Consider the following 57,671-nt stretch of genomic DNA (forward strand, 5'->3'; position numbering starts at 1 on the left):
CCCGACGGTGCGGCTGATGCGCGGGTCCTGCGGGCGCTGCTCGGCGCGCTGCCGCGGCGGTCGCCGCGACGGGCCGGTCTCGTGGCGGCGATCGAGGCGCTCGAGGGGCGCTGAGACGCCCGCGGAGCGGCCTGGAGGCGCGGCGCGGGCTGGTACTGTTGGCCTCCTCGCGAGTGTGGTGGAATGGTAGACACGGGGCACTCAAAATGCTCTGCCTCACGGCGTGCGGGTTCGAGTCCCGCCACTCGTACGGTTCGCCGTTGTTCAAGACAAACGGCCGTCGTCTAGTAGGCTGCATGTCGTGAGTGACACAGAAGCAACCGCCACAGCACCCCGTCGCGTCGTCGTCGCCGAGGACGAGTCGCTCATCCGCCTCGACATCGTCGAGATCCTCCGCGACAACGGGTTCGACGTCGTCGGCGAAGCGGGTGACGGCGAGACCGCCGTGCAGCTCGCCACCGACCTCCGCCCCGACCTCGTCGTGATGGACGTCAAGATGCCGCAGCTCGACGGGATCTCCGCTGCCGAGAAGCTCTCCAAGAACCACATCGCCCCCGTGGTCCTCCTCACGGCGTTCAGCCAGAAGGACCTCGTGGAGCGCGCGACCGAGGCCGGCGCCCTCGCGTACGTCGTGAAGCCCTTCACGCCGAACGACCTGCTGCCCGCGATCGAGATCGCCCTCTCGCGTCACCAGCAGATCATCACGCTCGAGGCCGAGGTCGCGGACCTCGTCGAGCGCTTCGAGACCCGCAAGCTCGTCGACCGTGCGAAGGGCCTGCTCAACGAGAAGATGGGGCTGACCGAGCCCGAGGCGTTCCGCTGGATCCAGAAGGCGTCGATGGACCGCCGTCTCACCATGCACGACGTCGCGAAGGCGATCATCGAACAGCTCAGCGCCAAGAAGTAGGCAACGCCCCGACAGCGCGTGCCGGTCGCGTTGCCGGGCCGACCACCTGCTTGACTGGGGCCATGGACGACGTGGTGATCCGTGCCTCCAGGCCCGACGACATGCCCGCGGTGGCCGACCTGCGGTGGCGGTGGAGCGTCGACGAGGGCGGCGCGACGCCGGCCGCGACCCGCGATGAGTACCGCGACGCGATGCGGGCGTTCGCCCAGCAGCATCCGGACACACACCGGTGCGTCGTCGCGGAACACGACGGCCGGGTGCTCGGGATGGCGTGGCTCGGGCTGGTGGCGCGCCCGCCGACCCCTGACCGGCCCGGTCTCCGGCTGACGGCCGACGTCCAGACCGTGTACGTGCACCCGGACCTGCGGGGGCAGGGTGTGGCGAAGCGACTCGTCACCGCGCTGCTCGACGTGACGGACGAGCTCGGCGTGGAGCGGACGTCGGTGCACTCGAGCGTCGAGGGCGAGACGCTCTACCGGCGGCTGGGGTTCGGCGACGCCCGGCTGCTGCTCCAGCGCCCGCCGGAGGACTGAACCGTCACCCGCGCGCGGGGAGCTGCTGCAGCGTCCACGCGTTGCCGTCGGGGTCGGTGAAGAACACGAAGCGTCCCCACGCCATCTCGTCGACGCCGACCGCGTTCACCCCGAGGTCCAGCAGGTGCGCGAGGGCCTCGTCCGCGTCGGGGACGACGACCTGGATCGACTTCAGCGACCCGGGCGCGACGTCCGGGGACATGATGCCCTCGCCGAACGCGATCGAGCACGCCGACCCGGGCGGTGTCGCCTGGACGAAGCGGAGCTGGTCGGTGACGCGCTGGTCGTGGTCGATCGTGAAGCCGATCCGCTCGTAGAAGTCGCGGGCTCGGTCGACGTCGCTGACGGGGACCATGATGAGTTCGATCTTCCAGTCCACGGTGGACTCCCTGCGTCGGTGCGAGGGCTCAGCGGGCCTCGCGGATCATGTTCGTGATGCGCACGGTGGAGCAGCGCCGCCCCTGGTCGTCGGTGAGGACGATCTCGTGCGTGGTGAGCGTGCTGCCGAGGTGCAGTGCCGTGCAGGTACCGGTGACCAGGCCGCTCGTGGCGCTCCGGGAGTGCGAGGCGTTCAGCTCGATGCCGACGGCGTAGCGGCCGGGGCCGGCGTGCACGTTCGCGGCCATCGATCCGAGGCTCTCGGCGAGGACGACGTACGCTCCGCCGTGCAGCAGGCCGATGGGCTGCCGGTTGCCCTCGACGGGGATGGTCCCGACGGCCCGCTCGGCGGTGAGCTCGGTGATGACCATGCCCATCTTCTCGGCGAGCTCGCCCATCCCGCGGTCGGCGAGACGCTCGTCGACGCCTCGGCTGATGGTCGCTTCGTCGGTCACGCGGTCGAACTCCCGTGTCGGATGGCGTCGGTAGGCTGTCCGGGTGTCGGACTCCGCAAAGCCTACCCTCATGGTCATCGACGGCCACTCGCTCGCCTTCCGGGCCTTCTACGCGCTCCCGGTCGACAGTTTCGTCAACCGCGAAGGACAGCACACCAACGCCATCCACGGCTTCATCTCGATGCTGCTCATGCTCCTCCAGCGCGAGAAGCCGACCCACCTCGCGGTCGCGTTCGACATCTCCCGGTTCTCGTTCCGCACCCGCGAGTACGAGGACTACAAGGGCACCCGCTCCGAGACCCCGGCCGAGTTCAAGGGCCAGATCCCGCTGCTCCAGCAGGCGCTCGAGGCGATGGGCATCACGACGGTCACGAAGGAGGACTACGAGGCCGACGACATCCTCGCGACCCTCGCCCGTCAGGGTTCCGAGCAGGGCTACCAGGTGTACGTCGTCTCGGGCGACCGCGACTCGATCCAGCTCGTGAACGACGACGTGACGCTGCTGTACCCGTCGGTGCGCGGCGTCTCCGAGCTCACCCGCTACGACCGCGACAAGGTGTACGAGCGGTACGGCATCGAGCCGCACCAGTACCCCGACATCGCCGCACTCGTCGGCGAGACCAGCGACAACCTCATCGGCATCGACAAGGTCGGCGAGAAGACCGCGGTGAAGTGGATCACGGCGTACGGGTCCCTCGACGGGGTGCTCGAGCACGCGGACGAGATCAAGGGCGTCGTCGGGAACAACCTCCGCGAGCAGAAGGACCGGGCGATCCGGAACCGCAAGCTGAACCGGCTGGTGAACGACGTCGAGCTGCCGATCGGCCCCGCGGACGTCGCGCTCCGCCCCCTCGACGAGACGGCGGTCCGCGACCTCTTCGCGAAGCTGCAGTTCCGGACGTTGCTCGACCGGGTGTTCAAGGTCGCCGGGTCCGGTGAACCCTCCGACGCGGCCACGGTCGAGGGCTCGGTCGACAGCGGCGCACCCACCCCGCCGCCGGTCACGACGATCATCGACGAGGAGCTCGGGTACTGGCTCGAGCGGAAGAGCGCCGGCGACGCGGCGAACGGCTTCGGCGTGGCGGTCGAGGTCATCGACGGGCGGCTCAGCGCGATCGGCATCGCCACCCACGACGACGCCGTCCTCGTGCCGGGCGGCAGTGGCGCGAAGGACTACGAGCAGCTCGCGGCGTGGTTCGCCTCCGACGCTCCGAAGCACTTCCACGACGCGAAGGAAGCGATCAAGGCGCTGGCGACGGTCGGCTTCCAGGTGAACGGCATCGCCGGGGACGCCCGCATCATGGGGTGGCTGGCGCAGCCCGGCAAGCAGGGCCAGCCGCTTGCCGACCTCGTCTACCAGGAGCTCAGCGAGGAACTCCCCACCGGGGACCCGAACCAGCTCGTCCCGGAGACGGACCCGGTCAACGTCGGCGTGCACGCCTGGTACGTGCTGCGGGTCACGACCTCGCTGCGCTCCCGCATCGACGAGTCCTCGCTGACGGTCCTCGACGACATCGAGCTGCCGCTCGTCCCCGTGCTCGCCGGCATGGAGACCATCGGCGTCGCCATCGACCGGCCCGTGCTCACCGGGTTGTCCCACGACCTCGGGGAGCGCGCCGCCGAACTCGCGCAGCAGGCCTTCGCGGAGATCGGGCACGAGGTGAACCTCGGATCGCCGAAGCAGCTGCAGGAAGTGCTGTTCACCGAGCTCGCGATGCCGAAGACCCGCAAGACGAAGACCGGGTTCTCGACCGACGCCGCGAGCCTCGCCGACCTGCAGGAGCAGCACCCGCACCCGTTCCTCGGCCTGCTGCTGCAGCACCGCGACGCCACGAAGCTCCGCCAGATCGTCGACACGCTCGACGCCGCGATCGTCGACGGCCGGATCCACACGCGGTACGAGCAGACGGGCAGCAGCACCGGCCGGATCTCGTCGACGGACCCGAACCTGCAGAACATCCCGGTGAAGACCGCCGTCGGTCGTCGGGTCCGGTCGGCGTTCTCCGTCGCGGAGCCGTACACGACGCTCATCACGGCGGACTACTCGCAGATCGAGATGCGCATCATGGCCCACCTCTCCGGCGACCCGGGACTCGTCCAGGCGTTCAACGAGGGCGAGGACCTGCACCGCTTCGTCGGCGCACGGGTGTTCTCGGTCGAGCCGGCCGACGTCACGCCGGAGATGCGCACGAAGGTCAAGGCGATGTCGTACGGCCTCGCGTACGGACTCAGCCCGTTCGGCCTGTCGAAGCAGTTGCGCATCGAGCAGTCCGAGGCCCGTACGCTCATGAACGAGTACTTCGCCCGGTTCGGCGCCGTGCGGGACTACCTCCGCGGCGTGGTCGAGCAGGCGAGGGAGGACGGCTACACCGAGACCATCTTCGGTCGCCGTCGGCCGTTCCCCGACCTGAAGAGCCCGAACCGCGTGCTGCGTGAGAACGCCGAGCGTGCGGCGCTCAACGCACCGATCCAGGGGTCGGCGGCGGACATCATGAAGATCGCGATGCTCGGCGTCGCGGCCGACCTCCGCGACGGCGGGCTGGCGTCGCACCTGCTGCTGCAGGTCCACGACGAACTCATCCTCGAGGTCGCGCCGGGCGAACAGGACCGGGTCGAGGAGATCCTGCGCACCCGGATGGGTGCGGCGGCGGAGTTGAGCGTGCCGCTGGACGTGTCGGTCGGGGTCGGCCCGAACTGGGAAGCCGCCGCGCACTGAGGGGGCTCCGCGACGGACCGGAGGCGCGCCTCCCGTCCGTCACGCGCGCTCCTCGGTCAGGGTGACGGCACCGCGATGACGCCGAACAGCTCGCCCTGCGCCCCGAGGACGAGCGCGGACCGTCCGAACGGGCTGTCGGACGGCTCCATCAGGGCCGTGCCGCCGCGCTCGAGCACCGCCGCGACGGTGGCGTCCGTGTCCCGTGCGCCGTACCAGGTGATCCAGTACCCGGGAACGCCGTCGGGGAGTCCTGTCGGCGGTGCGAACACCCCCGCCACCGGGTCCGCGTCGGCATCCGCGTCGGGCAGCTTCGCGATCGCGTACGGTTCCGACGGGTCGCCGAACACCTCGAAGCGGTAGCCGAACACCGCCGCGTAGAAGGCTCGCGACGACTCGGCGTCGGTGGTGTGCGTCTCGTTCCAGCAGGCCGCGCCGGCCTCGTTCACCCGGCCGTAGCCCTGGTGGGCGTACCCCTGCCAGAGTCCGAACACCACTCCGGTGGTGTCGGTCGCGATCGCCATCCGACCGACGTCCATCACGTCGAACGGTGGCGTCAGCACCGAGCCGCCGGCGTGCGTGACCGCCGCTGCCGTGGCGTCGGCGTCCTCGGTGGCGAGGTAGCTCGTCCACGCGCTCGGCCGGCCGGAGCCCGTCCTGGGGCCGATGCCGGCCACGGGCCGGCCGTCGAGCAGCGCCATGAGGTACCCGCCGGCCTCCGGCGGACCGTCCTGCAGTTCCCACCCGAAGACCTCCGTGTAGAAGGCGCGGGCTGCGCTGACGTCGTCGACGCCGAGGTCGGACCAGCAGGGGGTCCCGGGTGCGAAGACACCCTCGTGTTCGGACATGTGTTCCGCCTTCCGATCGATAGTGTCGAGAGCATGACCGAAGACCGCCCCGTCCGCCAGCCCTCCGCCGTCGACCGGGTCGCCGAGGACTGGGTCACCACCCTCGTCGATCTCGACCCGACCGTCGCCACCTACATCGGCGTGCCGGGCCGTACGGGGGAGTACGGCGACACCTCGCCCGCGGGTGCCGCAGCGATGGCCGACGCCGCCCGGGCAGCGAAGCGTGCGCTCGACGCCGCCGAGCCGGTGGACGCCGTGGACCGTGTGACGAAGGCCGATCTCGCCGCCGAGCTCGACCTCGTCCAGGAGTCCCACGACCGGAAGCTCCACCTGCGCGACCTCAACGTCATCGCCAGCCCGGCGCAGTCCGTGCGCGAGGTCCTCGACCTCATGCCGACCGCGACCGAGACGGACTGGCAGGACATCGCGAGCCGGCTGCACGCCCTGCCGGACGCGATCGAGGGCATCCGCGAGACCCTGCTCGAGGGCACGCGCGAGGACGTCACGCCCGCGAAGCGCCAGGTCGCGCTCGTCGCCGAGCAGGCCGCGCGCAACGGCGCGGAGGACGGCGTGTTCCGGCAGCTCGTCGACGGTGCCGCGCTCGACGACGGCGGCTCCGTGCCCGAGTCGCTGCGCGCCGAGCTCGCCCGCGGGGCCGAGGTCGCGGCGGCCGCCTACCGGTCGTTCGGGCAGTTCCTCGAGCACGAGCTGATGCCGCTCGCCACCCCCGTGGACGCGGTCGGGCGCGAGGCGTACGAGCTGCACTCCCGTCGGTTCCTCGGCGCGGTCGTCGACCTCGACGAGACGTACGAGTGGGGGATCGAGGAACTCGCCCGGATGCGTGACGAACAGGAGCGCATCGCCGACCGGATCGAGTCCGGTGCGAGCGTCGCCCGCGCGATCGAGGTGCTCGACGCCGACCCGTCGCGCGTCCTGCACGGCACCGACGCGCTGCAGCGGTGGATGCAGGAGACGAGCGACGAGTCGATCCGCGCGATGGACGGCAGGTACTTCGACATCCCGGACCCGATCAAGCGCCTCGAGTGCCGGATCGCCCCGACGCAGGAGGGCGGGATCTACTACACGGGTCCGTCGGACGACTTCTCGCGCGCCGGCCGCATGTGGTGGTCCGTGCCGCAGGGCGTCACCGAGTTCGGCACCTGGCGCGAGAAGACGACGGTCTACCACGAGGGCGTTCCCGGCCACCACCTGCAGATCAGCCAGGGCGTCTACAACCGCGGCGAACTGAACACCTGGCGTCGTCAGCTGTCCGGGTCGTCCGGCCACGTCGAGGGCTGGGCGCTGTACGCCGAGCGCCTCATGGAGCAGCTCGGCTTCCTCGACGACGACGGCGACCGCCTCGGCATGCTCGACGGCCAGCGGATGCGTGCGGCCCGCGTGGTGCTCGACATCGGCGTGCACCTGCAGAAGACGAACCCGGACGGCGGCGCCTGGACGTGGGAGTACGCGCTCGACTTCATGCGCGAGAACGTGAACATGTCCGACGCGTTCGTGCAGTTCGAGGTGGCGCGCTACTTCGGCTGGCCGGGGCAGGCACCCTCGTACAAGGTCGGCCAGCGTGTCTGGGAGTCGATCCGTGACGAGGTGGCCGCCCGAGAGGGGTCGGCGTTCGACCTCAAGGCGTTCCACCGCCGGGCCCTCGCGCTCGGCAGCATCGGCCTGGACACCCTGCGCAGCGCCCTGCTCGGCTGACCGTCCGAGGCACTGCGCACCGGTCCGTCACGGACCGACACACCCGGTTGTGGGCTCTCGCCCGCTCCGGTTAGACTTGTGCGGCGCAATCCGCGCCAACCAACCACACCGCCACGACGGCTCGTACCGGCATCCGGTACGGACCAGAGGGTCGCTCCCTCGCCGTCACGGCCCGACTCATGTCCGTTCGGAGCAATCTCTACATGACAACCACCACGACCAAGGCTCCCAAGCAGGTCGCCATCAACGACATCGGCTCGGCTGATGACTTCCTGGCCGAGGTCGAGAAGACCCTGAAGTTCTTCAACGACGGAGACCTCATCTCCGGCACCGTCGTGAAGATCGACCGCGACGAGGTCCTCCTCGACGTCGGTTACAAGACCGAGGGTGTCATCCCCTCGCGCGAACTCTCGATCAAGCACGACGTCGACCCCAACGAGGTCGTCGAGGTCGGCGACGAGGTCGAGGCCCTGGTCCTCCAGAAGGAGGACAAGGAAGGTCGCCTCATCCTGTCGAAGAAGCGTGCGCAGTACGAGCGCGCGTGGGGCGACGTCGAGAAGATCAAGGAGTCCGACGGCGTCGTGACCGGCACGGTCATCGAGGTCGTCAAGGGCGGCCTGATCGTCGACATCGGTCTCCGCGGCTTCCTCCCGGCCTCGCTCATCGAGCTCCGTCGCGTCCGCGACCTCACGCCGTACCTCGGCCAGGAGCTCGAGGCGAAGATCCTCGAGCTCGACAAGAACCGCAACAACGTCGTGCTCTCGCGCCGCGCCCTGCTCGAGCAGACGCAGTCCGAGTCCCGCACCACGTTCCTCAACAACCTCCACAAGGGCCAGGTCCGCAAGGGCATCGTGTCGTCGATCGTCAACTTCGGTGCGTTCGTCGACCTGGGTGGCGTCGACGGTCTCGTCCACGTCTCCGAGCTCAGCTGGAAGCACATCGAGCACGCCAGCGAGGTCGTCGAGGTCGGTCAGGAAGTCACCGTCGAGATCCTCGAGGTGGACCTGGACCGCGAGCGCGTGTCGCTCTCGCTCAAGGCCACGCAGGAGGACCCGTGGCAGGTCTTCGCCCGCACCCACGCGATCGGTCAGATCGCGCCGGGCAAGGTCACGAAGCTCGTGCCGTTCGGTGCCTTCGTCCGCGTCGCCGACGGCATCGAGGGCCTCGTGCACATCTCGGAGCTCTCGAACAAGCACGTCGAGCTCGCCGAGCAGGTCGTCTCGGTCAACGACGAGGTCTTCGTCAAGATCATCGACATCGACCTCGACCGTCGCCGCATCTCGCTCAGCCTCAAGCAGGCCAACGAGGGCGTCGACCCGGAGGGCACCGAGTTCGACCCGGCGCTCTACGGCATGCCGACGGAGTACGACGAGAAGGGCGACTACAAGTACCCCGAGGGCTTCGACCCCGAGACCAACGAGTGGCTCGAGGGCTTCGACACCCAGCGCGAGGAGTGGGAGCGTCAGTACTCCGCCGCTCAGTCCCGCTGGGAGGCCCACAAGGCGCAGGTCGCGAAGACCATCGCCGACGAGGCGCAGGGTGGCTTCGACCTCCCGGCCAGCGCTTCCTCGTCGTCGTCGTTCGCCAGCGAGTCGAACGGTCAGGGCACCCTGGCCGACGACGCCTCGCTCGCGGCGCTCCGCGAGAAGCTCAGCTCGACCAACTGATCGAGCGGCTCGCCCGTACCGGAGGCCCGGCATCCCTGAGAAGGGGTGCCGGGCTTCCGGCCGTTCCGGCAGGTGCGCTCGCTACGCTGTTCCGGTGCGCATCATCGGTCTCACGGGCGGCATCGCCGCGGGCAAGTCGACGGTCTCCGGGCGTTGGGCGGAGCACGGCGCGGTCGTGGTCGATGCCGACCGACTCGCACGGGACGCGGTGGCTCCCGGGAGCCCGGGTCTCGCACGGGTCGCGGAGCGGTTCGGGCCCGGGGTGATCGCCGAGGACGGGTCGCTCGACCGGCCGGCGCTCGGCGCGATCGTGTTCTCCGACCCGGCGGCACGAAAGGACCTCGAGGGCATCACCCACCCCGAGGTCTGGCGCCTCGCTCAGGCCGCGTTCGACGCTGCCGAGGCGGCCGACCCCGACGCGATCGTGGTCTACGACGTCCCGCTCCTCGCCGAGGCCCGGGGGAGCCGCCCACTGGCCTTCGATTCCGTGGTCGTCGTGGACGCCCCGGCGGCGCAGCGCATCGAGCGACTCGTGGAGCACCGCGGCATGGCCCGGGACGAGGCCGAGCGCCGGGTGTCCGCCCAGGCGAGCGACGCCGAGCGCCTCGCACTGGCCGACCACGTCGTCGACGCCACCGGCACCCTCGCGGACACGATCCGCTCCGCGGATGCCGTCTGGGAGCGCATCTCCCGATGAGGCACCGGCTGCTCCTGCTCATCGCGGCCGTCGTACTCGTCGCGATCGGCGGCGCGGCTCTCGTCGCGGCGAACGTGCTCGGTGGTCAGCGGGTCGAGCAGCACGGCCGGGTGGCCGCCGCGGATCGACCACCGCACGGAGACGAGCACGGCCCCGAGGGCGAGTTCCACCGGTTCCGGCTCGGCACGATCAACGGGCAGCGCCTCGAGCCGAACCGCGACGACTTCGCCGCCCGGACGAACGCCGACGGCCCGCTCCTGCTCTTCCTGCCGGCGACCCGGGCGAAGCCCGCCGACTACCAGCTGTTCCTCGGCACGGCGCTGCAGGACGGCTACCACGTGCTCGGGCTCGACTACTGGAACCTCGGCAAGACGCTCTCCGGCACGTGCCAGGCAGACCCGCACTGCTACGGCAAGGTGCAGCGGAACCGGTTCGACGGCAGTCGACCGTCCGCGTTCAGTTCGGTGAAGCCCTCGGGATCGATCGTGTCACGGTTCCGAGACGCCATGGCCTACCTCGAGGACCACGACCCGGGCGGCGGTTGGGGCCGGTTCGTCGAGGCCGACTCGGACATCGCGTGGAACGACGTCGTCGTCGCCGGACACTCGCAGGGCGGCGGCGAAGCGGCGTACATCGCCCACATCCGATCGGTGCAGGGTGCGCTCATGTTCTCGTCGCCGGTCGAGTCGCTCGGTCCCGACCACGCAGCGTGGATGGACCGCCCCGGCAAGACCCCGGCCGACCGGATGTACGCCATCGACGACGTGCGGGACGTGTTCGGCCGTCGGATCCGCGGCTCCTGGGAGGCGATGGGACTCGACGGCGCGACCGGTCCCTTCCGCACCGACACGGCGCCGCCGGGCACCGATGCCGATCCGCACGCCATCCTCACCGACATCCGGGTGGGTTCACCGGGGGAGTCGCACTCGCGGATCATCAACGACTCCACGCCCCTCGGTCCCGACGGCACCCCGGAGATGCTCGCGCTGTGGCAATGGCTGCTCCATCGGTTCCCCTCGGAGCGGTCATAGGAAGCCGCAATACTCTGAGTCCGTGCAGCAAGCAGGCGAAGAACCCGACCTGCGCTCGATCATCGGTGCCCGTGCGGCGCAGGACGGCGGGCGCAGCTACCTCGAAGACGCGCGCAGTGACCGCGTCCTGACCTACCGAGCCCTCGGCGACGCGGTCTCCGCGTGGTCGTCGACCTTCGACGCGATCGGCGTCGCGCCGTCCGGTGCGGTGCTCGTCGATCTCGGCGACCCCCTCTCGTTCGCGGTGGTGCACCTCGCCGCCCTCGCGACCGGTCGTCGGGCGATCCCCGTCGACACCGGTCAGCCGGCCACCGAACCCGGGCGCCTCGCCGACCTCATCGGCGGCGCCTCGATCGTGGTGTCGGACCGCGACGTGGACTCGACCGTCCCCGGAGCACCCGCCAGCGGGATCGACGCGGCCACGTTCCTCCCGGCCGGCGTCCGTGACGGCGACCTGCCGTCGGAGAGTCCGGACGCGCCGGGCGAGGGGTCCGTCGTGCTGTTCACCTCCGGGTCGACCGGGACCCCGAAGGGCGTGGAGCTGCCCGAGTCGCAGCTGCTGTTCGTGGCCCGTGCCGTGGCGCGTCACAACGCGCTGACGCCGGAGGACCGCGGCTTCAACTCGCTGCCCCTCTTCCACGTCAACGCGGAGGTCGTCGGGCTCCTCGCCACCCTGGTGTCCGGCGCGACGCTCGTGCTCGACCGCCGCTTCCGCCGGACCGGGTTCTGGGAGCTCCTGGCCGAGCGGCGGATCACCTGGCTCAACGCCGTGCCCGCGATCCTCGCCGTGCTCGCGAAGACCGGCCCACTCGACTTCCCCGAGGGGTTGCGGTTCGTCCGCAGCGCCTCGGCACCGTTGCCCGACCCGGTGCGTCAGGCGCTCGGCGACGTCCCGCTCGTCGTGAGCTGGGGGATGACCGAGGGGGCGTCGCAGATCACCGCGACCCCGCTCGGCGCACCCGCCCGGGTCGGCACCGTCGGGGTCCCCGTGGGGTCAGAGGTGCAGGTGCGCGGCGAGGACGGTTCGGTCCTGCCGCCCGACGAGGTCGGTGCGCTCTGGATCCGCGGCGAGGGCATCGTGCACCGCTACCTGTTCGGCCGCGCCGCCGACCGCTTCGACGCGGACGGCTGGTTGAGCACCGGCGACGTCGGCTCGGTGTCCGCGGACGGCTGGGTCGCACTCGCCGGGCGGTCCGACGACGTCATCAACCGGGGCGGCGAGAAGGTCTACCCGTCCGAGGTCGAGGACGTCCTGCTCGGCGACGAGCGCGTGCTCGAAGCCGTCGTGGTGGGGCGTCCGCACGACGTCCTCGGCGCCGTCCCGATCGCCTACGTCATCCCGCAGCCGGACGAGCCGGTCGACGTCGAGGCCCTCGTCGCCGATCTCACGGCTCGTGCCGAGGCCCGGCTCACCCGGTTCCGGCGTCCCGTCGAGATCGTCGTCGTCCCGGACCTGCCGCGCGCGCCGACCGGCAAGGTCCAGCGTGCGAAGGTGCGCACGATGGCCGAGCGCCCGTGAGCGCCGGCGACCGACCGTCCGGCGTCCCGACGCGCGTCGAGCAGCGGGGAGCCCCGGTGCGCGGTGAGCAGACGCCGACCCGTACCGCCGAGGGGAAACCCCGGCACCTGTACGAGGTCGACGTCCTCCGCATCCTCACCTTCGCGTGCGTCATCGGCGTGCACACGACCAGCCACACGGTCGCCACGGACGACGTCCCGCTGAACGTCCTGCTCGGCCTGCTGCACTTCACGCGGCTGGTGTTCTTCTCGCTGACGGCGTTCGTCCTCGTGTACAGCTACACGCTGCGACCGAGACCGATGGCGCAGTTCTGGCCGAAGCGCTTCCTGCTCGTCGGGGTGCCGTACCTGGCGTGGTCCTTCCTCTACGTCGGTTCGTCGTGGCTGCTCGGTTCGACGACGCGCGGGGACGTGCCCGTCCTCGTCCGCACGTACGCCGAGGGGATCGTCACCGGCGTCTCCTGGTACCACCTGTACTTCCTGCTCGTCACGATGCAGGTGTACCTGCTGCTCCCGGTGATCGCATGGCTCGTGCGGAAGACGCGGGGGCACCACGTCACCGTCCTCGTGCTCTCCCTCGTCGTGCAGCTCGTCGTCTTCGCCGGGTACAAGTACTTCCCGGCGAGCGACGCGTGGCTGCACGGGTACCAGAAGCAGTTCTTCTTCTCGTACGTGTTCTTCATCGTGGCCGGGGCGGTCGCCGCCGACCACGCGGACGCCTTCCTCCGGTTCATCCGGGTGCACCGCCGTGGAGTCCTGTGGGGCTTCGTCGGCGTCGGTGTGCTCACCCTCGCCGTGTGGTGGCTGCAGGTCGCCCTCGGGCAGTCGCTGTACGCCGCCGGCACCCCGCTGCAGCCGATCCAGGTGATCTGGAGCGCTGCCGTCTTCGTCGGCTTCCTCGCGATCGGCGCCCGTTGGGCGGATCGGCGACGCCCGGGCAGTCCGCTCGCGCGGGTGATCGACTACGGCTCCGACCGTTCGTTCGGCATCTTCCTGAGCCACCCGTTCATGATCTGGATCCTGCTGTACGGCGACAGCTGGCTCGAGCAGGTCGTCCCGAAGCCCTGGCTCACCCTCGTGACGTACGTGCTCGTGCTCGTGCTGTCGGTCGCCGTGACCGAGCTGTTCCGCTGGACGCCGCTGAGCGTGCCGCTGACCGGGCGTCCGTCGCTCGCGTCCCGGGGGCAGCGCGAGGCGCGGGCGAGGAAGCGTGCCGCCGCGGCGCCGCTGCCGCAGCGGTCGCCGGAGCCGGTCGAGCCCGACGACGCGCTCGTCGGCGAGACGGACGACGTGGGGCGGCGCGCCGCGCGCTGACGCGGGTGTGGGTGCGGGTGCGGTCGCAGGCGCTGTCGCTGTCGCTGTCGCGAAAGCGACAGTGTGCTTTGGGCGGTTCCGCGCACAGTGTCGCGTTGGCGGCACGAACGTGGCGCGGGTGAGGGGACCTGTCGCTTCGGCGAGTGGGTGACGGCCTGGAGGCGCGGGGCGGGGCGGCGCCGTGCCTCCGGTCCGGTGGTGCGCGAGCGGGCGCAATGCGTGCCGTTCGGGTGCTGGAGGGAACGTGTTTCGCCCGCTCGCGCCGGTGGTGCGCGAGCGGGCGGAATGCGCGGTTCTGGTGCTGGTGGGGACGTGTTTCGCCCGCTCGCGTGGTGCGGGCTGGAGGCGCGGGGCGGGGCCGCGCCGTGCCTCCCGTCCGGTGGTGCGCGAGCGGGCGGAATGCGTGCCGTTCGGGTGCTGGCGGGAACGTGCTTTGTCCGCTCGCGCCGGGGCTGCGGCGAGCGGGCGGAATGCGCCTGGGTCGGGTCCTGGCGGGAGCGTGTTTCGCCCGCTCGCGTGTTGCGGACGGGAGGCGCGGGGCGGGCTGGCACCGTGCCTCCCGTCCGGTGGTGCGCGAGCGGGCTGAATACGCGCGGTTCTGGTCCTGGCGGGAACGTGTTTCGCCCGCTCGCGCCGGGGCTGCGGCGAGCGGGCGAAGAGGGGCGGACCGGGTCAGGCGGAGCGGTGCTCGGCCGTCGGGGTACCGATCTCGAGCACCCCGTCCGTCATCGTGAGGCGCTTCGGCTTCATGACCCAGGCGACGACCGCGGCCGCAGCGAGCAGCACGCACGAGAGCGCGAAGGGCAGCTGCCACCCGGAGGCATCGATGAGCGCACCGAACACAATCGGCGAGATGACGCCGGCGATGCCGAAACCGGTGTTCATGAAGCCGGACGCGGTGCCCGACCACTGCGGCGCGACGTCCATCGGGATCGCCCAGAGGTTCGCGTTGCAGAGCTCGAGGAAGAAGAACGACAGTGCGAGCGAGATCGTGGCGACGACGAGCCCCTGCCCGATGACGAGGGGGACGAGGCAGACCAGCGAGCCGCCGAGGCCGATGACGAGGACGCTCCGCCGGGCGTTCCTGGTGTTCCCGCCGCGGTGGATGATCCGGTCGCTGAGCATGCCGCCGACGGTGTCCCCGACGACACCGGCGAGCAGGACCAGCGTCGTGAAGAGCGCGAACTTGCTGATCGGCAGCCCGTACGTGTCGCTGAGGAAGGTCGGGATCCACGTGAGGAAGACCCAGAGCACCCAGCCGTACCCGAAGTCGACGAAGGTGACCGGGAGGATCTGGCGCGCGAGCGTGCGCCACGGCACGGGCGGGCGGGTCGCGCGGGACGCGACGGGCGGGAGTTCATCGAGCTCGACGCGTTCGATGCGTGTGGAGTCCTCGGGCTTGTCGCGGAACCAGACGAACCAGACGACCGCCCAGGCGATGGACAGGACAGCGGTCGCGAAGAACGCCCAGCGCCAGCTGCCGGTCGCGCCGATCACCCACGCGACGAGGAGCGGTGCCAGCGCGTTGCCGAGCCGCGCCGCCGAGTGCACGACGCCCTGCGCGAAGCCGTTGCGGTCGCGGGGGATCCAACGGCTCATCGCCTGGGTGGCTGCGGGGAAGGCGGCGGCTTCGCTCAGGCCGAGGAGCGCGCGGGCGGCGAACAGGGTCCAGAAACCGACCGAGAACCCCGTCCAGAGCGTGGCGACACCCCAGATGACGGTGATGACGAAGAGCGCCTTCCGCGGACCGAACTTCTCGGCGATGGTGCCGCCGAAGACCTGGAGCAGGGCGTACGGCAGCGCGAACGCGGAGACGATGAGTCCCGCGGTCGTCTCGTTGAACCCGAAGTCCTCGGTGATGTGGGGGAGCGCGGTGGAGATGTTCGTGCGGTCGATGTACGAGATCGCGTACATGAAGCACAGCAGGATGAGCACCCGACCGCGGACACGTCCGCGGAGCGGGGTGCCCTTCGTCGGTGCGGCGGGGGTCGCCGTCGTCATGGGGCCTCTTCGGGGGAATGAGAAGGTATCGAGTTGCTGAACGGATCGGAGGCTATTCCGGGTCCCTATCAGTCGTCTTGGAGCCTGCTTGCAGAGGACGATACGCCCAGGGCGAGCAGACCGCTCCCGTGTCAGGGGTCCCGGCTACCGTTGGGCGCATGGCAGTGTCAATCGAGCCCACGCGCGCGGTCCGCCCGTTCGAGGTCATCAGCGAGTACTCGCCGAGCGGCGACCAGCCCGCGGCGATCGCCGAACTCGCGGGTCGCATCAACGCCGGTGAGACCGACGTCGTGCTGCTCGGTGCGACCGGTACCGGCAAGTCGGCGACGACCGCGTGGCTCATCGAGCAGGTGCAGCGTCCGACGCTGGTGCTGGCGCACAACAAGACCCTCGCCGCCCAGCTCGCGAACGAGTTCCGGAGCCTGCTGCCGAACAACGCGGTCGAGTACTTCGTCTCGTACTACGACTACTACCAGCCCGAGGCGTACGTCCCGCAGACGGACACCTTCATCGAGAAGGACTCCTCGGTCAACGCCGAGGTCGAGCGGCTCCGGCACTCGACGACGAACTCGCTGCTCAGCCGGCGCGACGTCGTCGTGGTCTCGACCGTGTCGTGCATCTACGGCCTCGGAACACCGGAGCAGTACATGAACGCCTCGGTGGCGCTGCACGTCGGGCAGACGATCTCCCGCGACCAGCTCGTCCGCAAGTTCGTCGCGATGCAGTACCAGCGCAACGACGTCGACTTCGCGCGCGGGACCTTCCGCGTGCGTGGCGACACCCTCGAGATCATCCCGATGTACGAAGAGCACGCGATCCGCATCGAGATGTTCGGCGACGAGGTCGAAGCGCTGTCGTACCTGCACCCGCTGACCGGCAACGTGCTCGAGGACATGCCAGCCGTGTCGATCTTCCCGGCATCGCACTACGTCGCCGACACCGAGGTCATGCACCGGGCGATCGCCACGATCAAGGACGAGCTGGCCGAACGGCTCGCCGAGCTCGAGGGCCAGGGCAAGCTGCTCGAGGCGCAGCGGCTCCGGATGCGCACCACGTTCGACATCGAGATGATGGAGCAGATCGGGTTCTGCTCGGGCATCGAGAACTACTCGCGGCACATGGACGGCCGGGCCGCGGGCGAGCCGCCGCACTGCCTGCTCGACTTCTTCCCGGACGACCTCCTCATCGTGATCGACGAGTCGCACGTCACGGTGCCGCAGATCGGCGCGATGTACGAGGGGGACGCGTCCCGCAAGCGCACGCTCGTCGAGCACGGCTTCCGCCTACCGAGTGCCCTCGACAACCGGCCGCTGACGTGGGAGGAGTTCCTCGAACGGTCCGGGCAGAAGGTCTACCTGTCCGCGACCCCGGGCCGGTACGAGCTCGGCGTGACGGACAGCGTCGTGGAGCAGATCATCCGCCCGACCGGTTTGGTCGACCCCGAGATCGTGGTGAAGCCGAGCGACGGCCAGATCGACGACCTCCTCGAGGAGATCCAGCAGCGCGTCGAGAAGGACGAGCGCGTCCTCGTGACCACCCTGACGAAGCGCATGGCCGAGGAACTCACCGACTTCCTCGGGAACGCTGGCGTCCGCGTGCGGTACCTGCACTCCGACGTGGACACCCTCAAGCGCGTCGAGCTCCTGACCGAGCTGCGCCAGGGCGTCTACGACGTGCTGGTCGGCATCAACCTGCTGCGTGAGGGCCTCGACCTGCCCGAGGTCTCCCTCGTGGCGATCCTCGACGCCGACAAGGAAGGCTTCCTCCGCTCCTCGACCTCGCTGATCCAGACGATCGGTCGTGCCGCCCGCAATGTGTCGGGTCAGGTGCTCATGTACGCCGACAAGATGACCGACTCCATGCGGACCGCGATCGAGGAGACCGACCGTCGCCGCGAGAAGCAGGTCGCGTACAACACCGAGCACGGCATCGACCCGCAGCCGCTCCGCAAGAAGATCGCCGACATCACGGAGATCCTGGCGCGGGAGAACGACGACACGAAGGCGCTGCTCCAGGGGCGTCCGGCCGCCGACGGTCGACGCTCCCCGACGCCGAACCTCAGGCGCGAGGGCATCGCGGGCGAGGGGGCGACGCAGCTCGAGGCGACCATCGCCGACCTCAACGACCAGATGCTGCAGGCAGCCGCCGAGCTGAAGTTCGAGCTCGCGGCGCGGCTCCGCGACGAGGTGCAGGACCTCAAGAAGGCACTGCGGCAGATGGAGTCGGCGGGGCATGTCCGCTGACCCGGGCGCCGGCCCGGACGGCGGCGCTGACCCGGACAGCCCGGTCCGGCGCACCGTCGTCGTCACCGGGGCGAGCGCCGGGCTCGGGTACTTCGCCGCCGAACAACTCGCGGCCGCCGGACACCGCGTGGTCCTCGCGACACGGGACGCCGCCCGTGCGGCATCGGCCGAGCGGAGTATCCGCCGGTACGTGGCCGACGCCGACCTCGCCCACGTCCACCTCGACCTCGCCGACCTCGAGAGCGTTCGCCGCGCTGCCGACGAGCTCGCTCGGCTCGAGCCGGGCGGCGTGGACGCGATCGTGAACAACGCCGGCGTCGTCGGCGCCGCCACGATGCGGACGACGCCCCAGGGCACCGAGCTGCAGATGGGGACGAACCACCTCGGTCACTTCGCCTGGACGGCGCTGACGCTCCCGCTGCTCGAACGCCGGGCCGGACGGGTCGTGCACCTCGGGTCGATCGCGCACCGGTGGGCCCGCCTCGACCCCGCCGACCCGCTGCGGGCCGGCCGCTACTCGAGCCACCGGCAGTACGGGCGCAGCAAGCTCGCCGTGATGCTCTTCGGGTTCGAGCTCGCCGAGCGCCTGGCGGACGCGGGTTCCCCGGTCGCCAGCGTCGTCGCCCACCCGGGGCTCTCGCTCGACCTCCTCTCGCCCGAGCGGCCGGACGTCACTGCCTCGCGGCCGGAACCGGCGTGGACGCGGCCGGCGCAGCGGTGGTACGCGCAGGGCAAGGACGCCGGCGCAGGCCCCCTCGTGCACGCCGCGGTCGCCGACGACGTGCGCTCGGGCGAGTACTGGGGTCCCTCGGGCTGGATGCAGCTGCGGGGTCCGGCCGCACTCGTCCGGGCGGAGCCGCGGGCGCACGACCGGACCGGAGCCGCTCGGCTCTGGGCCGCGAGCGAGCGCGCTGCCGGGGTCGCGTTCGCTCTCGACGCATTCGTCTGACCGTCCTTCGCGGCCGAATGTCGGTGCCGCTTCGTAGAATCGACGGCGATGACCATCACCTCTGACCGCGGTACCTCGACGTCGGCCCGCAACGCGTTCGGCGAGCCCGCAGACCTCCACATCCCCGGCGGGACGGCACCGCACAGCACCTCCACGCTCAGCGTGCGGGGCGCCCGGGTGCACAACCTGCGTGACGTCGACCTCGAGATCCCGCGTGACTCGCTCGTCGTGTTCACGGGTCTGTCCGGGTCCGGCAAGTCCTCGCTGGCGTTCGACACGATCTTCGCCGAGGGGCAGCGTCGCTACGTGGAGTCGCTGTCCGCGTACGCGCGTCAGTTCCTCGGTCAGGTCGACCGCCCGGACGTCGACTTCATCGAGGGGCTGTCGCCCGCGGTGTCGATCGACCAGAAGTCGACGAACCGGAACCCGCGGTCCACGGTGGGCACCATCACCGAGGTCTACGACTACATGCGTCTGCTCTGGGCGCGCATCGGTGTGCCGCACTGCCCCGTCTGCGGCGAGGTGATCAGCAAGCAGTCCGTGCAGCAGATCGCCGACCAGCTCATGCAGTTCGAGTCCGGTACCCGCTTCCAGGTGCTCGCCCCCGTCATCTCGAAGAAGAAGGGCGAGTTCGTCGACCTCTTCCAGGAGCTCGCGGCCTCCGGGTACGCCCGCGCGATCGTCGACGGCGAGCGCATCCAGCTCAACGACCCCCCGAAGCTCAAGAAGCAGGTCAAGCACGACATCTCGGTCATCGTCGACCGCCTCGTCGCGAACGATGACATCCTCAACCGACTGACCGACTCGCTCGAGACGGCACTGCGACTGACCGACGGCACGGTCGCGATCGACCTCGTCGACGCCGAGGGGCCCGGCGCGGTCCGGACCTACTCCGAGAACCTCTCCTGCCCGAACAACCACCCGCTGGCGCTCACCGAGATCGAGCCGAGGACGTTCTCGTTCAACGCGCCGTTCGGCGCGTGCCCGGAGTGCTCGGGTCTCGGTACGCGGATGTCGGTCGACCCGGACCTCGTGCTCGGTGACCCCGAGGCGTCCCTGCGCGACGGTGTGCTGCTGCCGTGGACGGGTACGAGCGGGCTGTACTCCTACTTCGAGAAGCTCCTCGCCGGTCTCGGCAAGGACCTCGGGTTCGACCTGGACACCCCGTGGAACCGCCTCGACCCCTCGGTGCAGGCGGCGATCCTCACGGGCAAGGACTTCCAGGTGTCGGTGTCCTGGCGCAACCGGTTCGGCCGCGAGATGCGGTACACGAGCGGGTTCGAGGGTGTCATGCCCTACATCGAGCGCAAGTTCGCCGAGGCCGAGTCGGACTCGCAGCGGCAGCGTTTCCAGGGCTACCTGCGTGAGGTGCCGTGTCCGGTGTGCGACGGCACGCGGCTCAAGCCCGAGGTGCTCGCGGTCACGGTCGACGGCCGGAGCATCGCCGACGTGACGGACATGTCCCTCGACAACGCGTACGCGTTCATGGACGGTCTGACGCTCACCGACCGCGAAGCGCACATCGCCGCCGCGGTCCTCCGTGAGATCCGGGCACGGCTCGAGTTCCTGCTCGAGGTCGGCCTCAACTACCTGACGCTCGCGCGCGGGGCCGGTGGCCTCTCCGGCGGCGAGGCGCAGCGCATCCGTCTGGCCACGCAGATCGGGTCCGGTCTGACGGGCGTGCTCTACGTCCTCGACGAACCGAGCATCGGGCTGCACCAGCGGGACAACCGTCGGCTGATCGACACGCTCGTCAAGCTCAAGGACCTCGGCAACACCCTCATCGTCGTCGAGCACGACGAAGACACCATCCGCACCGCGGACTGGGTCGTCGACATCGGACCGGGTGCGGGTGTCAACGGCGGCAACGTCGTGCACTCCGGCTCGTACGAAGGGATCATCGAGAACCGCGACTCGATCACGGGCGACTACCTCGCCGGTCGTCGTGCGATCGAGGTGCCGGCCGAGCGTCGCACGGTGAACCTCAAGCGCACGATCAGCGTGCAGGGTGCGCGGGCGAACAACCTCAAGTCCATCGACGCGGACTTCCCGCTGGGAGTCTTCACCGCGGTCACCGGGGTGAGCGGGTCGGGCAAGTCCACGCTCGTCAACGACATCCTGTACAAGGTGCTCGCCAACCAGCTCAACGGCGCACGGCACATCGCCGGCAAACACACGCGCGTCAAGGGCCTCGACCAGCTCGACAAGGTCGTGCACGTCGACCAGGCGCCGATCGGTCGCACGCCGCGCTCGAACCCGGCGACGTACACGGGCGTGTTCGACCGGATCCGCCAGCTGTTCGCCGAAACGCCCGAGGCGAAGGCGCGCGGCTACCAGCCGGGCCGCTTCAGCTTCAACGTCAAGGGCGGGCGCTGCGAGAACTGCTCGGGCGACGGCACGATCAAGATCGAGATGAACTTCCTGCCCGACGTCTACGTCGCGTGCGAGGTCTGCGGCGGTGCGCGGTACAACCGCGAGACGCTGCAGGTGCACTACAAGGGCAAGGACATCTCCGAGGTCCTCGACATGCCGATCAGCGAGGCGGCCGAGTTCTTCGAGCCGATCTCCGCGATCCACCGGTACATGCAGACCCTCGTCGACGTCGGTCTCGGCTACGTCCGGCTCGGGCAGAGCGCGACCACCCTGTCCGGCGGCGAGGCCCAGCGCGTGAAGCTCGCGACCGAGCTGCAGCGCCGGTCGAACGGGCGGACGGTGTACGTGCTCGACGAGCCCACGACGGGTCTGCACTTCGAGGACGTCCGGAAGCTCCTCCTCGTGCTGCAGAGCCTGGTCGACAAGGGCAACACGGTCATCACGATCGAGCACAACCTCGACGTCATCAAGTCCGCGGACTGGATCATCGACATGGGGCCCGAGGGTGGCTCGGGCGGCGGCACGGTGCTGGCGACCGGTACCCCGGAGCACGTGGCGAACGTGCCCGAGAGCCACACCGGTGTCTTCCTGAAGGAGATCTTCGACGCGCAGGACGCCCGCGTCGGCAAGGAGCAGGCCGTCGGGGCACGAACGGCCACGCAGAAGCGCACCAAGCAGAAGGCGGGTGCTCGGTAGGTGGCGGACACGGTTCCCTGGCGTCCGAAGGCCGGGGAGATCCCGACCGACCCGGGCGTCTACCGCTGGCGCGACGAGGCCGGTCGCGTGCTGTACGTCGGCAAGGCGAAGAACCTCCGGGCGCGGCTGAGCAACTACTTCGCGCCGCTGCCGACGCTCCACGAGCGGACCCGGCGGATGGTCCTCACAGCACGCAGCGTCGAGTGGACCACGGTCGGCTCCGAGATCGAGGCGCTGCAGCTCGAGTACACGTGGATCAAGGAGTTCGATCCGCCGTTCAACGTCAAGTTCCGCGACGACAAGTCGTACCCGTACATGGCGATCACCCTCGGCGAGGAAGCGCCGCGGGTGATGGTCACGCGCAACCGGAAGATCAAGGGCGCGAAGTACTTCGGGCCGTACCCGAAGATCTGGGCGGTGCACGACACCATCGACCTGATGATCAAGGTGTTCCCGATCCGCACCTGTTCGGACTCGTCGTACAAGAAGGCGATGCAGACCGGGAAGCCCTGTTTCCCGGGGCAGATCGGCAAGTGCGGCGGCCCGTGCTCGCAGAAGGTGACGATCGCCGAGCACCGCGCCATGGTCGAGGAGTTCATCCGGTTCATGGCGAGCTACGACCGGCGGGTCATCACGCAGCTCCGCCAGCGGATGGCGGCCTCGGCGGACGCGATGCAGTACGAGCAGGCGGCGCGGTTCCGCGACCAGGTCGAGGCGCTCGAGGCCGTGCTCGAGAAGTCGGCCGTGGTGCTCCGCGACTCGGTCGACCTCGACCTCTTCGGCATCGCCGAGGACGAGCTCGCGGCTGCCGTGCAGCTGTTCTCGGTGCGCGGCGGTCGCATCCGCGGCGTGCGCGGGTGGGTCGTCGACAAGGAGCTCGACATCTCGACGGGCGACCTCATCGAGCAGATCGTGCAGGGCAACTACGCGACCGGCGACGAGCCTCCGCGGGAGGTCGTCGTGCCGGAGCTGCCGGAGGACGCCGAGGCGCTGCAGCAGTGGCTCAGCGATCGCCGCGGCGGTCGGGGCACGAAGCTCAGCACGGCTCAGCGCGGCGACCGGGCCGGCCTCGCCCGCACCGCGGCGCAGAACGCCGCCCAGGCGCTCATGCTCTACAAGACCAAGCGTTCCGCCGACTACACCACCCGGTCCGCTGCGCTCGCGGACATCCAGGACGCCCTCGGCATGACCGAGGCGCCGCTGCGTATGGAGTGCTACGACATCTCGCACCTGCAGGGCACGAACGTCGTCGCGTCGATGGTCGTGTTCGAGGACGGCCTGCCCCGCAAGGACCAGTACCGGCGGTACACCATCGCCGAGACCACCGACGACACCGACAGCATGCATCAGGTGCTCACCCGACGTCTCGCCCGGTTGGACGAGGACGCGAGCGTGCCGGACGTACCCGACGTCACGAGTGACGAGATCGTCGAGGGCTCGAAGCCGACGAAGCGCTTCGCGTACCGTCCCCAGCTGCTCATCGTCGACGGTGGTCAGCCGCAGGTGCAGGCCGCGAAGCGTGCGATGGACGAGGCCGGCGTGCACGACATCGCCCTGGTCGGGATCGCGAAGCGTCTCGAGGAGCTCTGGCTGCCCGACGACGACTTCCCGGTGATCCTGCCCCGCAACTCGGAGGCGCTGTTCCTCATCCAGCGCATCCGTGACGAGGCGCACCGGTTCGCGATCACGCACCAGCGCACCCGTCGGAAGCGCGACGTCCGGTCGCGGCTGTCCGAGATCCCCGGGCTCGGCCCGACTCGTGTCAACGCGCTGCTCAAGCACTTCGGCTCGGTCGCGCGCCTGCGAGAGGCCACCGCTGAGGAGATCGGCGAGGTCAACGGCGTCGGTCCGGCGACCGCCGCGGCGGTGGTCTCGAAGCTGGCACAGACGCCGTCCAGCGCGCTGAGCGCGCCGAGTCCGGTCAGCGCGCCCGAGCCCGACGGGGTAGCGGACGTCGACGCGGGTGGCGGCCTGTCAGGAGGCGCGGCGCGGGTCCCCGAGGTGACGCACGACGGTCCGCACCTGCCCTCGTGACGCAACCCGTGCCTCCCGGGACCCCCTGGACGGTAGCCTTGACCCGCAGCCGAGACCTCCCCGGGCGACGCGCCCGGGCCGCCACGACGGAGCCCACTCCCAGATGACCGACAGCGCCCAGGCGTCCACGCGACCGCCGCAACAGCACGACATCCTCATCGTCACCGGCATGTCCGGGGCCGGACGCTCGACGGTCGGCAAGGCGCTCGAAGACCTCGGGTGGTACGTCGTCGACAACCTGCCGACGCAGATGCTCGCGCCGCTCACCGAGCTCGCCGACCGCGCGGGGGAGAAGATCCCGAAGATCGCGACCGTCGTCGACGTCCGCGGCGGACGGTTCTTCACCGACCCCGAGCAGGCCGTCGAACAGGTGCGGAAGAGCGCGTCCGCACGCGTCCGCGTGCTGTTCCTCGAAGCCACCGACGCCGTCCTCGTACGGCGCTTCGAGCAGGTCCGTCGGCCGCACCCGCTGCAGGGCGAGGACACGCTCCTCGACGGCATCGGGCGCGAACGGAGTCGGCTCGCCGCCCTGCGCGAGGCGTCCGACGTGGTCATCGACACCTCGGACCTCAACATCCACCAGCTCGCGAACGCGGTCACCGAGCAGTTCGCGGACGACCACTTCGTGGGTGTCCAGGTGACGCTGATGAGCTTCGGGTTCAAGTACGGGCTGCCCGCCGACGCCGACATGGTGGCCGACGTGCGGTTCCTGCCGAACCCGTACTGGGTGCCGGAACTCCGCCCGCACACGGGGCTGGACCGCCCCGTCTCGGACTACGTGCTCGCGCAACCGGGCGCCCGTCCGTTCGTCGAGCGCTACGCCGCCGTGCTCGAGCCGGTGCTCGAGGGGTACCAGCGCGAGAACAAAAGACACGCTACGATCGCCATCGGCTGTACCGGCGGGAAGCACCGATCGGTCGCCATCGTCGCCGAGCTGGCGAACCTCCTCCGCGGGGTGCCCGACGTCGCCGTGCGTGTGAAGAACCGAGATCTCGGCCGGGAGTGACCGTCCCTCCGGCCGCTCCACACGACGTGCGCCGGGCACGCGGACCCCACCAGAAGAAACGTTAGGAATGATGCTGTGCCGTTGACTGCCGAGGTCAAGGACGAACTGGCCCGGGTCGTCGTGAACCGGAACACGGTCCGCGCCGCCGAACTCGCGACCATCCTGCGGTTCGCGGGTGGCCTGCACGTCATCTCGGGCAGGATCGCGGTCGAGGTCGAACTCGACACCCGGATCATCGTGCACCGCGTGCGCAAGGACCTCGCCGAGCTGTACGGCGTGCGGAGCGAGGCGTCGGTGGGCTCGTCCGCGTCCGCCCGTCGTGGCACCCGGTACCTCGTGCGCGTGCTCGAGGCCGGTGAGACCCTCGCCCGCCAGACGGGCCTCATGGACGCGCGTCGTCGTCCGGTCCGCGGGCTGCCGAACCGGCTGACCACGGGCAACCGCGAGGACCTCGCCGCGATCTGGCGCGGCGCGTTCCTCGCCTCCGGCACCCTCACCGACCCGGGCCGTGCGGCGGCGCTCGAGGTCACCTGCCCCGGCAACGAGGCCGCGATGGCGCTCGTCGGCGCCGCATCGCGTCTCGGCATCGCCGCCAAGGGGCGCGAGGTGCGCGGCGTGCACCGCGTCGTCATCCGCGACGGCGAGGCCATCGGCCAGATGCTCACCGTGATGGGTGCCGCGCGCACCACCGCGGAGTGGGAGGAGATGCGCCAGCGCCGCGAGGTCCGCGCCACGGCGAACCGCCTCGTCAACTTCGACGACGCCAACCTCCGCCGCTCCGCGCAGGCCGCCGTCGCCGCGTGCGCCCGCGTCGAGCGCGCGCTCGAGATCCTCGGCGAGGAGGTCCCGGACCACCTCAAGTACGCAGGCTCGCTGCGGCTGCAGCACCGTGACGCGTCGCTCGACGAGCTCGGCCAGCACGCCGAGCCGCCGATGACGAAGGACGCGATCGCCGGACGGATCCGCCGCCTGCTCGCGATGGCCGACAAGCGCGCCTCCGACCTCGGCATCCCGGGCACCGAGGCGAGTGTTCCCGAGGAGCTCGAGGGCGTCTGATCGCGGACGTTCCCGGCGTCGGACTGGAGGCGCGGTGCCGGCTGGCACCTGGGCCCACGCCGCCGGTTCCGGAGCGACGCGCCAGCGGCGGTCCGGCCGTGCCGGTGGGGAGCCTCCAGTCCGTTTTCGGTCCCGTCCAGCGCACCGCTCACGACCGTCCGGACGGACCGTCATCCCGCACAGGCGCGCAGTGTCCGACTGCTAGGGTCGTTACGGCGACGTTACGGGGCGTATCGTCCACCACACGTGGGCCCGCAGGGCCTTCGACTCCGAAAAGCAGCGCCCCCCGGGCGCTCCACACCCACCAGGAGATCCATTGACCGTCAAGATCGGTATCAACGGCTTCGGCCGCATCGGCCGTAACTTCTTCCGGGCCGCACTGGCCAAGGGCAGCGACCTCGAGATCGTGGCGGTGAACGACCTCACCGACAACGCGTCACTCGCGAACCTGCTGAAGTTCGACTCCATCACCGGCAAGCTCCCGGCGACGGTCGAGCTCGACGGCGACAACATCGTGGTCGACGGCAAGGCCATCAAGGTGCTCGCGGAGCGCGACCCCGCCAACCTCCCCTGGGGCGAGCTGGGTGTCGACATCGTCATCGAGTCGACCGGGTTCTTCACGAAGGCCGCCGACGCGCAGAAGCACATCGACGCGGGCGCCAAGAAGGTCATCATCTCCGCCCCCGCCACGGGTGACGACGTCACCATCGTGCTCGGCGTGAACGAGGACCAGTACGACCCGGCCAACCACAACATCATCTCGAACGCGTCCTGCACCACGAACAGCCTCGCGCCGCTCGCCAAGGTGTTCAACGACAAGTTCGGCATCGAGCGTGGCCTCATGACGACGGTGCACGCCTACACCGCCGACCAGAACCTCCAGGACGGCCCGCACAAGGACCCGCGCCGTGCTCGCGCCGCCGCCCTGAACATCGTCCCGACCTCCACGGGTGCGGCGAAGGCGATCGGCCTCGTCCTCCCGGAGCTCGCCGGCAAGCTCGACGGCTTCGCGCTCCGCGTCCCGGTCCCCACCGGCTCGATCACGGACCTCACGCTCGAGACCAAGGCCGAGGTCACGGTCGACGAGATCAACGCCGCCTACAAGGAGGCCGCGGAAGGCCCCCTCAAGGGCATCCTGCTCTACAGCGAGGACCCGCTGGTGTCGACCGACATCACGACGGACCCGCACTCCTCGATCTACGACTCCGGTCTGACCAAGGTCATCGGTGGCCTCGTGAAGATCACGTCGTGGTACGACAACGAGTGGGGCTACTCGAACCGCCTCGTCGACCTCACCGAGTACGTGGGCGAGCGTCTGTAACGCATGGCCCTCCGAACCCTTGGCAAGCCCGGCGCTTGGGGCGACCTCGGCGACCTCGCCGGCAAGCGTGTCGTCGTCCGCTGCGATCTCAACGTCCCGCTGAAGGACGGCGTGATCACGGACGACGGCCGCGTCCGGGCGTCGTTGACCACCCTGAACATCCTCATCAACGCCGGCGCGCGCGTCATCGTGATCTCCCACCTGGGCCGCCCCGACGGCGAGCCCAAGCCGGAGTTCTCGCTCGCGCCGGTCGCCCAGCGGCTCTCCGAGCTGCTCGGGAAAGAGGTCACGTTCGTCGGCGAGACCGTCGGTGACGAGGCGACCGCGGCTGCCGGGGCCCTCGCGGACGGTGACGTCCTGCTGCTCGAGAACCTCCGCTTCAACCCGGAGGAGACCTCGAAGGACGGCGCAGTGCGGGGCGGGTTCGCGGACCGGATCGCGGCCCTCGGGGACGCCTTCGTGTCCGACGGCTTCGGCGTCGTGCACCGCAAGCAGGCCTCGGTCTACGAGCTCGCGTCGGCGCTGCCGTCGGCCGCCGGTTCGCTCATCGAGACCGAGCTCGGCGTGCTCGAGCGGCTGACGAGTTCGCCGGAGCGGCCGTACACGGTCGTGCTCGGCGGGTCGAAGGTCAGCGACAAGCTCGGCGTCATCGACCACCTCCTGCCGCAGGTGGACACCCTGTGCATCGGTGGCGGCATGCTCTTCACGTTCCTCGCGGCCCAGGGCCACGGGGTCGCGAAGTCGCTGCTCGAGGCGGACCAGCTCGACACCGTCCGGTCCTACCTGGCCCGGGCCGACGAGCTCGGCGTCACGATCGACCTGCCGACGGACGTCGTCGTGGCATCGGGCTTCTCGGCCGACGCCTCGCACGAGATCGTGGCCGCCGATGCCATCGAGTCGACGTCGTTCGGAGCGGACGGCATCGGCCTCGACATCGGCCCGGAGACGGCTGCGCGCTTCGCGTCCGCTGTCTCGGGTTCGAAGACCGTCTTCTGGAACGGGCCGATGGGGGTGTTCGAGTTCCCGGCGTTCGCCGCCGGGACGAAGACCGTCGCCCAGGCGCTCACCGAGGTCGACGGCCTCGGCGTCGTCGGTGGCGGCGACTCCGCTGCTGCCGTCCGGTCGCTCGGGTTCTCGGACGACCAGTTCGGTCACATCTCGACCGGTGGCGGGGCGAGCCTCGAGTTCCTCGAGGGCAAGTCGCTCCCGGGTCTCGAAGCGCTGGGGTGGTCTGCATGAGCCGGACTCCGTTCATCGCCGGGAACTGGAAGATGAACCTGGACCACCTCCAGGCCATCGCCACGGTGCAGAAGCTCGCGTGGACGCTGAAGGACGCGCGCCACGACTTCGACGACGTCGAGGTCGCGGTGTTCCCGCCCTTCACCGACCTCCGCAGCGTGCAGACGCTCATCTCGGCCGACAAGCTCCCGATCCGCTTCGGCGCGCAGGACCTCTCGCAGCACGACTCGGGCGCCTTCACGGGCGACGTGTCCGGTGCCTTCCTCGCCGCCCTCGACGCGCAGTACGTGATCGTCGGGCACTCCGAGCGGCGCACGCTTCACGGTGAGACCGACGAGATCGTCGCAGCGAAGACCGCCGCGGCCGTCAAGCACGGACTCGTGCCGGTGGTCTGCGTCGGCGAGACCGGTGAGGAGCGCGAGGAGCGCGGCGCGGGCGTCGTGCCGGTCGAGCAGTTGCGCGTCGTCCTCGACGCCGTGAAGCCGTCCGAGATCGTCGTCGCGTACGAGCCGGTCTGGGCGATCGGATCCGGTCAGGCCGCGACCGCCGAGCAGGCCCAGGAGGACTGCGCCGCCCTGCGTCGCGGGATCGCCGCGGCCTGGGGCGACGACATCGCGAGCTCGACCCGGGTGCTGTACGGCGGTTCGGTGAAGTCGGGCAACATCGCCGGCTTCCTCCGCGAGCCCGACATCGACGGCGCCCTCGTCGGCGGCGCCTCCCTCGACGTGCAGGAGTTCGCGGCGATCGCGCGCTTCCGGCAGCACGTCGGACTCTGACCCAGCTGGAACAGGCCGGTCGCTGCCCGCGGCCGGCCTGTTCCACGCCCGGCCGTTCGCGCCGTGGGACGGACTCGTCCCCGGTATACTCGGATGGCTGACTGACACGAAAGGTACGTCGTGGCGATTCTCTCCGTCGTGCTGCAGGTCCTGCTCGCAATCACGAGCCTCCTGCTCACGCTCCTCATCCTGCTGCACAAGGGTCGCGGTGGCGGCCTCTCCGACATGTTCGGCGGCGGCGTGACGAGCAACCTCGGGGCGTCCGGCGTCGCCGAGCGCAACCTCAACCGCATCACGGTGATCCTCGGTCTGGTCTGGATCGTGTCGATCATCGTGCTCGGTCTCATCAACAAGTTCACGGCGGGGAGCTGATCCATGGCAACCGGAGGCAGTGCAATCCGGGGTTCGCGCGTCGGCGCGGGTCCGATGGGAGAGCAGGACCGCGGGGTCCAGGCCGAGCGGGTGGCGATCTCGTACTGGGACGCCCTCGGCAACGAGGTCGTGCGGTACTTCGCCGCCGGCCTTCCTGACGAGGAGATCCCCGAGACGGTGGATTCGCCGTCGACCGGCCTCCCGGCTGGTCGCGACAAGGAGAACCCGCCGCAGGTCGCGAAGACCGAGCCCTACAAGACGCACCTCGCGTACGTGAAGGAGCGCCGCACCGAGGAAGAGGCGGCGCAGCTCCTCGAAGACGCCCTGCAGCAGCTCCGCGAACGTCGCGGCACCGCGAAGTAGTCGCACTCGACGTCCGGAGGCCCCCGCACCGATGGTGCGGGGGCCTTCGTCGTTGTGGCTGAGGTCGCACGACACGCCGTGCGCGGCCCGAGACCGGACCACGAATCGGACGGGAGGCGCGGTGCCAGCCGGCACCGCGCCTCCCGTCCGTCAGGGGGTCGCGTCTAGTACGTCGACGCGATGAGGTTCTCGGGGACGTCGCGCGCGGCGTCCTGGTCCACGAAGAACACGGTGCGCTTGCGACCCTGGACGCCGCCGACCGGCACCTCGTCCACCGCGGCGCCCGCGAGGGCGAGACCGAGCACGGACGCCTTCTCGGCACCCGACAGGATCACCCAGACCCGCTGCGACGCGTTGATCACCGGGAAGGTGAGCGTCAGACGCTGCGGCGGCGGCTTGGGGGAGTCGTCGACGGAGAGCACGGCGCGGTCGGTGACGTCGAGCTGCGGGAACTCGGGGAACAGCGACGCGGTGTGCCCGTCCGGGCCGACGCCGAGCAGCGTGATGTCGAACCGCGGTGCGACGGCACCCTCGGGAGCCGCCTCCTGCAGTTCGCGCTCGTACTGCGCCGCGGCCTCGTCGATGCTGATCCCCGCGTCGGACGCGGCGATCGGGTGGATGTTCGACTCCGGGATGTCGACGTGGTCGAAGAAGTCGGTCTGCGTGCCGGTGATGTTGCGTTCGGCGTCGCCCGCCGGCACCCAGCGCTCGTCGACCCACCACACGTGCACCTTCGACCAGTCCACGCTCTCGCGGGCCGGCGACTGGCCGATCGCGGCGAGGACGAGCGACGACACCGAACCGCCGCTGATGGCGATGTCCGCGCGCTCCTGCTCGTCGAGCACGTCGATGATCTTCGTGATGAAGCGTGCGGCGACCGAAGCGCCGAGGGCCTGCTTGTCCGGGTGCACCAGCACCCGCCGTTCGTTGGTCACGTGACTCCCGTGTTCGTGGCGGCCGACCGGTAGTACGACCGCCTTCGGTCCGACCGGGCCCCCTGCGTGTGCGGGAGGCCCGGTCGTGTGGGGTTCGCTCAGCCCGCGATCGTCTCGCGCAGCTGGGCGACCCCGTGCTTGACGACGTCTCCGAAGAGGACGTCCGGGTCGAGTCTACGGAGTTCCTCGGCCAGGCAGTCGCGCAGGTTGCGGCGCGGCAGCGACAGGTCGTGGGTCGGCTGTCCGGGCATCGAGAGCGTCGCGACGTCCACGAGGGAGCGCTCGAGCTCGATGGTGCCGGACTCGCGCACGAGCTTGACGCCGTGGATGCCGCTCGACCCGGTCGCGCGGGGCGACGTGACGACGGCCACCGGCACCTCGAGCCGCAGCTGCAGCCACGCGGCGAGGAGGATCGTCGACGGGCTGTCCGACGCGCCCGAGACCTCCACCGCGGTGACCGGTTCGTACGGCGGCTGGTCGAGCGCCGCGGCGAGCTGGTTCCGCCAGAGGGTGAGGCGGGTCCACGCGAAGTCCGTGTCGCCCGGCACGTACGAGGCACCGAGCGCCTCGATCGCACGGTTCGGGTCCTTCTGCGCGGCGGCGTCGGTGATCCGTCGCTGCGCGATGCGGCCCAGCGCGGACGCGGACGGCTGGTCCGGCGCGGTCTGCGGCCACCAGGCCACGACGGGCGCGTCCGGCAGCAGGAGTCCGGTGACCAGGCTCTCCTCGTCGGTCGCGGTCTCGCCGTAGGCGCGGAGGACGATGACCTCGCTCGCACCCGCGTCGCTGCCGACGCGGATCTGCGCGTCGAGACGACCGGGCGACTTCGTGTCGCCGTTGTTCTTCGACACGATGATGACGCGCATCGGGTGCTCGCGCGAGGCCTCGTTCGCGGCCTCGATCGCCTCTTCCTCGTGGCCGAGGGCCGTCGAGATGATGAGGGTCAGGACGCGACCGAGGGCGACGGCGCCGCCCTCCTCGCGGATGTGGACGAGCTTCTTCTGGATCTTCGAGACCGTGGTGTTCGGCAGGTCGATCTTCATGGACGCCTCCAGGTCCGGCCGTCGCGGGCGAGCAGGGCATCGGCGGACGCCGGGCCCCACGTGCCGGGACGGTACTGCTCGGGCTGGCCCTGCGTGGCCCAGAACTCCTCGATCGGATCGAGGATCTTCCACGACAGTTCCACCTCTTGGTGACGGGGGAACAGGGGCGGGTCGCCGAGGAGCACGTCGAGGATGAGTCGTTCGTACGCCTCCGGCGAGGCCTCGGTGAACGCGTGGCCGTAGCCGAAGTCCATCGTCACGTCGCGCACCTGGGTGCCGACGCCGGGGACCTTCGAGCCGAAGCGGAGCGTGACGCCCTCGTCCGGCTGCACCCGGATGACGAGCGCGTTCTGGCCGAGCGGCGACTGCGGGATGCCGAAGACGTCCTCGGGGACGCGCTTGAACACGATCGCGATCTCGGTCACGCGGCGGCCGAGACGCTTGCCGGCGCGCAGGTAGAACGGCACGCCCTGCCAGCGGCGCGTGGCGATGTCGAGCTTGATCGCCGCGTACGTCTCCGTGTGGGACTCCGGGTTCATGCCGGCTTCCTCGAGGAAGCCCAGCACCTTCTCGCCGCCCTGCCAGCCGCCGGCGTACTGCCCGCGCGCGGTCGCCGTGGCGAGGTCCGCGGGGAGACGGACGGCGGAGAGCACCTTCTCCTTCTCGGCGCGGAGGTCCGCGGCCTTGAACGAGACGGGCTCCTCCATCGCGGTGAGCGCGAGGAGCTGCAGGAGGTGGTTCTGGATGACGTCGCGCGCCGCTCCGATGCCGTCGTAGTACGCGGCACGTCCGGCGACGCCGATGTCCTCGGCCATCGTGATCTGCACGTGGTCCACGTAGTTCGAGTTCCAGATGGGTTCGTACATCTGGTTCGCGAACCTCAGCGTCAGGAGGTTCTGGACGGTCTCCTTGCCGAGGTAGTGGTCGATGCGAAACACGTCGTCCGGAGCGAACACGCTCTCGACGATCGCGTTGAGCTCGCGAGCGGTGCGGAGGTCGGAGCCGAAGGGCTTCTCGACGACCACACGGCTCCACGAGTCCTCGTGCTTCGCGGTCAGACCGGACAGCTTGAGCTGCTCGGTGACGACCGGGAACATCTTCGGGGGGATCGAGAGGTAGAACGCGTGGTTCCCCAGCGTTCCGCGCTCGGCGTCGAGGTCGTCGACGGTCCGCTTGAGCTCGCGGAACGCCTCGGGGTCGTCGAAGGACCCCTGCACGAACCGGATGCCCTGTTCGAGCTGACGCCAGACGTCCTCGTCGAACGGGGTGCGCGAGTGTTCCTGGACGGCGTCGTGGACGAGCTGGGAGAAGTCTTGGTCCTCCCAGTCACGCCGAGCGAACCCGACGAGGGCGAACCCGGGCGGCAGGAGCCCCCGGTTCGCCAGGTCGTAGACCGCGGGCATCAGCTTCTTGCGGGACAGGTCGCCCGTCACGCCGAAGATGATGAGGGTGCTGGGTCCCGCGATCCGGTTCAGTCGACGATCCGTCGGCAGCCGGAGCGGGTTGTGCTCCGGGGTGATTGCCACCGGTGACATGAGTCGGTGAACTCCTTCGAGAGTCAGAGGGTGACGGCGGAGGTCAGGGCTGCGGTGGCAGCGGGGACGTCCGTCGTCGTGAGGGTCAGGACCGGGCGACCGTGCTGCGCGAGGACACTCGCGTCGCCGGAGGCCTGGGCCCGGATGAGCTGGCCGAACGTGAACGGACGGCCGGGGATGGCCAGGTCGTCGGGTTCGTCGGCCACGATCTGCAGGAACACGCCGTTCGCCGGACCGCCCTTGTGGTACTGCCCGGTCGAGTGCAGGAAGCGCGGGCCGTAGCCGAACGTGACGGGCCGGCCGGTGCGTGCCGCGAGGACGTCGCGGAGCGACTCGAGGGCCTGGTTCGACGTGCGGTCCACGTAGGCCTGCACGGCCAGGTAGCCGGTCGCGTCGATCTGGGCCAGGAGGCTCGTCACGGCTTCTGCGAGCGTGCTCCCGACCGGCAGTCCCTCGGTCGCGCGGACGGCGATGCCGTCCTCGGTGAACGCGGGTTCGGTCGGCGCCGGACGGTCGTCCAGCAGGGCACGTGCCGCGGCCTTGGCGGCCTCGACGTCGGGCTGGTCGAACGGGTCGATGCCGAGCAGACGCCCGGCGACCGCCACGGCGTACTCCCACACGAGGAGCTGACCGCCGAGCGTGCCGGCGATCTCGACCTCGCCCTCGGCGACGTGCCGTTCTTCCTCGCGGGAGCCGACGAGCCGGACGATCTGCAGGTCGGGAAGGCCGGCGGTGACCTCGGGGGAGTCGACGTCGAGCACGACCGGGAGCAGGCCTCGACCGCTCTTGCCGGTGGACTCGGCGATCAGCTGCTCCACCCAGTCGCCGAAGCCGACGATGTGGGTGCCGTCCGGGACGATGCCGATCTTGTCGCGCAGCGGCTCGGTCCCGCCGAGGACGGCGCCGAGCACGAGGCCCGGGTTCTCGTCGGTGTCGACGGCCAGCAGCGCGGAGATGGCGTCCGCCTCGTCGAGGAGCTCCTCGATGTCCGCGCCGGCGAGACCGGAGGGCACGAGGCCGAACGCCGTCAGCGCCGAGTAGCGGCCGCCGACGTTGGGATCGGCGGCGAAGACCCGGTAGCCGGCCGCGGTCGCCTCGGCCTCGAGCGGGGAGCCCGGGTCGGTGACGACGACGATGCGGGTCGCCGGGTCGATGCCGGCATCGCGGAACGCCTGCTCGTACACACGGCGCTGGGAGTCGGTCTCGAGGGTCGACCCCGACTTGGAGGACACGACGAGCACGGTGCGGTCCAGCCGGTGTTCGACCGCGGCACGGACCTGCGCCGGATCCGTGGAGTCGAGGACGGTGAGCGGGACGCCCGACGTCCTCGTGATGACCTCGGGCGCGAGCGACGAGCCGCCCATGCCGGCGAGGACGACGTGGTCGACCCCATCGGCACGCAAGCGGTCGCGCAGGGCGACGACCTCGGCGACGAGCGGGCGGGAGACCGAGACGGCCTCCACCCAGCCGAGGCGCTTCGACGCCTCGGTCTCGGCAGCCGGACCCCACAGCTCGGGGTCCTGGGCGGTGATGCCCGAGGCCACCAGGTCGGCGACGAGACGCGGGACCACCTGGTCGATGGCCCGCGCCGCGTCGCCGCTGGCGGCGATGGAAACCGTCACTACTTGGCGCCCTCGAGGGCGTTCTTCACGGTGTCGACGAGCTCGCCCCACGAGACGTTGAACTTGTCGACGCCCTCCTTCTCGAGCAGTGCCACGACGTCGTCGTAGTCGATGCCCTGCGCGGCGAGCTGGTCGAGGACCTCCTGCGCGGCGTCGAAGGAGCCGGCGATCGCGTCGCCGTGGATCTCGCCGTGGTCGAAGGTGGCGTCGAGCGTCTTGCCCGGCATGGTGTTGACGGTGCTCGGCGCGGCCAGCTCGGTCACGTAGAGCGTGTCGGGCAGCGACGGGTCCTTGACGCCGGTCGAGGCCCAGAGCGGACGCTGCGTGTTCGCACCGGCCTCGAGCAGGCCGAGGGCGCGCTCCGAGGCGAAGGCCTCGGTCCACACCTGGTAGGCGAGCTGCGCGTTCGCGATGCCGGCCTTCGACTTGAGGGCCTTGGCCTCGTCGGTGCCGACGGCGTCGAGGCGCTTGTCGATCTCGGAGTCGACGCGGGACACGAAGAACGAGGCGACCGAGTGGATCTTCGAGAGGTCGTGACCGGCGGCCCTGGCCTTCTCGAGCCCGCCCAGGTACGCGTCGATGACCGCGCGGTAGCGCTCGAGCGAGAAGATCAGGGTGACGTTGACGGAGATGCCGGCGGCGATGACCTCGGTGATCGCCTCGAGGCCCTCGAGCGTCGCCGGGATCTTGATGAGGACGTTCTCCTTGCCGACCTTGTCGAACAGGAACTTCGCCTGCTCGATGGTCTTGGCGGTCTCGTGCGCGAGGCCCGGCTCGACCTCGATCGAGACGCGGCCGTCGAAGCCCTTGGTCTCGTCGTAGATCGGCTTGAACACGTCGGACGCGTTCGCGACGTCCTGCGTGGTGATCTCGAAGATCGCGGCGGTCACGTCGGTGCCCGCGGCCGCGAGCTCCTTGACCTGCGCGTCGTAGCGCTCGCCCTTGGCGAGGGCCGAGGCGAAGATGGTGGGGTTCGTCGTGACGCCGACGACGTTCTTCTCGGCGATGAGCTGCTCGAGCTTGCCGGTCTCGAGCAGTTCGCGCGACAGGTCGTCGAGCCAGATGCTCACGCCGACCGCGGAGAGGGCGGCGGTGGGGGTGTTGTCAGCCATGTGTTTCTCTTCTTCTTTCATCGACCGGCCGGTGAGGCCGTGAAGTCGTGGTCTGGGGGACCGGAGGCGAGGGGCGGAGCCGCGTCGTGCCTCCCGTCGGAGGGAAGGGCCGGACCCGGCGAACCGGACCCGGCCCTTCGACTCAGGATGCTGCGATGGATTCCTTCGCGGCGGCCACGACGTGTTCCGTCGTGAAGCCGAACTCCTTGAAGAGCGTCTGGTAGTCGGCCGAGGCACCGAAGTGCTCGATCGAGACGCTGCGGCCCTTGTCGCCGACGATGTCGCGCCAGCTCATGGCGATGCCGGCCTCGACCGACACGCGTGCGGTGACGTCCTTGGGGAGCACCTGGTCCTGGTAGTTCTCGGACTGGGCGCGGAACCACTCGAGGGACGGCGCGCTCACGACGCGGGCGTTGATGCCCTCGCCCTTGAGCTGCTCGCGCGCGTCGACGGCGATCTGCACCTCGGAGCCGGTGGCGATGAGGATCACGTCCGGGGTGCCGTTCGGCGCCTCGGCCAGGATGTACGCGCCCTTGGCGACGTTCTTCGCCGAGGCGAGCGTGTCGCCGGAGGCGTCGCCCTCGCCGCGCTCGAACACCGGCAGGTTCTGACGGCTCAACGCGATACCGGCCGGGCGGTCGTGGTGCTTGAGCATCTCGAGCCAGGCGTACGCGACCTCGTTGGCGTCGGCCGGGCGGACGACGTCCAGGCCCGGGATGGCGCGGAGCGCGCTGAGCTGCTCGATCGGCTGGTGCGTGGGGCCGTCCTCGCCGAGAGCGATGGAGTCGTGTGTCCAGACGTAGATCGCCGGCGCCTTCATGAGGGCCGCGAGGCGGACCGCCGGGCGCATGTAGTCGCTGAAGATGAGGAAGGTGCCGCCGAACGGGCGGGTGTTCCCGTGCAGGACGATGCCGGACAGGATCGAGCCCATGGCGTGCTCGCGGATGCCGAAGTGCAGCACGCGGCCGTACGGGTCGGTCGTCCAGGCCTTGGTCGACGCCTCGGCCGGACCGAAGGACTTGGCGCCCTCGATCGTGGTGAGGTTCGACTCGGCGAGGTCCGCCGAACCGCCCCAGAACTCGGGCATGAGCGGCGCGATGGCGTTGATGACCTTGCCGGAGGCGGCGCGGGTCGAGACGGCCTTGTCGGTCGGGAAGACCGGGAGTGCTTCTTCGAGCCCTTCGGGCAGCTCGCCCGCGTTGATGCGATCGAGGATCGCCTTCTTCTCCGGGTTGGCCGTGGCCCACGCGTCGAAGGTCTTCTGCCATTCGGCGTGCTCGCCCTGGCCCTTGGCGATGGCGCCACGGGTGTACTCGAGGACCTCGGGGTCCACGTGGAAGGTCTGCTCCGGGTCGAAGCCGAGGACCTCCTTGAGGCCCTTCAGCTCCTCGCCGCCGAGCGCGGAACCGTGGATCTTGCCGGAGTTCTGCTTGGTCGGCGACGGCCAGCCGATGATCGTCTTGAGGACGATGAGCGACGGCTTGCCGGTCTCGGCCTTGGCGGCCTCGATCGCTGCGTACAGGGACTCGACGTCCTCGGAGTACTCGCCGGTCTTCTTCCAGTCGACGGTCTGGACGTGCCAGCCGAGCGCCTCGTAGCGGGCGGCGACGTCCTCCGAGAAGGAGATGTCGGTGTCGTCCTCGATCGAGATCTGGTTCGAGTCGTAGAAGACCACCAGACGACCGAGCTGCTGGCGGCCGGCGAGGCTCGCGGCCTCGTTCGTGACGCCCTCCTGCATGTCGCCGTCACCGGCGATCACGTAGGTGAAGTGGTCGAACGGCGACTCGCCGTCGGCGGTCTCCGGGTCGAACAGACCGCGCTCGAAGCGCTGCGCGTAGCCGAAGCCCACGGCGCTGGCGAGGCCCTGGCCGAGCGGGCCGGTGGTGATCTCGACGCCGTCGGTGTGGCCGTACTCCGGGTGACCCGGGGTCTTCGAACCCCACTTGCGGAGGTGCTGCAGGTCCTCGAGCTCGAGGCCGTAGCCGTGCAGGTAGAACTGCACGTACTGCAGGATCGAGGCGTGGCCGGCGGAGAGGATGAAGCGGTCGCGGCCGATCCAGGTGGAGTCGCTGGGGTCGCGACGCATCACCTTCTGGAAGAGCAGGTGGGCGACCGGCGCGAGGCTCATCGCGGTGCCGGGGTGACCGTTGCCGGCGGCCTCGACCGAGTCGGCGGCGAGTACGCGGGCCGTGTCGACGGCCTTCCTGTCGATGGCGTCCCAGGTGAATTCAGCCACTTGGATGTTGACCCTTCATTGATGCGACATGTGCGAGGGCTCGTGCCATCGCACGGACATGATCGCCATCCCGGGGGCCTGAGTCGTGTCGCCGTCTCGCGGCGGCCGACCGGCGCTTCGCGGCCGACGTCATCGGGGCACGCACTGCGGGAGGGCAGGTCCAGCATAGTGACCATGCACTCAGAAGGGGTTCAGGTGACACCGGTTGTCCCGGATGGCGGGGCGGGGCATCGTCGCGGCGCCTCGATCACGTAAACTGTCAGGGACCCGTGAGCATTCCGGGTCGACGCACGCCCCGACGACGACGGAGCCGTCCACCGAGCGTGCGAGCTGACGCGAACAGACTGAGGTTCCCTTGCCGACTGCCACCGTGACCCGGCCCGACACCGATCGACCCCGCTCGACGCTGTCCCGCAAGGTCCGCGCGTACGTCTCGCTGACGAAGCCGCGGGTCATGGAGCTGCTGCTCGTCACCACGGCACCGACGATGTTCCTCGCCGAGCGCGGCGTCCCGGACCTCTGGCTGGTCTTCTGGACGATGCTCGGCGGCGCGATGTCGGCGGGGTCCGCCTCGGCCTTCAACTGCTACATCGACCGCGACATCGACCGGCTGATGAAGCGGACGAGCGCGCGTCCGCTCGTCACCGGCGAACTCTCCGACCGCGAAGCGTTCGTCTTCTCGTGGGTGCTCGGCATCCTGTCCACCGCAGTGCTCGGGTTCCTCGTGAACTGGCTCGCCGCCGCGCTCAGCGTCGTCGCGATCCTCATCTACGTGTTCGTCTACACGCTGTGGCTCAAGCGCCGCACCCCGCAGAACATCGTCTGGGGCGGATCGGCCGGCTGCATGCCCGTGCTCATCGGCTGGGCGGGCGTGACCGGGTCGCTGTCCTGGGCGCCCGTCATCCTCTTCATGGTGATCTTCCTCTGGACGCCGCCGCACTACTGGCCACTGTCGATGAAGTACCGCGACGACTACGACGCCGCCGACGTGCCGATGCTCGCCGTCGTCCGGGGCCGCACGGTCGTGGGGCTCCAGGTCGTGCTGTACGCGTGGGCGACGTTGGTCTGCTCGCTGCTGCTCATCCCCGTCGCGCACATGGGGCCGCTCTACACGGTCGTGGCGCTGGCTGGCGGGATCTGGTTCGTCGTCGAGTCGCACCGGCTGTACTCGCGGGCGATCCAGCACGTGGAACACGTGCAGCCGATGCGGGTGTTCCACAGCTCGATCACGTACCTGACGCTGCTGTTCATCGCGGTGGGCATCGACCCGCTGCTGCCGCAGGTCTTCACCTTCTAGCGCGTGCGGTCGCTCCGCGCGTAGGCGATGTCGCTCGCACACATCGAGCGACATCGCACGCGACGATCGACGTGCGTCGTGCGTCGTGTCGGACGATGCGCATGCAACCGATGCGCGCGCAACGAACGACGTCCCACCCGTCGATCGACAGGTGGGACGTCGGAAGTCGCGCGCGTCAGGCGCCGAGGGGCTCCCGCACCGCCTGGCGGCCGGCGGTGCCGCGCGTGGAGAGCGTCACCACGGTGGTAGCGCCGACGAGCAGCCCGGCCAGGACCATGTGCGTCCCGACGAGGCCGACCGGCAGACCCGTGCGCGCCTGGGTGAGTCCGACGGCGATCTGCACGAACTCGACGACGAGGAGGAGCAGCGCCCACTTGCTCGACAGGCGGAGGCGGACGGCGCCCACGACGAGCACGAGGGTCAGGGCGAAGAGGACGTAGGCGGGCACGGCGTGGACGTGCTCCATGATCGCGGGGTCGAACCCGGTGCGGTGGAGCCGGCCGCCGTCGACGGCCGCGTCGGCACCGGCGTGCGGGCCGCTGCCGGTGGTGAGGATGCCGACGAGCACGGTCACCACGACGGCCGCGATCGTGCCCCGGACGACGCCCGTGTACCAGCGCGGCACGAGGCGCTCCGCGGTGCGCGGTCCCCGCATCGCGCGGTAGACCAGCGCTGCGGTGACCGCGGTGAGCGCGCCGGAGACGACGAAGTGGAGCCCGACGACGAACGGGTTGAGGTTCGTCCAGACGCTCATGCCGCCGATGACCGCCTGCACCGGGATCGCTGCGCCCTGGGCGAACGCGAGCCAGAAGAGCTCGGGGCGGGTACGGCGCATCCGGACGACGAGCAGGAACATCGCGATCGCGACGATCACGAGCACGAAGGTCAGCAGACGGTTGCCGAACTCGATCACCCCGTGGACGCCCATCTCGGGCGTCGAGACGAGGGAGTCCGCCGTGCACTTGGGCCACGTGGGGCAGCCGAGGCCCGAGGCCGTGAGCCGCACGAGGCCGCCCGTGCCGATCAGGATGACCTCGACGATGAACGACGCCCAGGCGAGGACGACGACGCGCTGGTCCACGACGCGGGGGAGTGACCACCACCGCGAGGTCCGGACGTCCTGGCCGACGGGGGATCCGACGCGAGTCACGAGGGTGGTGCCTTCCTGTTGTTCCGTGCAGCGAACCTGTAGGATTCGAGGGTTCAGCAGCAGTCAAGTCTAGGCAGGCGCCGGCTCCGAATGGGCCGAGATCGCCGATCACACCCAGGACTGCGTGGAACCATCGACGTTGCGAGGGAGCAACACCGTGTCCGCCGTGCACGTGAAGAGCGTGTCGGGGGTCTGCGGTGGAATGGCGTCCAGACGCCACGGGTTGACACCCACAGACGCTGCCGCGAGAAGGAAACGAGGAGACCATGTCCGACGTGCTCATCGACCGTCCCGAGCTCGAAGGGCTCGGCCAATACGAGTTCGGCTGGTCCGACTCCGACAAGGCCGGCGCCTCCGCGCGCCGCGGCATCTCGGAGGAGGTCGTCACCGACATCTCGAACCTCAAGGGCGAGCCCGAGTGGATGCTCAAGAACCGCCTGAAGGGGCTGCAGCTCTTCGGCCGCAAGCCGATGCCGACGTGGGGTGCCGACCTGACGGGCATCGACTTCGACAACATCAAGTACTTCGTGCGCTCCACCGAGAAGCAGGCGCAGTCGTGGGAGGACCTCCCCGAGGACATCCGCGAGACGTACGAGAAGCTCGGCATCCCCGAGGCCGAGCGTCAGCGCCTGGTCGCCGGAGTCGCAGCGCAGTACGAGTCCGAGGTCGTCTACCACCAGATCCGTGAGGACCTCGAGGCGCAGGGCGTCATCTTCATGGACACCGACACGGCGCTCCGCGAGCACCCGGAGATCTTCGAGGAGTACTTCGGCACGGTCATCCCGGCCGGCGACAACAAGTTCGCCGCGCTGAACACGGCCGTGTGGTCCGGCGGCTCGTTCGTCTACGTCCCGAAGGGCGTCCACGTCGAGATCCCGCTGCAGGCCTACTTCCGCATCAACACCGAGAACATGGGCCAGTTCGAGCGGACGCTGATCATCGCGGACGAGGACTCCTACGTCCACTACATCGAGGGCTGCACGGCGCCGATCTACAAGTCGGACTCGCTGCACTCGGCCGTCGTCGAGATCATCGTGAAGAAGAACGCGCGCGTCCGGTACACGACGATCCAGAACTGGTCGAACAACGTCTACAACCTCGTCACCAAGCGCGCGATCGCGCACGAGGGCGCGACGATGGAGTGGATCGACGGCAACATCGGCTCGAAGGTGACGATGAAGTACCCGTCGATCTACCTCGCCGGCGAGCACGCCAAGGGCGAGACCCTCTCGGTCGCGTTCGCGGGCCCGGGTCAGCACCAGGACGCCGGCGCGAAGATGATCCACATGGCGCCGTACACGACGTCGTCGATCGTCTCCAAGTCGATCGCCCGTGGCGGGGGCCGTGCGGGGTACCGCGGCGAGGTCCGTGTCGACCCGAACGCCCACCACGCCGCCAACACGGTCCGGTGCGACGCGTTGCTCGTGGACACGGTCAGCCGGTCGGACACCTACCCGGCGATCGACATCCGCGTCGACGACGTCCAGCTCGGGCACGAGGCCACCGTCTCCCGCGTGAGCGAGGAGCAGCTGTTCTACCTCATGTCGCGCGGCATGCCCGAGGACGAGGCGATGGCGATGATCGTCCGCGGCTTCATCGAGCCGATCGCCCGCGAGCTCCCGATGGAGTACGCACTCGAACTCAACAAGCTCATCGAGATGAGCATGGAAGGATCCGTCGGCTAGATGTCCAGCACCACCCCTCCCCACATCGACCAGCCGATCGAGCCTGCGACGGCCGCGACGGGCACCGCACAACACGGCGCGAAGGCGCACTCGGACGGCGGTTGGGACGCTCCGGACAAGAAGGTCCCCGTCCAGACCCGGTCGGAGCGCCCGCAGTCCGGCGACATCGACGCCTTCCCGACGGTCACCGGTCGTGAGGTCAACTGGAAGTTCGCGCCGCTGGCGAAGCTCCAGCCGCTCCTCGACGGCGGACTCGACGGCACCGCCTACCCGTTCCTCGCCCGGCAGTCCGACGGAGCCGACGTGGAGTGGGGTCGCAGCGACGACCCCCGCGTCGGCACGGCCGGTCTGCCCGAAGACCGTGCAGCCGCCGCAGCCTGGACCGCTCGTGACGCCGTGCTCGCGGTCACGATCAAGGCCACCGAGGCGCACGAGTTCATCACGCTGACCCGTTCCGACTTCGGCGCGCAACCCCGCGCCGCGCACACCGTCATCACGGCCGAGGCGCACGCGCAGGGCATCGTCGTGCTCGACAACCGCGGCAAGGCGCTCCTCAGCGAGAACGTCGAGATCGTCGTCCGCGACGGCGCCCGACTGACGGTGGTCAGCCTGCAGGACTGGGACGACGACGCCGTGCACGTGTCGACGCACTTCGCCGAGGTCGGCCGCGACGCCTTCCTCAAGCACGTGGTGGTCTCGCTCGGCGGCGACGTCGTCCGCGTGAACCCGTCGACCCACCTCGGGGCCCAGGGCGCCGACACCGAGATGTACGGCGTGTACTTCGCCGACGCCGGCCAGTACATCGAGCAGCAGGTCTACGTGAACCACGACGCGCCGAACACGCGCGGCCGGGTCAACTACAAGGGCGCGCTGCAGGGCCAGGGCGCGCACACCGTCTGGATCGGTGACGTGCTCATCGGCCGGACCGGCGACGGCACCGACTCGTACGAGCAGAACCGCAACCTCGTCCTCACCGACGGCACGCGTGCGGACAGCATCCCGAACCTCGAGATCGAGACGGGCAACATCGAGGGGGCCGGACACGCGAGTGCGACCGGTCGCTTCGACGACGAGCAGCTGTTCTACCTGCAGTCCCGCGGCATCCCCGAGGAAGAGGCGCGCCGACTCGTCGTGCTCGGCTTCCTCGTCGAGGTCATCCAGAAGATCGGCGCGCCCGAGCTCGAGGAGCGCCTCATCGCGGCCGTCGAGCAGGAGCTCGCCGAGGGGCGGTCCGTGATCGCGGCCCCGGCCGAGACCGCACCCACGGCCGACGCGGAGGCCTCCGCCTGATGTCGACGAAGGTCTGCGCCGAGGCGGACATCGCGGTGGACAGCCCGATGCGCGCCGTGGTCGACGGCATCGCGGTCGCCATCGTGAAGGACTCCTCGGGCACCGTGCACGCCATCGGCGACACCTGCACCCACGGGGACATCTCCTTGGCCGAGGGGTTCGTCGAGGGCGACACGCTCGAGTGCTGGGCCCACGGTTCCCGGTTCTCGCTCGCCACCGGCAAGCCGCAGAACTTCCCGGCGTACGAGCCCGTCCCGGTCTTCCGGGTCGAGGTCCGCGACGGTGACGTCTACGTCGACGTGCACGACCCCGTGCCGGTCGACTGAGACCGGTCCGTCCGGCCCGCACCGGGTCCCCACTCACTTCCCGCGGCTGACGCCGCACCCCAGCTGCAACCGAAGGAACGCAATGTCCACTCTCGAAATCCGCGATCTCCAGGTCTCGATCGACACCGATCAGGGCACCAAGGAGATCCTCAAGGGTGTCGACCTCACCATCAACGAGGGCGAGATCCACGCGATCATGGGGCCGAACGGCTCCGGCAAGTCCACCCTCGCCTACACGATCGCCGGTCACCCGCGGTACAACGTCGTCGGTGGTTCGATCACCCTCGACGGCGAGGACGTCCTCGCGATGAGCGTCGACGAGCGTGCCCGCGCCGGCATGTTCCTCGCCATGCAGTACCCGGTCGAGATCCCCGGCGTCACGGTGTCGAACTTCCTCCGCACCGCGAAGACCGCGATCGACGGCGAGGCGCCCGCGCTCCGCAGCTGGGTCAAGGACCTCCGCCAGTCGATGGCGGACCTCAAGATGGACTCGGCCTTCGCCGAGCGCAACGTCAACGAGGGCTTCTCGGGCGGCGAGAAGAAGCGGCACGAGATCATGCAGCTCGAGCTCCTCAAGCCGAAGTTCGCCGTGCTCGACGAGACCGACTCCGGCCTCGACGTCGACGCGCTGAAGATCGTCTCCGAGGGCGTCAACCGCGCCAAGGCCGCCACCGGGCTCGGCGTGCTGCTCATCACCCACTACACGCGCATCCTCCGCTACATCAAGCCGGACTTCGTGCACGTGTTCGTCGCGGGCAAGGTCGCCGAGCAGGGCGGGCCGGAGCTGGCCGAGCGCCTCGAGAACGAGGGCTACGACCGCTACGTGCAGGCCGCAGCAGCGGGGAACTGATGATCACCGCACTCTCCCCGGAGAAGTTCGACGAGGTCGTCGAGGGCCTGAAAGAGGTCCAGGACCCGGAGCTCGGCGTCAACATCGTCGACCTCGGGCTCATCTACGACCTCGCCTGGGACGACGAGGCGAACGCACTCGTGATCAGCATGACGCTGACGAGCGCGGGCTGCCCGCTGACCGACGTCATCGAGGGCGACACGGCGAACGCGCTGGACGGCATCGTCGATGCGTTCCGGATCAACTGGGTCTGGATGCCGCCGTGGGGGCCGGAGCGGATCACCGACGACGGACGCGAGATGATGCGCGCGCTCGGCTTCTCGATCTAGACGCCACCCCCGCACGGACGGGAGGCGCGGTGCCGGCCGGCACCGCGCCTCCCGTCCGTCGCACCCGGACGTGCAGCAGGGCCCCGCACCGAGTGGTGCGGGCCCTGCTGCGGTCGGTACGTCAGCGGCGGCCGACGAGCTTCCACGCCAGCGGCAGGATGCCGGCGGCGATGAGCGCCTTCGCGATGCCGCCCACGATGAACGGGTACAGGCCCGCTGCGAGGACGGACTGCAGGTCGTTCGGTGCACCCAACGCCCCGAGCGCCGCCGCGAGGTAGGGCAGACCGGTCAGGAACGGGATCGCACTCGCGAGCGTGAACGCCACGGCGGCCCGACCGACGCGGCGGTCCCAGTCACGGCGAGCGAGCCAGCCGACGACCCCCGCTGCCGGGATGAAGCCGATCACGTAGCCGAAGCTCGGCACGGCGAGGGCGTGCAGGCCACCCGTCATGTCGGCGAAGAACGGCGCCCCCGCGAGTCCTGCGACGGCGTAGACGAGCAGCGACAGCATGCCGCGACGGGCACCGAGGGTCGCGCCGACGAGCACGACGGCCAGGGTCTGGCCCGTGATCGGGACGGGCCACATCGGCACCTCGACCTGCGCCATGGCGGCGGTGAACAGCGCACCGCCGGCGATCAGGGCGGCATCGGTGGCCAGGCCGTGGGTGCGCAGACGGTCGGCGAGGACTGCGCGGCGAGCGAACCCGGTGGCGTTCGTCATGGATTCTCCTAGAATGGACTGCTGGTCCCGTTCGGGACCATCGGTCCCGTCAGCGTAGCGGTGCACCTCCCGCACACACCGTTGTGCACATCCACCAACTGATTGGACGTCCTCTGTGCTTGCCGTGCACGACCTCGAGATCCGCGTCGGGGCTCGCCTCCTGATGGAGAACGTGTCCTTCCGCGTCGAGAAGGGCGACAAGATCGGTCTCGTCGGCCGGAACGGCGCCGGGAAGACCACGATGACCAAGGCCCTCGCGGGGGAGACCCAGCCCACGGGCGGGAAGATCGACCGTTCGGGTGAGATCGGGTACCTGCCGCAGGACCCGCGCTCCGGCAACCCGGAGGACACCGCACGCAAGCGCATCCTCGACGCGCGGGGGCTCGGCGAGCTCGTGGAGGGCATCCGCCAGGCCACGCTCGACATGGCCAGCGAGGACGCGGCCGTGGCCGAGAAGGCGATGCGTCGGTACAGCCGGCTCGACGACCAGTTCAACGCGCTCGGCGGGTACGCGGCCGAGGCCGAGGCGGCGTCCATCGCGTCGAACCTCAAGCTGCCGGACCGCATCCTCGACCAGCAGCTCAAGACGCTCTCCGGTGGTCAGCGACGGCGCATCGAGCTCGCCCGCATCCTGTTCTCGGACGCCGAGACGATGATCCTCGACGAGCCGACGAACCACCTCGACGCGGACTCGATCGTCTGGCTGCGTGAGCACCTCAAGACGTACCCGGGCGGCGTGATCGTCATCTCCCACGACGTCGAGCTCGTGGACGAGGTCGTCAACCGCGTCTTCTACCTCGACGCGAACCGCCAGTGCATCGACGTGTACAACATGGGCTGGAAGCTGTACCAGCGGCAGCGTGCCGCCGACGAGGAGCGCCGCCGCAAGGAACGCGCGAACGCCGAGAAGAAGGCCGCGACGCTCAAGGACCAGGCCGCCCGCTTCGGCGCGAAGGCGACGAAGGCCGCTGCGGCGCACCAGATGGTCGCCCGCGCCGAGAAGCTGCTCGCCGGGCTCGAGGACGAGCGCGCCGTGGACCGCGTCGCCAAGCTGCGGTTCCCGACGCCGACGCCGTGCGGTCGTACGCCGCTCATGGCCGAGGGGCTGTCGAAGTCCTACGGGTCGCTCGAGATCTTCGCCGGCGTCGACCTGGCGATCGACCGGGGCTCGCGGGTGGTCATCCTCGGGTTCAACGGTGCCGGCAAGACGACGCTGCTGCGGATCCTCGCGGGCGCCGACCAGCCGGACACGGGGGAGATCCTGCCCGGGCACGGTCTGCGGATCGGGTACTACGCCCAGGAACACGAGAACATCGACGTCAACCGCACGGTCATCGAGAACATGGTGTCGGCGTCGAACGACCTCAACGAGACCGAGGCACGGCGGGTGCTCGGTTCGTTCCTGTTCACGGGCGACGACGGGTACAAGAAGGCCGGCGTGCTCTCCGGCGGCGAGAAGACCCGGCTGTCGCTCGCGATGATCGTCGTGTCCGGCGCGAACGTGCTGCTGCTCGACGAGCCGACGAACAACCTCGACCCGGCGTCGCGTGAGGAGATCCTCGGCGCGCTGGCCGGGTACGAGGGTGCGGTCGTGCTCGTCTCGCACGACGCCGGTGCGGTGGAGGCGCTCAACCCGGAGCGGGTCCTGCTGCTGCCGGACGGCACCGAGGACCACTGGAACAAGGACTACGCGGAGCTCATCGAGCTCGCGTAGTCGGCGCGCGCGGGGCTGACCCGTCGACGGCCTGGAGGCGCGTGGCGGCGGCGCACCGTGCCTCCAGTCCGCCCCGTGGGTGGCCACGGCGTCCCGCCCACGGTCGCCGAGCGGTCGCGTTCCGTCGCGCGGCGCGGCGACGTGCGACGGTTCGTGACCAGTCGGCGGCGCGTACGCGGCATGTCGCGACCGCTCGGCGGCACCGCCCGGCGGCACCGCCCGGCGGCGCCGTCCGGCGGCGCCCGCTCAGCGAGCCCGCGTGGACTCGAGCAGCTCGTCCTCGATCTCGGCGTCGGTCTTGGGCTTGGCGTCCTTGCGGCGCTGCCGCTCGAGCGCGCGCTCACGTTCCTCGGGGTCGTCCTGGTTGAGGTTCCGGTACTCCTGCACCATCAGGTACGCCAGGAACCCGAACCCGCCGGCCGCGAACATGAACCACTGGATGAAGTAGCTGAGGTGCAGACCGGTGTCGGCGGTGGGGCGCTCCCAGCCGAGCGGTCGCGCCTCGGTCGGGCTCGGCGACTCGGAGGCGAGCTGCCCGTACGCCCCGGTGTAGATCGGCGTGTCGACCTTGTTCGCCACGTCGGACAGCGTGACCGACTGGACCTGGTCGGTGTGCGCGGGGTCGGTGCGGCCGGGGATGCGCGGTTCGCTCTCCTGCAGCCGGACGATCGCGGTGACCTCGCCCGACGGGGGAGCGGGAACGTGGTCGGGCGCGTCCTGCGCGTTGCCGGTGGGGACCCAGCCGCGGTCGACGACGAACGCCCGGCCGTCGGCGGTGACGAGCGGGGTGAGGACCTCGAATCCGGGCTGCCCGTTGTGCACGCGGTTCCGGACGAGCAGCTGGTCGTCGGTGTCGTACCGGCCGGTGACGCGCACGCGGAGCCAGGTCTGCGAGTCATCCCAGCTCGAGGCCGTCGGCAGCGCCTGGTCGAGCGGCACCGGGGTGTGGTCGTAGTTCTGGGCGACCTGCTCGTTCTGGCGGACGGCCTCGTTCCGGCGGTCCCACTGCCACATGCCGAACAGGGCGCAGACGATCGCGAAGGCCACGGCGATCGCGAAGTACCCGAGCCAGCGTCGGCTGCCGACGAAGCGCCAGCCGACGAAGGGCTCGTCGGGGTCACGCGAGGGACGGGCGTCGGTCGACCCCTCGCCGGCGGCGGTGGCGCCGGCGGCGGCGCGTGCGAGCTTCTGCGCGTGCCGTCGGCCGTACCGGGAGCTCGGGTCGAAGCGGTCGCTCACCGACGGTCACCGGCCGCACGCGCACCGACGTCGTTCTTCGGGGCGTCGGCCGGGTCGCGCTCGTCGTCGAGTCGGTCCACGTCCTCGTGCATGCCCGTGACGCGCACGGGGAACGAGCGCGATCGCAGGTAGTCGGCGAGGAAGTCGCGGTGCTCCTCGCACGCTGCCCAGATCTTCACGCGGTCGATCGCGTGGATGCGCGGGTTGCGCCAGTTGACACGCCACGAGGCGGTCGACACGCAGCCGGCGCGCGAGCACACCGGCGTCGAGCCGGGTTCGGTGAAGAGGTCGAACGTGGCGCCCATCAGCGACGTCCCCAGACCCGGGAGCGGTCGCCGTTCCGCTGCCACTCCTGTTGTGCGTGGTGGGCCTGCTCGCGCAGCCGGTCCTGCTCGGCGCGGTAGGCCTCGGCGCGGGCGTCCTCCTGCTGTTCGCGGAGGCGTGGATCGACGGCGTCGTACAGCTCGATGGCGCCGGCGGGCGTGACGATGTCGTTCTCGGCGCGGCTGCCGGCGTTCGCGATCACCACCGCGACCCAGGGGATCACTCCGGCGAGCACGATCGGGATGACGGCGAGCCAGGTGTGCCAGAAGGACCACACCAGCACGGCGCCGACGAAGAACACCACGCGGACGGCCATCTGCCACACGTACCGGGACAGGCGGTGCGCACGGTCCTGCTCCGGTGAGTCCGGGAGCGTGGTGATGCTGTGCGTCGTCTTCATCCGATGTTCTTTCCTCTGCCCGGGGTCAAGCCTAAGCCCGTGTGCGCCGTCACGGTTGCGCCGCGCGCGGACACGATGCGCGTATCGGCTCCGGTACGCTCGTCCGGGCGTGTCAGCCGTGGAAGCGCGCGGGCCGCCGGCAATGACCCCACCTGCGAACGGAGCGACCATGAGCACCCCCCGTACCGTCCTCGTCACCGGCGGCAACCGCGGCATCGGCCACGCGCTCGCGGAGCGCTTCGTCGCCGCCGGCCACCGGGTCGCCGTCACGTCCCGGAGCGGGCAGGGCGGGCCCGAGGGTGCCCTCACGGTGCCGGCCGACATCACCGACACCGCGTCCGTGGACGCCGCGTTCTCGCAGGTCGAGGCCGAGCTCGGGCCGATCGAGGTGCTCGTCGCGAACGCCGGCATCACGAACGACCAGCTCCTGCTGCGCATGTCCGAGGACGACTTCACGAGTGTCATCGACACGAACCTCACCGGGACCTTCCGCGTCGTCAAGCGCGCCACGAAGGGCATGATGAAGGCGAAGTTCGGCCGCATCGTGCTCATGTCGAGCGTCGTCGGCGCCTACGGGCAGGTCGGCCAGGTCAACTACGCGTCGTCGAAGGCCGCGCTCGTCGGCATGGCCCGCTCGATCACCCGCGAGCTCGGGTCCCGCGGCATCACGGCGAACGTCGTCGCGCCTGGCTTCATCCAGACGGACATGACGGCGGCACTGCCCGAGGAACTCCAGGCCGAGTTCAAGAAGCAGATCCCGGCCGCGCGCTACGGCACAGTCGACGACGTGGCCGACGCCACCCTGTTCCTCGCCGGTGACGGTGCCGGGTACATCTCCGGCGCGGTCATCCCGGTCGACGGCGGCCTCGGTATGGGGCACTGACCCGGCGGGACCCCTAGCCGCGCAGGCCGAGCGTCGCGAGCACGGCCGACAGGTCGCGGTCGACGACCGCGACGTCCGCCTGCTCCCGCACCCGCGGCTTCGCGTCGAACGCCACCGACAGGGCAGCGACGCGCATCATCTCGAGGTCGTTCGCACCGTCCCCGACCGCGACGGTGCGGGCTGCCGGGACGCCGTCCGCGTCGGCCCACTCCCGGAGCGCCGCCGCCTTCGCGTGCGCGTCCACCACGTCCCCGAGCACCCGCCCGGTCAGGACGCCGTCCGTCACCTCGAGCCGGTTCGCCCGGCAGTGGTCGAGACCCAGGCGCTCGGCGAACGGGTCGAGGACCTCGTGGAAGCCGCCGGACACGACGCCGACCGTCCCGCCGGCGGCGTGCACGCCGCGGACGAGTTCGTCGGCACCCCGCGTCACGCGGACCGCGTCCCGTGCGCCTCGGAAGACGTCTTCCTGGAGGCCCGCAAGGGTCGCGACACGCTCCCGGAGGCTCGCCGCGAAGTCGATCTCACCGCGCATGGCGCGCTCCGTGATCGCCGCGACCTGTGGCCGGGTCCCGGCGCTGTCGGCCAGGAGTTCGATGACCTCGTCCTCGAGGAGCGTGGAATCGGCATCGAGGACGACGAGGAAGCGGGGCACGCACCAACGGTACCGACTGTCGGAGGCGCGGCTGGTCCGTGTGACGTCAGCCGCGCCTCCAGTGCGTCGCGTCGCTACGCGTCGACCCGCACGCCCTTGCCCACCACCGTGATGCCGGACTCGGTGACCGTGAAGCCACGGGCCTCGTCGGCTTCGCGGTCGACGCCCACCTGGGCGCCGGGAGCGATGACCACGTCCTTGTCGAGGATCGCGCGGTTCACGATCGAGCCGGCGCCGATCGACGCCCGCTCGAAGACGATCGAGTCGAGCACCTTCGCACCCGAGTCGATGCCGCACCAGGGACCGATCATGCTGCGCTCGACCTGCGCGCCCGACACGAGGCAGCCGAGCGACACGAGCGAGTCCACCGTCGAGCCGGTGTTGCCGTTCGCGTCCCGGACGAACTTCGCCGGGGGCAGGTTCGTCTGCTGGTTGAAGATCGGCCAGTCCTGGTTGTACAGGTTGAAGACCGGCACCGGTGCGATGAGGTCCATGTGCGCGTCGTAGAACGAGTCGATCGTGCCGACGTCGCGCCAGTAGTACCGGTCGCGCTCGTTCGACCCGGGGACCTCGTTGCGCTTGAGGTCGTACACACCGGCGTCGCCGCGTGCCACGAAGTCGGGGACGATGTCGCCGCCCATGTCGTGGTTCGACGTCTCGATCTGCCCGTCCCGGAGCACGGCGTCGACGAGGGCGTCGGCGTCGAACACGTAGTTGCCCATCGACGCGAGGATCTCGCCGGGGGAGTCGGCCAGGCCGACGGCGTCCTTCGGCTTCTCGAGGAACGCGTCGATCTTCGTCGGGTCGTCATCGGCGACCTGGATGACGCCGAACTGGTCGGCGAGGCCGATGGGCTGCCGGATCGCGGCCACCGTCGCACTCCGACCGGAGGCGATGTGGGCCTCGACCATCTGGTGGAAGTCCATCCGGTAGACGTGGTCCGCGCCGACCACGACCACGATGTCGGGGCGTTCGTCACGGAGCAGGTTGAGCGACTGCAGGATCGCGTCGGCCGACCCGGCGAACCAGCGCTTGCCGAGTCGCTGCTGCGCGGGCACCGACGCGACGTACGAGCCGAGCAGCCCCTCCATGCGCCAGGTCTCCGCGACGTGACGGTCGAGACTGTGCGACTTGTACTGGGTCAGCACGACGATCTTCTGCAGCCCGGAGTTCACCAGGTTCGACAGTGCGAAGTCGATGAGACGGAAGTTCCCGCCGAACGGGACCGCGGGCTTCGCGCGGTCGGCCGTCAGCGGCATGAGCCGCTTGCCCTCGCCGCCGGCGAGCACGATGCCGAAGACCTTCTTTGGTGCCATGTCGCTCACAGTAGGCGTCAGCACTGGGAACCGGTTACGTTGAACGCGTGCGAGTCGATCTACTGACCAGGGAGTATCCGCCGGAGGTCTACGGCGGTGCGGGTGTCCACGTGGCCGAACTCACGGCCGCCCTGCGGTCCGGGACGGAGACGGACGTGCGCGTCCGGGCCTTCGGGGCCTTCCGCGACGAGGCCGACGTCTGGGCGTACCGGACGCCGAACGGCCTCGAGCAGGCGAACGGTGCGCTGCAGGCGCTCGGGACCGACGTCGCGATCGCGGCCGACGTCGAGGGTGCCGACCTGGTGCACTCCCACACGTGGTACGCGAACACGGCGGGCCGGATCGCGCAGCTGACCTACGGCATCCCGCACGTGGTCACGGCGCACAGCCTCGAGCCGCTCCGGCCCTGGAAGGCCGAGCAGCTCGGCGGGGGGTACCGACTGTCGAGCTGGATGGAGCGCGAAGCGTTCGAGCACGCCGACGGTGTGATCGCGGTGTCGAAGGCGATGCGCGCCGACATCCTCCGCTCGTACCCGTCGATCGACCCGGCGAAGGTGCACGTCGTCTACAACGGCATCGACATCGAGGAGTGGAAGCCGACCGTCGACGAGGACGCCGTGCGGGCGCTCGGGATCGACCCGTCTCGGCGGTCGGTGGTGTTCGTCGGGCGCATCACCCGGCAGAAGGGTCTTCCGTACCTGTTGCGCGCCGTGGCCTCGTTGCCGGAGGACGTGCAGATCGTGCTGTGCGCCGGCGCGCCGGACACGCCGGAGATCATGGCCGAGGTGACCGGGCTCGTCGAGTCGCTGCGCTCGTCGCGTCAGGGCGTCGTGTGGATCGATCGGATGCTCGCCCACCAGGAGATCGTGAACGTGCTGTCGTCGGGCACCGTGTTCGTGTGCCCGTCCGTGTACGAGCCGCTCGGGATCGTCAACCTCGAGGCCATGGCGTGCGGCATCCCCGTGGTCGGGACGGGCACCGGTGGCATCCCCGAGGTCGTCGCCGACGGCCTGACCGGGCGCATCGTGCCGATCGACCAGGCGCAGGACGGCACCGGGACCCCGACGGACCCGGACCGCTTCGTCGAGGACCTGGCCGCGACCCTGAACGAGGTCATCGCGGACGAGGGTCTGGCGAAGCTCATGGGCCGCGCCGGACGCCTCCGCGTCGAGACGGAGTTCACCTGGGGCGCGATCGCCGAGCGGACACGGCAGGTCTACGACGAGGTGCTCGGCCAGAACCCGTAGGCTGATCACATGCCCTCGGTCGTGCGCTTGTCAGACGTCTCCGTGGTCCGCAACGGGGCCACCATCCTCGACGGGATCTCGTGGGAGGTGCAGGACGACGAACGCTGGGTGGTGCTCGGCGCGAACGGCGCCGGCAAGACCACGCTGCTCCAGATCGCCGGTGCGCAGACCTTCCCGACCTCGGGCGACGTCGAGGTGCTCGGCACGGAACTCGGCGGCGCCGACCTGTTCGAGCTCCGGCCCCGGATCGGCTTCGCGTCGACCGCGCTCGCCCGCCGGATCCCGGTGACCGAGAAGGTCATCGACGTGGTGCTCACGGCGGCGTACTCCGTGACGGGGCGCTGGAACGAGGAGTACGAGGAGCTCGACGTCCGCCGCGCGCAGCGCGTGCTCGACGAATGGGGCCTCGGTGCCTTCACCGACCGCACGTTCGGCGAGCTGAGCGACGGCGAGCAGAAGCGCGTCCAGATCGCCCGCGCGGTGATGACCGACCCGGAGGTCCTGTTCCTCGACGAACCGGCCGCGTCGCTCGACCTCGGCGCCCGGGAGAGCCTCGTCCGGACCCTCGGCGGCTACGCCCAGAGCGAGGACTCGCCCGCGATCGTCATCGTCACCCACCACGTCGAGGAGATCCCCGCCGGGTTCACCCACGCCCTGGTGCTCGCGGACGGCCACGTGCAGGCCGCCGGCCCCATCGACGAGGTCCTGACCGCGGCGACGCTCACCACGGCGTTCGGCATCGACCTGACCGTCACGAAGGACGCCGGCCGGTACACGGCGCGCGCGGCGTAGTGCCTGCGCGTCGGCTGTCTCTCTGGTAACGTGGACGGCTGGCGTACGCCGCAGACTTCATGCACCTGGCAGGGTCTCGACCCGGCCGCGCATCTCCCAACACCGACATTGACCGAGGAATCCTGATGAAGACCGACATCCACCCCGAGTACCGCGCCATCGTCTTCCGTGACCTGGCCTCTGGTGAGACGTTCCTGACGCGTTCGACCGCGAACAGCGACAAGACCATCGAGCTCGACGGTGCCACGTACCCGGTCATCGACGTCGAGATCTCGTCGGCGTCGCACCCGTTCTACACGGGCAAGCAGCGCATCCTCGACTCGGCCGGTCGCGTCGAGAAGTTCAACCAGCGCTTCAAGGGCTTCGGCAAGTAAGCAGCTCTTCCGCGCAAACGAAACGGGCGGCTCTCCTCCGGGAGGGCCGCCCGTTTCGCTGTGCCGGGGCGCGCGTACGACTGCAAGACACCGGTGTTCGTCCGCCGCACCCCCGCATTCCGGGGCGCGCAGGACGGACACCGGTGTTTTGCGGAGGGGGATTCAGCCGGCGTTGCGGTGGGGCCAGCGGCCGTCGGCGGTGAATGCCGGATCGCGCTTCTTGCGCATGTAGTCCTGGAACGACGACGCCTGCTCGGCGCACCAGCCGACCTGCTTGCGGTGGAGCTCCTCCGCGGAGACACCGAGCTCCTCGGGGTACTTCGCCGCGATCGCCTGCGCGACGCGGCCGGCAGCGATGGCATCGGCGCCGGCGTCGTGCGCGTCGTCGAGGGTGACGCCGTAGAGCTCGGACGCGGCTTCGAGCGTGCGCTTGCCCTTGCGGTAGGTGTCGAGCGCCTTGTCGATCACGAGCGGGTCGACGACGTTGCCGATGACGGGGGAGGCGATGCCGTGCCGCTTGGCCTCACGATCGAGGACGGTGAGGTCGTACGGGGCGTTGTAGATCACGAGCGGGATGCCCCGGGCGAACACGGCCTCGACCGCGGCGATGATCTCGGCGACGACCTCGCCGGCGGATCGGCCCTCGGCGCGGGCGCGCTCGGTGGTGATGCCGTGGACCGCGGCCGCGCCCTCGGGGATCTCGACACCGGGGTCCGCGAGCCAGGCACCCTCCACGATGGACCGCCCCGTCATGTCGATGAGGCCCACGTGCGCGGTGACGATCCGTGCGGTCTCGACGTCGACGCCGGTGGTCTCGAGGTCGAAGACGCCGAGCGCGTGCCACCACGGGCGGCCCGTGAGGTCCTGGACCGGAGCGGGCGTCTCGAGTTCTGCTGTGGGGAACGTCACGCGGTCAGGCTAACGGGACGCACCGACACGCCGGGCGCGACCCGCCTGACCGGACCGAGCCGTGCCTCCAGTCCGACGGCGCGCCGCGCGCCTACGCGACCGGCGCGCCCACATGCAGCCAGTAGAACGACTGCGTGCCCATCGTGAGCGTCACGTTGCCGTCCTCGTCGAACGACGGGAACGAGCCGCCGCCGAACAGGTCGTAGAGCGGCCGCCCGGCGTACTGCGGCGCGGAGACCGTCACCGAGGTCGGGTTCGTGGCGAACGAGAACACGCAGAGGACGTCCTCCGCCGAGGGCCCGAACTGTTGACCGGAGCCCTCCCACGAGCGGACGAAGGCGAGCACCGATTCGTTCGACGTGTCCTGCACGTCGAGCGTGCCGAGCCCGAACACGGGGTGGGCCTTGCGCACGTGGATCACGTTGCGGACCCAGTGCAGCAGGGAGCGGGACTGGGCGAGCTGCGCCTCGACGTTGACCTGCGCGTAGTTGTAGACGAGGGACTGCACCACGGGCAGGTACAGCTTCCCGGGGTCCGCGGTGGAGAAGCCGGCGTTCCGGTCCGGCGTCCACTGCATCGGCGTACGCGAGGAGTCCCGGTCGGGCAGCCAGATGTTGTCGCCCATCCCGATCTCGTCGCCGTAGTACAGGAAGGGGGAGCCGGGCAGCGAGAACAGCAGCGCGTGGATGAGCTCGAGCTCGGCGCGGGAGTTGTCGAGCAGGGGAGCGAGGCGACGGCGGATGCCGATGTTCGACCGCATGCGGGGGTCGTAGCCGTACCACCCGTACATCGCCTGGCGGTACTCCTCGCTCACCATCTCGAGCGTGAGCTCGTCGTGGTTGCGGAGGAACACACCCCAGGCGGCGCTCGACGGGACGTCCAGGGTCTCGGACAGGATCGCCTTGAGCTCGGCGGCGTGCTGGGCACGGAGCGAGTAGAAGATGCGCGGCATCACCGGGAAATCGAAGGCCATGTGGCACTCCGGCTCCTCGTCGGTGCCGAAGAAGGCGGCGGTCTCGCGCGGCCACTGGTTCGCCTCGGCGAGGAGGACACGCCCCGGGTACTCGTCGTCCACCATCGCGCGGAGCTTCTTGATGAACTCGTGCGTCTCGGGTTCGCCCTCGCCGTTGCCGTCCTCGGACTCGAACAGGTACGGGATCGCATCGAGCCGGAGGCCGTCCACGCCCATGTCGAGCCAGTGCCGCACGACGTCGTACACGGCCTCGACGACCGCGGGGTTCTCGAAGTTGAGGTCCGGCTGGTGCGAGAAGAACCGGTGGAAGAAGAACTGCCGGCGGACCGGGTCGAAGGTCCAGTTCGACTCCTCGGTGTCGACGAAGATGATGCGGATGTTCGAGTAGTCCTCGTCGGTGTCGCGCCAGACGTAGAAGTCGCCGTACGGACCGTCCGGGTCCTCGCGGGACTGCTGGAACCACTCGTGCTGGTCCGACGTGTGGTTGATCACCATGTCGATCACGATGCGCATG

The 57,671-nt window shown here is 70.0% G+C and carries 50 protein-coding genes and 1 tRNA gene (1 of these 51 running past the window's edge); 32 read left to right on the forward strand and 19 right to left on the reverse strand.

The window, feature by feature from the left end; genetic code table 11:
* Nucleotides 1-169: 169 nt before the first annotated feature.
* The 3 genes from HP507_RS02895 to HP507_RS02905 all read left to right on the forward strand — a co-directional run bounded on the left by HP507_RS02895 (nucleotide 170) and on the right by HP507_RS02905 (nucleotide 1,440).
* Nucleotides 170-250, forward strand: a tRNA-Leu gene (locus tag HP507_RS02895).
* A gap of 51 nt (nucleotides 251-301) precedes the next feature.
* Nucleotides 302-907 carry an ANTAR domain-containing response regulator gene (locus tag HP507_RS02900; protein WP_022905562.1) on the forward strand — a complete coding sequence of 202 codons (606 nt, stop codon included), beginning with the start codon at nucleotides 302-304 and terminating at the stop codon, nucleotides 905-907.
* 62 nt (nucleotides 908-969) lie between these two features.
* Complete coding sequence (locus tag HP507_RS02905; protein ID WP_175350356.1) at nucleotides 970-1,440, forward strand: GNAT family N-acetyltransferase; 471 nt, start codon at nucleotides 970-972, stop codon at nucleotides 1,438-1,440.
* A gap of 4 nt (nucleotides 1,441-1,444) precedes the next feature.
* Here HP507_RS02905 and HP507_RS02910 read toward each other — a convergent pair whose 3' ends face one another.
* A complete protein-coding gene (locus tag HP507_RS02910) occupies nucleotides 1,445-1,819 on the reverse strand; it encodes a VOC family protein (RefSeq protein WP_175350357.1) in 375 nt (124 codons plus the stop codon).
* A 28-nt stretch (nucleotides 1,820-1,847) separates the two neighbouring features.
* Nucleotides 1,848-2,216 carry a PaaI family thioesterase gene (locus HP507_RS02915; protein ID WP_246328428.1) on the reverse strand — a complete coding sequence of 123 codons (369 nt, stop codon included), beginning with the start codon at nucleotides 2,214-2,216 and terminating at the stop codon, nucleotides 1,848-1,850.
* A 100-nt stretch (nucleotides 2,217-2,316) separates the two neighbouring features.
* Between HP507_RS02915 and polA the strand changes: the two genes are divergently transcribed.
* On the forward strand, nucleotides 2,317-4,989 hold the full coding sequence (gene polA, locus HP507_RS02920; protein ID WP_175350359.1) for a DNA polymerase I: 2,673 nt from the start codon (nucleotides 2,317-2,319) through the stop codon (nucleotides 4,987-4,989).
* A gap of 56 nt (nucleotides 4,990-5,045) precedes the next feature.
* Here polA and HP507_RS02925 read toward each other — a convergent pair whose 3' ends face one another.
* Nucleotides 5,046-5,834, reverse strand: a complete 789-nt coding sequence (locus HP507_RS02925) for a VOC family protein (RefSeq protein WP_175350360.1) — start codon at nucleotides 5,832-5,834, stop codon at nucleotides 5,046-5,048.
* A 33-nt stretch (nucleotides 5,835-5,867) separates the two neighbouring features.
* On the opposite strand from HP507_RS02925, the gene HP507_RS02930 reads away from it, so the two are divergent.
* The 6 genes from HP507_RS02930 (at nucleotide 5,868) to HP507_RS02955 (ending at nucleotide 13,774) form a co-directional block, all read left to right on the forward strand.
* Nucleotides 5,868-7,547 (forward strand): DUF885 domain-containing protein, encoded by a 1,680-nt coding sequence (locus tag HP507_RS02930; RefSeq protein ID WP_175350361.1) that lies wholly within the window; start codon nucleotides 5,868-5,870, stop codon nucleotides 7,545-7,547.
* A gap of 203 nt (nucleotides 7,548-7,750) precedes the next feature.
* Nucleotides 7,751-9,214: a 30S ribosomal protein S1 gene (gene rpsA, locus HP507_RS02935; protein ID WP_175350362.1), complete on the forward strand. Its 1,464-nt coding sequence runs from the start codon at nucleotides 7,751-7,753 to the stop codon at nucleotides 9,212-9,214.
* A gap of 94 nt (nucleotides 9,215-9,308) precedes the next feature.
* Nucleotides 9,309-9,911: a dephospho-CoA kinase gene (gene coaE / locus HP507_RS02940; protein ID WP_175350363.1), complete on the forward strand. Its 603-nt coding sequence runs from the start codon at nucleotides 9,309-9,311 to the stop codon at nucleotides 9,909-9,911.
* The gene (locus HP507_RS02945) at nucleotides 9,908-10,942 is read left to right on the forward strand and encodes a BPSS1187 family protein (RefSeq protein ID WP_175350364.1); all 1,035 of its coding nucleotides are present in this window, start codon (nucleotides 9,908-9,910) and stop codon (nucleotides 10,940-10,942) included. The genes coaE and HP507_RS02945 overlap by 4 nt, the downstream gene beginning before the upstream one ends.
* 22 nt (nucleotides 10,943-10,964) lie before the next feature.
* Nucleotides 10,965-12,461: a class I adenylate-forming enzyme family protein gene (locus HP507_RS02950; RefSeq protein ID WP_175350365.1), complete on the forward strand. Its 1,497-nt coding sequence runs from the start codon at nucleotides 10,965-10,967 to the stop codon at nucleotides 12,459-12,461.
* Nucleotides 12,458-13,774 (forward strand): acyltransferase, encoded by a 1,317-nt coding sequence (locus tag HP507_RS02955; RefSeq protein ID WP_175350366.1) that lies wholly within the window; start codon nucleotides 12,458-12,460, stop codon nucleotides 13,772-13,774. The genes HP507_RS02950 and HP507_RS02955 overlap by 4 nt, the downstream gene beginning before the upstream one ends.
* Nucleotides 13,775-14,446: 672 nt before the next feature.
* On the opposite strand, the gene HP507_RS02960 is transcribed toward HP507_RS02955, so the two are convergent.
* Nucleotides 14,447-15,775 (reverse strand): MFS transporter, encoded by a 1,329-nt coding sequence (locus HP507_RS02960; RefSeq protein ID WP_175350367.1) that lies wholly within the window; start codon nucleotides 15,773-15,775, stop codon nucleotides 14,447-14,449.
* Between the two features lie 170 nt (nucleotides 15,776-15,945).
* On the opposite strand from HP507_RS02960, the gene uvrB reads away from it, so the two are divergent.
* The 11 genes from uvrB (at nucleotide 15,946) to HP507_RS03015 (ending at nucleotide 30,203) form a co-directional block, all read left to right on the forward strand.
* Nucleotides 15,946-18,018, forward strand: coding sequence for an excinuclease ABC subunit UvrB (gene uvrB / locus HP507_RS02965; protein WP_271207108.1), 2,073 nt, complete (start codon nucleotides 15,946-15,948; stop codon nucleotides 18,016-18,018).
* Nucleotides 18,008-18,967, forward strand: a complete 960-nt coding sequence (locus HP507_RS02970; RefSeq protein WP_175350369.1) for an SDR family NAD(P)-dependent oxidoreductase — start codon at nucleotides 18,008-18,010, stop codon at nucleotides 18,965-18,967. Before uvrB ends, HP507_RS02970 begins: the two co-directional genes overlap by 11 nt.
* A 48-nt stretch (nucleotides 18,968-19,015) precedes the next feature.
* Complete coding sequence (gene uvrA / locus HP507_RS02975) at nucleotides 19,016-22,036, forward strand: excinuclease ABC subunit UvrA (protein ID WP_217508434.1); 3,021 nt, start codon at nucleotides 19,016-19,018, stop codon at nucleotides 22,034-22,036.
* The gene (gene uvrC / locus HP507_RS02980) at nucleotides 22,037-24,070 is read left to right on the forward strand and encodes an excinuclease ABC subunit UvrC (RefSeq protein WP_175350370.1); all 2,034 of its coding nucleotides are present in this window, start codon (nucleotides 22,037-22,039) and stop codon (nucleotides 24,068-24,070) included.
* Between the two features lie 103 nt (nucleotides 24,071-24,173).
* A complete protein-coding gene (gene rapZ, locus HP507_RS02985) occupies nucleotides 24,174-25,076 on the forward strand; it encodes an RNase adapter RapZ (RefSeq protein WP_175350371.1) in 903 nt (300 codons plus the stop codon).
* 75 nt (nucleotides 25,077-25,151) lie between these two features.
* Nucleotides 25,152-26,132 (forward strand): DNA-binding protein WhiA, encoded by a 981-nt coding sequence (gene whiA / locus HP507_RS02990; RefSeq protein ID WP_175350372.1) that lies wholly within the window; start codon nucleotides 25,152-25,154, stop codon nucleotides 26,130-26,132.
* Between the two features lie 316 nt (nucleotides 26,133-26,448).
* Nucleotides 26,449-27,453 carry a type I glyceraldehyde-3-phosphate dehydrogenase gene (gene gap / locus HP507_RS02995; protein WP_175350373.1) on the forward strand — a complete coding sequence of 335 codons (1,005 nt, stop codon included), beginning with the start codon at nucleotides 26,449-26,451 and terminating at the stop codon, nucleotides 27,451-27,453.
* 3 nt (nucleotides 27,454-27,456) lie between these two features.
* Nucleotides 27,457-28,692, forward strand: a complete 1,236-nt coding sequence (locus tag HP507_RS03000) for a phosphoglycerate kinase (RefSeq protein ID WP_175350374.1) — start codon at nucleotides 27,457-27,459, stop codon at nucleotides 28,690-28,692.
* Nucleotides 28,689-29,468 (forward strand): triose-phosphate isomerase, encoded by a 780-nt coding sequence (gene tpiA / locus HP507_RS03005; protein WP_175350375.1) that lies wholly within the window; start codon nucleotides 28,689-28,691, stop codon nucleotides 29,466-29,468. Before HP507_RS03000 ends, tpiA begins: the two co-directional genes overlap by 4 nt.
* 120 nt (nucleotides 29,469-29,588) lie before the next feature.
* Nucleotides 29,589-29,840: a preprotein translocase subunit SecG gene (gene secG / locus HP507_RS03010; protein WP_058727797.1), complete on the forward strand. Its 252-nt coding sequence runs from the start codon at nucleotides 29,589-29,591 to the stop codon at nucleotides 29,838-29,840.
* A 3-nt stretch (nucleotides 29,841-29,843) separates the two neighbouring features.
* The gene (locus HP507_RS03015) at nucleotides 29,844-30,203 is read left to right on the forward strand and encodes an RNA polymerase-binding protein RbpA (RefSeq protein ID WP_175350376.1); all 360 of its coding nucleotides are present in this window, start codon (nucleotides 29,844-29,846) and stop codon (nucleotides 30,201-30,203) included.
* Between the two features lie 164 nt (nucleotides 30,204-30,367).
* On the opposite strand, the gene pgl is transcribed toward HP507_RS03015, so the two are convergent.
* From pgl to tkt, 6 genes are all read right to left on the reverse strand, one after another.
* Complete coding sequence (gene pgl, locus HP507_RS03020) at nucleotides 30,368-31,138, reverse strand: 6-phosphogluconolactonase (protein ID WP_175350377.1); 771 nt, start codon at nucleotides 31,136-31,138, stop codon at nucleotides 30,368-30,370.
* 98 nt (nucleotides 31,139-31,236) lie between these two features.
* Nucleotides 31,237-32,181 carry a glucose-6-phosphate dehydrogenase assembly protein OpcA gene (locus tag HP507_RS03025; protein ID WP_175350378.1) on the reverse strand — a complete coding sequence of 315 codons (945 nt, stop codon included), beginning with the start codon at nucleotides 32,179-32,181 and terminating at the stop codon, nucleotides 31,237-31,239.
* Nucleotides 32,178-33,716 (reverse strand): glucose-6-phosphate dehydrogenase, encoded by a 1,539-nt coding sequence (zwf, locus tag HP507_RS03030; protein WP_175350379.1) that lies wholly within the window; start codon nucleotides 33,714-33,716, stop codon nucleotides 32,178-32,180. Before zwf ends, HP507_RS03025 begins: the two co-directional genes overlap by 4 nt.
* Nucleotides 33,717-33,739: 23 nt before the next feature.
* Nucleotides 33,740-35,338 carry a glucose-6-phosphate isomerase gene (locus HP507_RS03035; RefSeq protein ID WP_175350380.1) on the reverse strand — a complete coding sequence of 533 codons (1,599 nt, stop codon included), beginning with the start codon at nucleotides 35,336-35,338 and terminating at the stop codon, nucleotides 33,740-33,742.
* Nucleotides 35,338-36,450: a transaldolase gene (gene tal, locus HP507_RS03040; RefSeq protein WP_175350381.1), complete on the reverse strand. Its 1,113-nt coding sequence runs from the start codon at nucleotides 36,448-36,450 to the stop codon at nucleotides 35,338-35,340. The genes HP507_RS03035 and tal overlap by 1 nt, the downstream gene beginning before the upstream one ends.
* A gap of 142 nt (nucleotides 36,451-36,592) precedes the next feature.
* Entirely contained in the window at nucleotides 36,593-38,686 is a 2,094-nt protein-coding gene (tkt, locus tag HP507_RS03045) for a transketolase (RefSeq protein WP_175350382.1), read from the reverse strand.
* Nucleotides 38,687-39,056: 370 nt separating this feature from the next.
* Between tkt and HP507_RS03050 the strand changes: the two genes are divergently transcribed.
* Nucleotides 39,057-39,983 (forward strand): heme o synthase, encoded by a 927-nt coding sequence (locus tag HP507_RS03050; protein WP_175350409.1) that lies wholly within the window; start codon nucleotides 39,057-39,059, stop codon nucleotides 39,981-39,983.
* A gap of 175 nt (nucleotides 39,984-40,158) precedes the next feature.
* Here HP507_RS03050 and HP507_RS03055 read toward each other — a convergent pair whose 3' ends face one another.
* Nucleotides 40,159-41,133: a COX15/CtaA family protein gene (locus HP507_RS03055; protein WP_175350383.1), complete on the reverse strand. Its 975-nt coding sequence runs from the start codon at nucleotides 41,131-41,133 to the stop codon at nucleotides 40,159-40,161.
* A gap of 266 nt (nucleotides 41,134-41,399) precedes the next feature.
* On the opposite strand from HP507_RS03055, the gene sufB reads away from it, so the two are divergent.
* The 5 genes from sufB (at nucleotide 41,400) to HP507_RS03080 (ending at nucleotide 45,613) form a co-directional block, all read left to right on the forward strand.
* Nucleotides 41,400-42,818 (forward strand): Fe-S cluster assembly protein SufB, encoded by a 1,419-nt coding sequence (gene sufB, locus HP507_RS03060; protein WP_175350384.1) that lies wholly within the window; start codon nucleotides 41,400-41,402, stop codon nucleotides 42,816-42,818.
* Nucleotides 42,819-44,108, forward strand: coding sequence for a Fe-S cluster assembly protein SufD (sufD, locus tag HP507_RS03065; protein WP_217508436.1), 1,290 nt, complete (start codon nucleotides 42,819-42,821; stop codon nucleotides 44,106-44,108).
* Nucleotides 44,108-44,434, forward strand: a complete 327-nt coding sequence (locus HP507_RS03070; protein WP_254700902.1) for a non-heme iron oxygenase ferredoxin subunit — start codon at nucleotides 44,108-44,110, stop codon at nucleotides 44,432-44,434. The genes sufD and HP507_RS03070 overlap by 1 nt, the downstream gene beginning before the upstream one ends.
* A gap of 82 nt (nucleotides 44,435-44,516) precedes the next feature.
* Entirely contained in the window at nucleotides 44,517-45,284 is a 768-nt protein-coding gene (gene sufC, locus HP507_RS03075; protein WP_175350385.1) for a Fe-S cluster assembly ATPase SufC, read from the forward strand.
* Nucleotides 45,284-45,613, forward strand: a complete 330-nt coding sequence (locus tag HP507_RS03080; protein ID WP_175350386.1) for a metal-sulfur cluster assembly factor — start codon at nucleotides 45,284-45,286, stop codon at nucleotides 45,611-45,613. Before sufC ends, HP507_RS03080 begins: the two co-directional genes overlap by 1 nt.
* 121 nt (nucleotides 45,614-45,734) lie before the next feature.
* On the opposite strand, the gene HP507_RS03085 is transcribed toward HP507_RS03080, so the two are convergent.
* Entirely contained in the window at nucleotides 45,735-46,334 is a 600-nt protein-coding gene (locus tag HP507_RS03085; protein ID WP_175350387.1) for a biotin transporter BioY, read from the reverse strand.
* Between the two features lie 115 nt (nucleotides 46,335-46,449).
* Here HP507_RS03085 and HP507_RS03090 point away from each other — a divergent pair, with 115 nt between their 5' ends.
* Nucleotides 46,450-48,048: an ABC-F family ATP-binding cassette domain-containing protein gene (locus tag HP507_RS03090; protein ID WP_175350388.1), complete on the forward strand. Its 1,599-nt coding sequence runs from the start codon at nucleotides 46,450-46,452 to the stop codon at nucleotides 48,046-48,048.
* 246 nt (nucleotides 48,049-48,294) lie between these two features.
* Here HP507_RS03090 and HP507_RS03095 read toward each other — a convergent pair whose 3' ends face one another.
* The 3 genes from HP507_RS03095 to HP507_RS03105 are packed head-to-tail and all read right to left on the reverse strand — an operon-like array spanning nucleotide 48,295 to nucleotide 50,011.
* A complete protein-coding gene (locus HP507_RS03095; protein WP_175350389.1) occupies nucleotides 48,295-49,287 on the reverse strand; it encodes an SURF1 family cytochrome oxidase biogenesis protein in 993 nt (330 codons plus the stop codon).
* Nucleotides 49,284-49,592 carry a hypothetical protein gene (locus tag HP507_RS03100; RefSeq protein WP_376984281.1) on the reverse strand — a complete coding sequence of 103 codons (309 nt, stop codon included), beginning with the start codon at nucleotides 49,590-49,592 and terminating at the stop codon, nucleotides 49,284-49,286. Before HP507_RS03100 ends, HP507_RS03095 begins: the two co-directional genes overlap by 4 nt.
* Nucleotides 49,592-50,011 (reverse strand): DUF3099 domain-containing protein, encoded by a 420-nt coding sequence (locus HP507_RS03105; protein WP_175350390.1) that lies wholly within the window; start codon nucleotides 50,009-50,011, stop codon nucleotides 49,592-49,594. Before HP507_RS03105 ends, HP507_RS03100 begins: the two co-directional genes overlap by 1 nt.
* A 169-nt stretch (nucleotides 50,012-50,180) precedes the next feature.
* On the opposite strand from HP507_RS03105, the gene fabG reads away from it, so the two are divergent.
* Nucleotides 50,181-50,894: a 3-oxoacyl-ACP reductase FabG gene (fabG, locus tag HP507_RS03110; RefSeq protein ID WP_175350391.1), complete on the forward strand. Its 714-nt coding sequence runs from the start codon at nucleotides 50,181-50,183 to the stop codon at nucleotides 50,892-50,894.
* A 13-nt stretch (nucleotides 50,895-50,907) separates the two neighbouring features.
* On the opposite strand, the gene serB is transcribed toward fabG, so the two are convergent.
* Both serB and HP507_RS03120 read right to left on the reverse strand, forming a co-directional pair.
* Entirely contained in the window at nucleotides 50,908-51,546 is a 639-nt protein-coding gene (gene serB / locus HP507_RS03115) for a phosphoserine phosphatase SerB (protein ID WP_175350392.1), read from the reverse strand.
* Nucleotides 51,547-51,620: 74 nt separating this feature from the next.
* Entirely contained in the window at nucleotides 51,621-52,862 is a 1,242-nt protein-coding gene (locus tag HP507_RS03120) for a glucose-1-phosphate adenylyltransferase (protein WP_175350393.1), read from the reverse strand.
* A 47-nt stretch (nucleotides 52,863-52,909) separates the two neighbouring features.
* Between HP507_RS03120 and glgA the strand changes: the two genes are divergently transcribed.
* The 3 genes from glgA to HP507_RS03135 all read left to right on the forward strand — a co-directional run bounded on the left by glgA (nucleotide 52,910) and on the right by HP507_RS03135 (nucleotide 55,275).
* The gene (glgA, locus tag HP507_RS03125) at nucleotides 52,910-54,109 is read left to right on the forward strand and encodes a glycogen synthase (protein ID WP_175350394.1); all 1,200 of its coding nucleotides are present in this window, start codon (nucleotides 52,910-52,912) and stop codon (nucleotides 54,107-54,109) included.
* Nucleotides 54,110-54,118: 9 nt separating this feature from the next.
* Nucleotides 54,119-54,901, forward strand: a complete 783-nt coding sequence (locus HP507_RS03130; protein ID WP_175350395.1) for an ABC transporter ATP-binding protein — start codon at nucleotides 54,119-54,121, stop codon at nucleotides 54,899-54,901.
* A 125-nt stretch (nucleotides 54,902-55,026) separates the two neighbouring features.
* The gene (locus tag HP507_RS03135; protein WP_022905887.1) at nucleotides 55,027-55,275 is read left to right on the forward strand and encodes a type B 50S ribosomal protein L31; all 249 of its coding nucleotides are present in this window, start codon (nucleotides 55,027-55,029) and stop codon (nucleotides 55,273-55,275) included.
* A gap of 162 nt (nucleotides 55,276-55,437) precedes the next feature.
* On the opposite strand, the gene HP507_RS03140 is transcribed toward HP507_RS03135, so the two are convergent.
* On the reverse strand, nucleotides 55,438-56,184 hold the full coding sequence (locus tag HP507_RS03140) for a 3'-5' exonuclease (protein WP_175350396.1): 747 nt from the start codon (nucleotides 56,182-56,184) through the stop codon (nucleotides 55,438-55,440).
* 91 nt (nucleotides 56,185-56,275) lie between these two features.
* Nucleotides 56,276-57,671 carry the 3' portion of a maltose alpha-D-glucosyltransferase gene (gene treS, locus HP507_RS03145; RefSeq protein WP_175350397.1) on the reverse strand. 314 nt of this gene lie beyond the right edge of the window, so the window shows 1,396 of its 1,710 coding nt (coding positions 315-1,710); its start codon lies beyond the right edge, outside the window — the gene reads right to left on this strand; its stop codon occupies nucleotides 56,276-56,278.

The organism is Curtobacterium pusillum (genome assembly GCF_013359865.1).
GTDB lineage: Bacteria > Actinomycetota > Actinomycetes > Actinomycetales > Microbacteriaceae > Curtobacterium > Curtobacterium pusillum.

Excerpts from the sequence above, each read along its gene's own strand:
- HP507_RS02905 (WP_175350356.1), top strand. The coding sequence starts at position 970 with ATGGACGACGTGGTGATCCGTGCCTCCAGGCCCGACGACATGCCCGCG.
- HP507_RS02915 (WP_246328428.1), bottom strand. The coding sequence starts at position 2,216 with ATGGGCGAGCTCGCCGAGAAGATGGGCATGGTCATCACCGAGCTCACC.
- HP507_RS02925 (WP_175350360.1), bottom strand. The coding sequence starts at position 5,834 with ATGTCCGAACACGAGGGTGTCTTCGCACCCGGGACCCCCTGCTGGTCC.
- HP507_RS02930 (WP_175350361.1), top strand. The coding sequence starts at position 5,868 with ATGACCGAAGACCGCCCCGTCCGCCAGCCCTCCGCCGTCGACCGGGTC.
- rpsA (WP_175350362.1), top strand. The coding sequence starts at position 7,751 with ATGACAACCACCACGACCAAGGCTCCCAAGCAGGTCGCCATCAACGAC.
- HP507_RS02945 (WP_175350364.1), top strand. The coding sequence starts at position 9,908 with ATGAGGCACCGGCTGCTCCTGCTCATCGCGGCCGTCGTACTCGTCGCG.
- HP507_RS02960 (WP_175350367.1), bottom strand. The coding sequence starts at position 15,775 with ATGACGACGGCGACCCCCGCCGCACCGACGAAGGGCACCCCGCTCCGC.
- HP507_RS02970 (WP_175350369.1), top strand. The coding sequence starts at position 18,008 with ATGTCCGCTGACCCGGGCGCCGGCCCGGACGGCGGCGCTGACCCGGAC.
- uvrA (WP_217508434.1), top strand. The coding sequence starts at position 19,016 with ATGACCATCACCTCTGACCGCGGTACCTCGACGTCGGCCCGCAACGCG.
- rapZ (WP_175350371.1), top strand. The coding sequence starts at position 24,174 with ATGACCGACAGCGCCCAGGCGTCCACGCGACCGCCGCAACAGCACGAC.
- HP507_RS03000 (WP_175350374.1), top strand. The coding sequence starts at position 27,457 with ATGGCCCTCCGAACCCTTGGCAAGCCCGGCGCTTGGGGCGACCTCGGC.
- tpiA (WP_175350375.1), top strand. The coding sequence starts at position 28,689 with ATGAGCCGGACTCCGTTCATCGCCGGGAACTGGAAGATGAACCTGGAC.
- HP507_RS03015 (WP_175350376.1), top strand. The coding sequence starts at position 29,844 with ATGGCAACCGGAGGCAGTGCAATCCGGGGTTCGCGCGTCGGCGCGGGT.
- HP507_RS03025 (WP_175350378.1), bottom strand. The coding sequence starts at position 32,181 with ATGAAGATCGACCTGCCGAACACCACGGTCTCGAAGATCCAGAAGAAG.
- zwf (WP_175350379.1), bottom strand. The coding sequence starts at position 33,716 with ATGTCACCGGTGGCAATCACCCCGGAGCACAACCCGCTCCGGCTGCCG.
- tal (WP_175350381.1), bottom strand. The coding sequence starts at position 36,450 with ATGGCTGACAACACCCCCACCGCCGCCCTCTCCGCGGTCGGCGTGAGC.
- sufB (WP_175350384.1), top strand. The coding sequence starts at position 41,400 with ATGTCCGACGTGCTCATCGACCGTCCCGAGCTCGAAGGGCTCGGCCAA.
- sufD (WP_217508436.1), top strand. The coding sequence starts at position 42,819 with ATGTCCAGCACCACCCCTCCCCACATCGACCAGCCGATCGAGCCTGCG.
- HP507_RS03070 (WP_254700902.1), top strand. The coding sequence starts at position 44,108 with ATGTCGACGAAGGTCTGCGCCGAGGCGGACATCGCGGTGGACAGCCCG.
- sufC (WP_175350385.1), top strand. The coding sequence starts at position 44,517 with ATGTCCACTCTCGAAATCCGCGATCTCCAGGTCTCGATCGACACCGAT.
- HP507_RS03080 (WP_175350386.1), top strand. The coding sequence starts at position 45,284 with ATGATCACCGCACTCTCCCCGGAGAAGTTCGACGAGGTCGTCGAGGGC.
- HP507_RS03085 (WP_175350387.1), bottom strand. The coding sequence starts at position 46,334 with ATGACGAACGCCACCGGGTTCGCTCGCCGCGCAGTCCTCGCCGACCGT.
- HP507_RS03100 (WP_376984281.1), bottom strand. The coding sequence starts at position 49,592 with ATGGGCGCCACGTTCGACCTCTTCACCGAACCCGGCTCGACGCCGGTG.
- HP507_RS03105 (WP_175350390.1), bottom strand. The coding sequence starts at position 50,011 with ATGAAGACGACGCACAGCATCACCACGCTCCCGGACTCACCGGAGCAG.
- fabG (WP_175350391.1), top strand. The coding sequence starts at position 50,181 with ATGAGCACCCCCCGTACCGTCCTCGTCACCGGCGGCAACCGCGGCATC.
- HP507_RS03120 (WP_175350393.1), bottom strand. The coding sequence starts at position 52,862 with ATGGCACCAAAGAAGGTCTTCGGCATCGTGCTCGCCGGCGGCGAGGGC.
- HP507_RS03130 (WP_175350395.1), top strand. The coding sequence starts at position 54,119 with ATGCCCTCGGTCGTGCGCTTGTCAGACGTCTCCGTGGTCCGCAACGGG.
- HP507_RS03135 (WP_022905887.1), top strand. The coding sequence starts at position 55,027 with ATGAAGACCGACATCCACCCCGAGTACCGCGCCATCGTCTTCCGTGAC.